This is a genomic window from Asticcacaulis sp. P2_C5 (assembly GCF_056404555.1).
Map to the genome: position 1 here is coordinate 345,480 of NZ_JBFUDU010000002.1, position 57,671 is coordinate 403,150.

Consider the following 57,671-nt stretch of genomic DNA (forward strand, 5'->3'; position numbering starts at 1 on the left):
TCGATTTAAAGTATTCGAGATGTTGTGATTGGTTTTTCAAATACAACAGGTAACGTATAAGATAAATTATCAGTGAGTTGATCGCTAGATGCAGCCACTTGTGGACCGTTGACATCTGCCTGTTTTGGTATAGTTCTACTATGAGTTCAGGGGCGTTTCACCAAAATATATATTCGCTTGTCCTGTTATAAATGACAGGGAAAGGGCGCGCACGTCACTATGGCGGTACAGGGCGACGAGCTGGTCATGATTGGCCGAGGGGTGTCGAACGGTGACGTGGTCAACCCGGTTGGCCGGCCCGCCTTGGCTAACGGCATACATCTGCGCTACGCCTTCAAACGCGACAAAGGTTTCCCCTGGTACGGCTATTACCTGTTTCGCCGCGCGCACGTTGTTTCCAAACCCATCTGTGTCTATCCCCCGTTACGGGGCGGTGGCGTAGGCCTCAGCACACAATGGTCCGGGCCGCACGGGACATTTTCCGCTTCCGGAGCCGGGCTGGTTCTGGGTGAAGCTTTCGCGCCGTCCGCCCAACCTGAATTCGACCTGCGCAACAGTCCCAGCCTGCGATTCACGCCACCGGCCGGAACGGTGGTGCGGGAGTTCCGCGTCACGCTCGGCATCTATGGAACCAAGGGCAACCCCGTTGACCCTTCGACCACAGAACCGGCGGGCTGCCTGGTCGCACCCTTTGTGGCTATCAGCCGTCTGATCCGCAACATCTTCCGGCCCTCTGTGAAGAAGGTGGGTCCAATTCGCGTCACCGCCTATCACGAGGGTGTCGCAATGGCCCAGCATGACATTTATGGGGTGGCGGGCGAAGTCGTGACGGCCACCCTGACCGGCGACGCCCTGGACGCTGTCGAGGTAAGCACAGGCGGGGCCGCCGTCGCCCTGATCGAGGTCTGCTACATTCCCGTGAGCGCGGATATGCGCCAGGGTTGGACGCCCTTGACGGATTTCACCTATCCCATGTGCCTTCCCAGCGCTCAGTCCGGTTATCCCTGCGCAAACCGTCCTGCGTCGCCGTCTCAAGCCTTTGCGCTGGCGCAAGGCCGGGTCCGCTACGGCCCGGTCAGCGATTGGGACGCGGCCCGCTTCGCCGACCTGACCGTGTATCTCGATGCCATGCTGAATAACGGCCCGGCAGGGGGTGCCATGGCCGGCCGTAACGGTACGGTTGCCGCCACGGGCGGCACGGCAGACGATCCTCAGATGCCAAGCCTGTATCCCCTGGATATGCTGCTTTTCGGTTCGCTTGAGCCGTCGGTGGCCCAGGTCCTGGGTCTCTATTGGGTCGACCAGACGGCCCAACCGGGCACAGCCTATGACTATATCGTTCTCGCCGACCACGATAACAGTTTCCAGGGTTCGGCACAGGCGGCTCTGACGAGTCTCGTGGCCGGTACTCTGTCGATCGACGTCGACGCATGGATCACCTATAACCAACGGCTTGGTCAGGCGCCCGTTCTGGCCGCCCCTGCCGATCTGCGCGGCTATGCCTTGCCCGGCGGCACGGTCGCCAGCACCGAAACGGTCGCTCCGTCAGGCACCAATACAGCGGGCCTGACCTGGGCCTTGCCGGAAACGAATGATGGTGGCCTGTTGCCCGACAGCGCCATCTATTATCACCTCTGGCGCAACGGCCCGTTGGCGACCGCGCCCTCGTCAGCGCCAGCGGCCGGTTCGCTGATCACCGCTGACACGCCCGTCCTGGTCGCTGATTCCGAGATACCCGCCGGCGCGCAAATACAGTTCGCCGCGGATTGGCCGCCGTTTCGCCTGCACGCCTATGATCGCCATCTGCCAGACGGCTGGTACAGTTATCGTGTCGCCGGCGTGGATATCTTTGGCCAGTATACGCCTCTCAGTTCCCCAGCCCGGTGGTATCAATGGCAGCCACTGCCGGAACCCCGGCCGTGGTACTACAACGGGGCCGCGCCCGGTTCCGATTCCGTGGTCAATTCCCTGGCCGTCTGTCTGCGCGATACCACACCGCCGCCATCGCCACCCGGTGTCGAGGCGTGGGCGCTCGACCCGGAAGACCCGCTGTTGATCCAGGACAGTGCCTTCAGCGCCTGGATGGCCGGCAACTGGTGGAATCAGGTCGCGCCCCAGGCGACACGCATCGGCGTGCGGGTGCGCTGGCGGTGGACGGCCGTACAGCAGTTGCAGGCTCCGGACACGGCCGAGTTCCGGCTCTATTTCCATCCGGGCAGCACCCTGCCTGCGCCGGACGGGCGCGACCCGCTGAATTGGGAAGCGCGCATTTTCACCGTCCCTTATGCAAACCATGCCAGCCATGACGCGCAGACAGGCGAGCGCATCTATGATGTTCTTCTGCCGCTGACCGGGAACGCCCCCTTCGGGGGACTTCCGCTCGCGCCGGGCAACGCGTCTCCCGTCGTGTACGGCCATATCGGCGTCAGCGCATCGGACGACAAGGCCACGACATCCGACCATATTCGCTGGCAGACATCCGCTCCCTGGCAGGTCAGCGCATTAGGCGGCCGGACCGGCAACGAAGGCAGGCTGGGCGTCCCGGCCAAGATCTATCGTGTCCTGCGCGCGCCGCCCCCGGCGCCGATCCTGGCCGACACGCGCGACAAGGCGTGGGCGTCGCGCGCCGACTATCACGGCCATTCCTCTTTCACCTTCCGCTGGCCCAAACCGCCGGTCGATGCCGGTCTCATCGACGTGCACATCCTGTCCGCCATGGATGAGACCCTGTTCGCGTTCGATTTCGCCCAGCGTCCGCGCCAGGCGTTTAACATGGCGCTGCTGGCCGCTTTTCCGGCCGGCTGGGACGCTGCGGCGATCAAGAGCGAACTTGACGGTCTCAACAGTCCCCTGCTGACCACGCTGGACGCAGCCCTGCCGCTTTACAAAGGTTTGAGCGACCGATCCTTGCGCGTGCTGGCCTCGCTGCCGACAGAAGCGGGCGGGAAGCCCGGTAATGACGGCGCCTTCCGGCAGCTGACCTATGCGCCCCTCAAGCACACGGAAGCCGCCCAGGCCGACCGCACCGGGCCGGATGACGAAGTCCCCTATACGCCTGTTTCCAGCCTATGCGCCTTCACGGCGCAGCTGGACGGCCGCGCCCGCAATCGCTATTTTTTCCGCGCGGCCTATGTCAACGGCGCGCACAATCCGGGACAGCTGGGCCCTTCGTCTCCGCCGGTTTATCTGCACAAGGTCGAGCCGCCGCGCACGCCGGTCGTCACCAAGGTGCTGGGCGGCGACCGCCAGATTATCCTGACCTTCGCCAGCAATCGTGAGGACGACCTCGCGGAATATCGTATCTACCGCGCCGACAGCGAACGCCAGGCCAGCGATCTGCGCCTGATGACCCTGGTGGCCACGGTGCCGGAAAGCGCGGCGCCGCCGGCGCGGCCCGGAGCTGTGGTGTTTACCGATCCCGTCCCCGCCGGTCCGACCTTCAGCTATTGCGTGGCGGCGGTTGATACCAGCGGCAATGTCTCGCCACCCAGCCCGGCGATCAGTGCCCGGGCGGTCGATACAGTTCCACCCGCCTCACCCTTGTGGGTCAGCGCCGCATGGGTCATGTACGACCCCGGCACGCAAACAAGCCTGCCATGGCCATCGCCCGCCATTGTTCCCGCCCCCTATATCGCGGCCGTGCGGCTGGAACTGACGTCATCGGCGGACCTGTGCCGTATCGTCCGGCGTCCGGACGGTCAGCGCCCCTGGATCTCCGTGACCGAGACGGCGCCTGTCAACGGCCAGGTTGTGGCCTATGTGACCGATGTGCTGACAAGCGAGCGGATGAGCTACCGGGCCCTGGCCGTCAATGCGCTGGGTGTCCGTTCGACCTGGTCGTCGTCAATCGCTGTCGAAGCAATATAGGGAGGGATCATGCCGCTGTATCACAATGCTTCGCCGGCTGGTCCACCCGGCTCTTTCGATGTCGTCATCTATCTCGATATCGTTGCCGACAGCGATTGCAACATCAACAATGTCGAGGAAAATATTCTGGCGGAACTGGCGACGCCATGGATGGGTATCGCCCAGGCCCATAACTGGAATTTGACCATCGCACTCAAATCCAACCTCACCCCAAACCCTGCTGTCATCTGGACTCCGGGTACAATACCGGCGGGGCTGAACTTCGTATCCGTCAATGCACCGCCGGGCGGCGTCACCTTTTTTCGCCTTGTCGTAGGTCGCGGTGCAAATGCAGCTGCCGTCACGCGCAGCGGACGCGTGTCCTACGCCGACTACAACACAGGCCAAGGCTATGTCTACGAATTGATCAACTTTCCTCCGACGTGCGTGCCAGACATCACACATGAGCTGGGTCATATTCTGGGGCTGTCGGAAAGGTATTATAACGCCGTCTATTATTTGAACAATGTCGGGATCAACCGATCGCCCGTGCAAATCAATCAGGGCGAGTTTGTCGTTCCTCCGGGCACGCCGAACGGCGTCGATTTCCGCAACGGAGTGCCCAACACGGGTCAATTAATGCCACGGCTGGCCGAGCGCGTCTCATTGCCGATGAGCATGGTCATGATCCCGGGCGAGACCGCTTTCAGCGGGATAAATCCGACAGGTTACGATCCCTACAACAATCTGATGAGCAATGGATCGCCCACGCTGTCGGCGTTTCAGGCGAACATGATCGTCACCCTTTGCCCGGAAAACAGCTACCGGCAGGAGAATTGGGTGGCTGTCTTGGGGGATTGGCGGCGTGGCGGCGCTCCGCCGTCGCAACCTCCCTACAGAGGCCCTCCTGGAAATGGCTGCCGGAATTTTCGAAACGACTATCCGGCGACAACGCCGACAACCACGTACAAGTGGATATATCCTGCCTGGGAAGCAAGCGCCCAGGATGGCGGACAAGGCCTGATGTTCGCGCCCATCACGTCTAACGGCACGCCCATGGCAAGCGAACGTTATGCCTGCCTGAGTGCCTCCCGGCGCGGCAGGTGGCCAAATGGTGATGTCGTGACGCCCGAATATATAAGGGAGGCCAAAGGAAAAACGCGTGATTTCAAGTTAGTCCCTGCCCTGGTCAACCTGATCAGCAACCAGTCGATCCATCCGAACTGGTTCTGCTATTCGAGGCGGTTGCTCAATGACGTGGTGAATCTGTGATGAGCAAGCTTTCGGTGACAGCGATATGATGGAAAGCACTGTCCAGCTATTTAGTAGGCTCAGCGCGGACTTTGCGCCGCAGATGACGGCCTTGTCCGGCGTAAATGATGCCCTGAGCGACATGTTGGGCCAGGCATTTGACGGCGCGCAGTGTGTCGATGTCTTCGTCGATACCGTAACCGACGCCGTGCTTGTCGAGATAACGCTGACTTGTGATCCCCTGCCATTTTCGCTTCCGGGGCTAGGTGGCATGAGTCTGTCGATCGGTCAGGCGGATGCGCTCGAACTGGAGATGGCCATTACGTTGGACGGAACGGGCGCCAAGTGCCTGCTGTTCGACGCCCCAATCTATGTCCGTTGCCTGGAGTCGGATCGTCTTGTCCCCGTCATCCAGGTCGACGGCAAATGGCAGCCGGACCTCGATGGCAACGGTCAGCCAAGGCCCTTCGGCGTGGTGTTTAACGGCGTCAGCCTGAGCTTTGATTCCAACGGTGGTTTTGAAGCCACGACCGATATCAAGATCGACGTGCCGCCGGTGCGAATCGGCGATACCGGCCTCGTCATCGCCATGAAGGGGCTCAATCCGTGCCTGTCCGACAATGCGGTCCTGCCGTCCGGCGTCCCTGCCGGCAGCCGGGGTTTCGCCATGGACAGCCTCGAGGTCTGGCTTCCCGACAGCCTGCAGGGCAGCTTCGCGCCGGGCGAGATCATCGCCAGCGACCTGTTTCTGGGAACGGGTGGCTTTACCGGCAAGCTGTCCGGCGTATGGACCTCGGGCAAGCCGATTGTTTTCGGCGGTATGGAATGCACGCTGAGATCCCTGCTGTTCGAATTCAAGCAGAATGCCCTGGTCGCCTCGCGGCTCGAATGCGAAATGGTGGTGCCGTTTTTCGACCAGCCGGCGGATGTCGAGATCGCCCTGTCGGACAATGGCGACTTCACTGTGGGCTTAAGTGCGACGAACGGCCTGGTGACCCTGGCCGTGGCCGGCGTGCTGGACATCGAACTGGACAGTCTTCAGTTCGATGTCACCGACGGCAAATTGACAACGACGCTCAGCGGCCTGTTGACGCCGACCTTCGGCGGCCTGACCTGGCCGGCCTTCGACGTCAAGGCGCTGGAAATCGACTCGGAGGGCCATGTCAGGCTTTCCGGCGGGTGGATCGACCTGCCCAAGCAATACAGTCTCGACTTCCACGGCTTCAAGATTGAGATTACCAAGTTCGGCTATGGCCGCAACGACGATGGCACCAAGTGGGTCGGGTTTTCCGGCGGGGTCGAGCTGGTCAAGGGCCTGCCGGCCGGGGCCTCGGTCGAAGGGCTGCGCATCACCGCGGACGAGGATTGGAGCAACCCACGCTTCAGCCTCAATGGCGTCGGTATCGAACTGGCCATTCCCGGCGTGCTGCAGTTCAAGGGTGATGTCGCGTTCAGCGAACTCGATGCGCTGGATGACTTCAACCAGCCCATCAAGGTCCGGCGCTTCGACGGCGACATAACCCTGAACCTGGAAGCCATCGACCTGACCATCGACGGAACCGTCGTTGCGGGATCGACGCCGACCTATAATTTCTTTGCCCTGTACGTCAATGCCGAGCTGCCGACAGGCTTTCCTGTAGGCCCTTCGGGTGTCGCCATCTACGGTTTGGCGGGGCTGCTGGCCCTGCACATGGGGCCTGACAAGCTGCCTGACGAAAAGTGGTACGGTTTCGGCACCGCGGACGGATGGTACGACAAGGCGCCTGTTGGTATTGAAAACCTGAAAGAGAAGTGGACCAACGTCAAGAACAGCCGTGCGTTCGGCGCAGGCGTAACGCTGGGCACCCTGTCCGACAACGGCTACACCTTCAACGGTCGCGTCCTGTTGGCGGTTATCCTTCCGGGCCCCGTTGTCATGCTGCAAGGCATGGCCAATGTGCTCAAGGACCGTTCCAAGCTCGGCGACGAGGCCATGTTCCGCAGCATCGCCGTTTTCGATAAGCCGGCGGGCTCAATCCTGTTCGGGGTCGATGCGGAATATCAGTACGACGAGGCGACAGGCAAGCTGATCAAGCTGCACGGCAGCATGGAGGCCTATTACAATTACCAGGCCCAGGCGGATTGGCATCTGTGGCTGGGCAAGGATACGCCGCGTCAGGATCGCATCCAGGCCCGCCTGTTCAATCTGTTCGATGCCAATGCCTATTTCATGCTCGATCCCCACAAACTGGCCATGGGATCGTGGATTGGCTATGACAAGAGCTGGAACTTCGGTCCCCTGAGCGTCAAGCTCGAAGCGTGGATGGAGAATAACGCCGTCGTCAGCTTCAAGCCGCTGCATTTGCATGGCGATCTTTGGGTACATGGCGCCGTCGAGCTGCGCGCTTTCAGGTTCGGCGCCGGCCTGAGCGTCGATGCGCGCATCGAAGCCGACATCTTCCGACCTTTCCACCTGCTGGGCGATTTCCGTGTTGGCATCAGGCTGCCCAAGCCCTTCAAAAGCATCAGTGCCGATGTGCGTCTGGAATGGGGTCCGCAACCCGCCGAACCGCCGACCCCGATCATTATTCGCGACGTCGGCATTGAACACCTTAAGTCGAGCGTCAAATGGCCCTTGCCGGAAGGCGACCTGCTGGTCCCGAAATATGAGGATAACGCGACCGGCAATCTGTTGACCGCTCCGACGGGTTCGCAAGCCCCCAATCCCAATGTCGCCATACCCCTGGTCCCGATGGACTGCCGTCCGTCGATCGGCTTCGCGCGCAATGTCTGGGACCGGGCGCTGACCGGCACGCTGCCGCAGCCCGCCGCGCCACCGTGGGAGCGTATCGGCGACCCCGAGCACAATCAGGGCCCGGCCCAGGTGCAGTACAGTCTCGATGCCATGCATCTGCAAAAGTACGACGGCGCCACATGGGTGACCGTAGCCTCGACGGCGGGAACAGTCGCACCGGACAGCAAGCTGTTCGGCACCTGGCAGATAACGGACGCCGGCGGGCACCCAGCGCAGAACAAGTTGATGCTGTGGTCGAAATCCGGCTACGACCTGTATCGCAACACCGGCATAGGCGCCGTCGCGCAACTGGCTGACGCCTTTGGCAGCTTTCCATGCGTCACGCCTCCGGGTCCGGTGGAGATGTGCCTGGATTTTGACGACCTCGGCGCCCTTGGCCAATACCCAGCGACCTTCCATCATCCCGAAAACAGCGGCGTCGCCATCGGACTTACCGGAGCTGCCCGCCTCAATGAAAAACAGCAGCCGGTCTTTCCCAACCTGTCCGGCCTGTTCTACATCCAACCTGCGCCCGCCTCTGTCAGCACTGTGTCGCAGATACTCTGTCCCGCGCCGGCATCAGGCGTGTGGATCGCCTTTGCCCAGGCCGCCAGCAATGTCCGCATTACCGCCGTCGTCCAGGGATCGGGGACGGTTGAGGCCTGGGTACGCGACAGCGGCAATGTCCTCTATGGCCCCTATGCCGCCATAAATGCCGTCATCAGTGTACCCGTGACCGGCGTTCGCCTGGTTACCCTCGTCAGCACCGTCGCCGGCGAGTCGGTTTGCCTGGCGAAACTATGTGCCGTCCTGGCGCCGGCCCAGTCGGTGCTCGATACCTATGCCGATATGGCGGCGCACAATAACCTGGCCAATGTGCATTGGAGCGGCAAGGGCAATGTCCTCGAACCGAATACCGTTTACCGCCTGAACATCGTGACCTCGGCCAACATGGTCGCCAGCGACGGGTCGTTCAACCATCTCCATCAACCGTCGCAGTACGCCCATTTCCAAACCAGCGGCCCGCCAGGTATCAGCAGCCTGTCCGTGCCGATCGGTGGCGACGCCGCCAATTTCGATAGCGGACTGGATGATCTTGCACGTTATGTCAGCCAGACCGTACCGCCGACTGTACCGGCGGAAGGTCAGCCACCATTGTCGCCGCGCCCGGTCTATTGCGGTTACGACGTCAATGTCGAATTCAACGAAGACTATGTCAGCCAGATGTACCGTATGGCCGGCCGCGACCTGGTCCTGTTGCTTTATGATCCGAGCAACCAGCCCGTTCGCGACCTGCGCGGTGCGCTGGCTGTTTCGGATCGTGGCTGGGGCACGACGGCACAGGCATCGTTGTCGGCTACGGATCAGGCCTGGCTGGGCGCCATGGGAACCAGCCCGTGCGTCACGCCCGTTGATACCGCCACCATCCCGCCCGATGAAACCCTCAGCGCGGCCTATGCGGAACTGGCGCCGGATACGCGTTATGAAGCCCGTCTTGTGCCCTCGCTGTTGCACGAGGCGTTCGGCACCTATAGCGCGGGCACTGCGGCCTATGGGCCCGCCGGCCATGTCGGCCGCTGGCAGGTCCATGACCTGAGCACAGGAAACGGGTCGTGGTGGCAGGTGGAAACCGTGCCGAATGGCAACGGCGGACAGCGGATAACCCAGAAAAATGCTATCGGACCAGCAAGCCTGACCGGTTCGTCTGCTGTCTCTGGTGGCACATTGCTGGTGTTGGGCCAGGACATGTCCCTGCCGGCGGCGGAGGTATCTCAACCGGTCAATTGGAGCGACGTTCGGGTCAGCCTCTGGCTGCGAACAGGCGCCGCCCCTGTGGCAGGTGTTGCTTTCCGCTACGACGGCAACCGCTATTACCTGTTCACCCTGGATGGCGCGACGCGCAACCTGATGCGCGTTGACGGCACCGTCATCACGCCGCTGGCGTCGGATATGGTGGCGCATACGCCCAATCAGGACTACCATGTGGTCATCGAAGCTCTTGGGACGTCAATCCGGGTCTATGTCGATGATGTGCGTATTTTCGACGTCAGCGATGGCACAGCCCCGGCCCTGGTATCCGGCAGTATCGCCCTGCTGACCAGCGGTGGTGCCGGCGCGGCCTTCAGCGATATCCAGGCCCACGATTTCAGCCCGTCGGCGCGACCGGTCTACAGCTTCAATTTCGTGACATCGCCCTATCTCAACTTCCACCATCATCTGCACAGTTTCAATGACGGCTGCTGGTTGGGCTCAAGCCTGTCCCCGCCGGGCCTTGGCCAGGCGGCGTTCGATGCTGCGGCGAATAAGAGCGTCAGCAATATAACCGCGCCGGTTAGTGACGCCGAAGCCCTGGCATTCGAGCAGGTGGTGCACGACGTGCTGGGTGCTCAGTCTGATCAGTGTGCCGCCCGGGTCGAAATCCATCGCATCGAGCGCGCGGGCGCGACCGTCGGTCTGCTGGTGCGCGGGCCGCAACCGTTTGGGTTTGGCAGGGCAAGCCTGGACGTCCTGATGTCGACCACGGCGACACCCCGATCGGTCTTTCCGTTAGCAGCCAAGATAGAAGCCGCGAGCGTTGGAGCGGCGACGCCGGTGGCGGAAACCGTTACCGTACTGTGCCGTGAGGCCACAGATCTGACCGGCTGGCGCATTGAGCAGCGACCGGTCACGGCCAATGATCTCGATGACGTGGTTTCGGTGTGGCAGGCCATTTTCACCTTCCCGCCAGGCGGCGTGACGCCGGCCGGGCACCAGGCGCTTGTGTATAGCTGCAGTCCGGATGATGCGCCGGTAACACCGCCGAAGACCGAGGCCTTTTTCCGCGCGATATCCGGACAGCCAGGCACGCTCGCGCTTGTGGGTACCGCGGCAGACCTGAGGCTTGTGAATGCAGTAGGGGAGGTCATCCATGCCCGACGCTTCCTGGTCGACAGCAGTTATGGTCCGCTCACTGGCTGCAAGGTCCTGCGCAAGGCCGACGAAACGGCCTTCATCATTCTGCGCGGCACATCGTTCACGTCCGGCAGTTATCGGCTGCAGATGACCTATGCGCGGGATGCCTCAGGCGTTTTGCCAGGCAGTCCTGTCCTGAGTGAAGCCGGAGATGTCTCGACGGAAACGGTGAGCCTGGATTTTGCCTGGACGCCATTTGGTTAATCGGGGCCCCGGGGTCTTGTCTACTTCGCCGCCAAAGCCGGGTGCATCGGCGTCTCGTCCTGCATCGGGCCGCGGCGACGATACACCAGGGCTTCGGCGACGTGGCGGCGCTGGATAAGGATGTTCCCAACCCGGAGTTTACTTCAATGGCCCAGGTTGGCGAGATGTTCCTGATTCGGATTCCTCCTGTTCCAACAACATCTTGTCAACCGGGAACATCTACCCACAACATATTGAGCCTTTGGTAAGATTCGCGTAAAGAGTGAGTTGCGGTGATTCCATCATCGCGAGTCCGTCCCTTCGGCGGGTTGTTGTTGGAGTTTACGATGAGCGTTGCTGTTTTTCCGGTCGATGTGCATATCCCCAAAGATTCCGTTCTCGACAAGATCGAGGAGAAATACAAAAATTTGGATACTAAAATCCAATGCGGCATGTGCGGCGCGTGGCATAAGACCGGCTGCCTTGTTCAGTTTCGTCGAACGGCCGATTCGCCTATCGAACATGCTGTCATGGGTCACGTGTGCGGACACCGCGAGTTTGGGCAGATCTGGACAGACATCGACACAAGCTACGACGTCGCTTTACGCATCGACGAGAACCGCTCAGAACTGGAAAAACGCTTGGCTGAGTTCCCTGGCGTTGAAGGAAAGTTGCAATCTCTCTTGCCCGGCCTAAAGGAGAGGCGAGCTATTCGCTCGACCTTAGTGGCATATGGCGGCGCGTTTGTGGAACGTTGTGCACATGCCTTCAAAACAGGACAGGATAAAGTTGTCGTGCGGGATAAGACGGGGAACAAAGTGCCTTACCAGCTTAAGGGCGAGCTTTTCTTCCAACAGGATTTTGCCGTGTTAAGGGCAGAAGCGATTCTAGCCCGGATAACAGATGTTAGGGCGGCAGCGGTGAATGCGGCGATTCGTCCGGGGGACATGCGCAGAAAAATGACCCAATTGACGGATGCGCTTGGACGCTTAAGAAACATCGATTGGGAAGCCGAAGACGGTATTGCTGCCCTGAATCCAAGAAATATGCGGGTGGCATTGGCCCATTTTCATCACGACATGTTTGGTCAAACGTTACGGGTCTTTGAAAACGTCTTGGAGTTGAGGCGTCATTCCGACGAAAAATGGTTGAAGTACAAGGACCTTTCGACCTACACCCCCGAATTGGCGGGTTTCGATGACAGGTTATTGCCGAATTAACAACGCACTTGCCGACTTCCGCTACCGATAATCTGTACGGTACCGCTATAACATAGTGCCTGCGTCGCCTCGAAATGCGCCGCGCTACTTCGCAGCCAGGGCCTGGTGCATTGGCGTCTCATCCTGCATCGGACCGCGGCGGCGATAGACCAAGGCTTCGGCGACATGGCGGCGCTGGATAGCGCCCGACTGTTCCAGGTCGGCATGGTGCGCGCCAGGCGTAGGGTCCGCGTCCAGCCGCGCGCCGACAGATTGGATTGCTGGGCGGCCTGGGTCAGCAAGGCCTTGGCCGATGGGTCAAGCGCACAAATCTCTTCCAGGCCGGCACCATGCGCCGTGGCGTTAAGCGCATTGCCGGGCGACAGATCGAGGCGTTCAGCACGTTCGTTTTGGAGATTACGGGCGGTTTCGACTCTGGCGCGGACCTCCTTGGAGCCCTCGGCGGGTGGCGGCAGCGCCATGTCCATGGCCGTGACCGGCGGCACGTCGATCTGCAGGTCGATTCGGTCGATCAATGGACCAGAGACGCGGCCCTGATAGTCCTTCATACAGCGCGGGGCCTTGCCGCAAGCGCCCCTGCCCGCACCACCGTAGCCGCATTTGCACGGATTCATCGCCGTGACCAATTGCACGCGTGCGGGATATTTTATGTGGTGGTTGGCGCGGGCGACGACGATCTCGTTGGTTTCGAGCGGCTGACGCAGCGAATCCAGCGCCTGGGGCGAAAATTCCGGAATTATGTAGCACAGTGCCCCAAATTCTCGATGCTATTCCGGCCCTGATTTTGTAGCCTTACCTCAATAGATCAAGAGGTAAACCATGGAACGCCCTAACACGGTCGCTGGTCTAATGGCCAAGCGGGACGAACTTCACCGGCTCCGTAAAGAGCATGAGAAGGAGGTCCACAAACTCACTTGCGACATCGACCACCTAGACGGCGCAATTGCTTTATTCGACCCTGAGAACACGCCAAGGGCCATCACGCGCTATGTGACGAAGCACAGGGCAAAGAAGGGCAGTGTTACGCCTTTCGTCCTGAGTGCGCTCAGAGAGGCCACAGGGCCGCTACGTCGCAAGAGATCACCAAGGCTTGGGTAGCGGCACGGAAGCTGCGAACAGACGACGCGACGTATGTCATCATACGGAAGCGCATAGGGGCTTGCCTGACCAAGCTAAAGAACCAAGGCGTTGTCACAGGCATGGCTGGGGATGGCGATTTCAAGGGATGGGTGATAGCCTCCTAATCGGATATGGGCTTGTATGGGGGTAGCTATGATTACCGAAGTGATTTGTGGGTTCTTATTTGTCATATCATCCGGTTTACTTTTTAACGAGAGATACCGAGCAAACAAGGTCTTGGTTGTTATAACAGCAATAATCGCTATCATTTCGACATATTTTCTTACCAAGCAAATTGCTATTGATGTTGTTAAACAGTCTATGGCTGAGGCTTCAGAAACGCCGAAAGAGAAACCGATGTCTGATGGTTCAATAACACCGAAAGAGAAACCGCTGACTGAGAACCAGAAAGCTGTTAATGAACTTATCAGAAGATCTCAACAGAATAGATAGGGATCACATACTCTATTATTCGAATACCTTTTATTCGAGAGGTGGCTAAAATTTTACTGAAACGCATATGGACTTGGATAGTCAATCTGTTCGGGGATGACGATGACGACGATGTTGGCGGCGATACCGCTACGCGGATGTTGTATCGTAAACGTAAGTGAGACTGACTCAGTTTCAGTAATGATAGCGTTAACATTGCTTGATATAAAGATTGGTTTATATGCAGATGTCTTTATATCTGCGTAATTTATGAATTATTAACCAACTATTTCTCGGAATATATTGAGATTATACTTATTCACGCTTGAAACATAACGCCGTTCGCATCATAGTCCCAAAGGCCAGAATCAAAAAGAGGCCGAAGGGGTACCAGCCCAACGACCTCAAAGTAGATGATGGCGGTTTAACCCGTCTATGGGGCTTGGGAGCGCGCATCAGCAATTGACGGCACAATGTGTCCGTTCGATTCGGTTGTCAACCTCGCAGACGGTTTGTTTTTGAACGCAACCGACTAACGAGGTTTTCATGCAGTACTCTCTAAAAGTTTTTGAAACAGAAGATCACTTCCAATTCCGAACCATCATCCGTGATGGCGAACCCTGGTTCGTCCTGGCAGATGTATGCCGTGCTTTGGAAATCGCCAACTCTCGCGATGCCGCCAGCAGGCTTGATGAGGATGAAAAGGATGTCGCTAATACCGACACCCTTGGCGGAACGCAACGAGTTGCGATTATAAACGAGTCCGGTCTCTATAGCTTGATCCTAACAAGTCGCAAGGAGAGCGCTAAGCGTTTTAAGCGATGGGTGACCTCGGAAGTGTTACCAACGATACGGAAGACGGGGGGTTATGGCGGCCGCGTGCCCGCCTTCATCAAGCGCTTTAACGCCAACTGGGATCGCGTGGACAACGGGTACTTCTCCGTCATCAACGAACTCGTCATCCGCCTTTGGGGTCGCCTTGAACAAGCTGGCCATGTCATGGCCGACAAAACAATCAACGGAACGGAACTTAGGCCAGATGTCAGTGTCGGGCGTGGGTTTTCGGACTGGTTAAAGAAGAACCACCCGACTGTCTGCAACACCTTCAGTTACTATATTCATTCCACGCCGCAGTGTGACGTGGACGCGAGGCAGTATCCCAGGACCATGTTGCCACTGTTCCTTGAGTATGTGGATGATGTTTGGATTCCTGAACAGGCCGAAAACTACTTTAACTCCCGCGATCCGGCAGCCCTGCCTTACCTCCAGAAGCTATTGCCATCGCCGGATAAACCTAAGCCGGGGATGATGAAACAGCGGACGATGAAGCGCCTCAGCGGTCGTTAAACGTCACCTACTGGCAGCGCTGCCTTTAAGCGGCGTTGCGCTGTCAGTACCCCTTCCATTGACGCGACACCGGATGTCGATACCGGGGATCGGGATTCGGTGACATGTTATCAATTACCGAATTAACTACGGCCTTGCCGACATCCGATACCAATAATCTGTACGCTGTTCGCTATAACGGATGCCGGGCCGTCTCGTGAGGCGCTGTGCTACTTCGCCGCCAGGGCCGGGTGCATCGGCGTCTCGTCCTGCATCGGCCCGCGGCGACGATACACCAGGGCTTCGGCGACGTGACGGCGCTGGATGGCGCCCGATTGCTCCAGATCGGCAATAGTGCGGGCGAGGCGCAAGGTGCGCGTCCAGCCGCGGGCCGACAAGTTGGATTGCTGCGCCGCCTGGGTCAACAGGGCCTTAGCCGATGGGTCAAGGGCACAGATCTCTTCCAGGCCGGCACCATGGGCCGTGGCATTAAGCGCATTGCCCGGCGACAGGTCGAGGCGCTCGGCGCGCTCAGTTTGGAGTTTACGGGCAGCTTCGACGCGGGCGCGGACCTCCCTGGAGCCCTCGGCCGGCGGCGGCAGGGCCATATCCATGGCGGTGACCGGCGGGACGTCGATCTGCAGGTCGATACGGTCGATAAGCGGGCCGGAGACGCGGCCCTGGTAGTCCTTCATACAGCGCGGCGCCTTGCCGCATGCGCCTTTTCCGACGCCGCCATACCCGCACTTGCAAGGATTCATAGCCGTTACCAATTGCACGCGGGACGGGTATTTTATGTGGTGGTTGGCGCGGGCGACGACGATCTCGTTGGTTTCGAGCGGCTGGCGCAGCGAATCCAAGGCCTGGGGCGAGAATTCCGGCAGTTCGTCCAAAAAAAGCACGCCGTTGTGGGCCAGCGACATCTCGCCTGGCTTGGCGCGCGTGCCGCCGCCGGTTAGGGCGGCCATGGAGGCAGAATGATGCGGCGCACGAAACGGCCGTTCATTGGTCAGTTCGCCCTTGGCGATCAGGCCGGCCATCGACCAAATCTGCGAGGTCTCCAACAGTTCGCGGTTGTTGAGCGGCGGCAGGATGCCCGGCAGGCGCTGGGCCAGCATCGACTTGCCCGAACCCGGCGGGCCGACAAACAGCAGGTTATGGCCACCGGCGGCGGCGATTTCCAGCGCGCGTTTGGCGACCTCCTGGCCCTTGACCTCATTGAGATCCATGATCTTGGCAGGCACTGCCCGGTCGCCGCGTTTGGGCGCATCGAGAACGAAATGGCCCTTGAAGTGGTTGATCAGGGCGACCATCGACTTGGGCGCCAGGATGGGGACGTCACCCGCCCAGGCGGCTTCGGGCCCGTTGTCGTACGGGCAAATCAGGCCCATGCCGTAGCTGGACGCCGCAATGGCCGCGGGCAGGGAGCCGGCAACCGGGCCGATGCTTCCGTCCAGCCTCAGTTCGCCGATACAGACATATTTCGCCAGGGCGTCTTCGGGGATGATGCCCATCAGCACCATCAAGGCCAGGGCAATGGGCAGGTCGAAATGTGTGCCTTCCTTGGGCAGGTCGGCCGGCGACAGGTTGACCACGATGCGCTTGCCCGGCAGGGACAGGCCCAGGCCGGCGAAACAGCCGCGCACCCGTTCGCGGCTTTCGGCGACGGCCTTGTCACCCAGGCCGACGACCGAAAAGGCCATCTGTCCGGATGTTGTTACAACCTCGGCCTCGACACGCCGGGCCTCAGCCCCTTCGAAAGCGACGGTGGTGACGTGGGCGGGCATATCTGTTCCGTAAGATCGAGGTTTGGAATATCTAGGTCTGGGGTAGTATGTGGAATTATCCACAAGCTATAGCAGAGATTTAGACAAATCAAGAACAAATGTGGAACAAAGACGCATTGTGTTAAGTTAACCTAGGTAAATTTCCATAACGCCCGATAATTTAACAGATTTATGACTTTACCGCCGGCCAGGGTCAGGCGCGGGACGCCAGTTTCTCATCGATTCGATCCCACAGAATGACCCCGGCGTCGATGCCGTCGAAGGCCTTGAGCTGGACCGCCCCGGTCGGCGAGGTGACATTGATCTCGGTCAGGTAGTCACCGATGACGTCAATGCCCACAAACATAAGCTCTTTTTCCTTGAGCACCGGCTTGAGCCGTTCGCAGATCTCGCGGTCGCGCTCGGTCAGGACCAGAGGTTCGGCGCGGCCGCCAACGCGCAGGTTGGAACGCACGGCGCCCTCTTCCGGCACACGGTTGAGGCCGCCGACGATCTCGCCGTCGATCAGGATAATGCGCTTGTCGCCGGCGCTGACCGCCGGGATAAATTTCTGCAGGATGACGGGTTCGCGGCTGATATTGCCGAACAGCTCGACCAGGGAATCGAGATTGCGGTCGCCGGCCTTCAGCTTGATGATACCATTGCCGGCGGCGCCGTGCAGGGGCTTCAGGATACAGTCGCCATGGCGGCGGAAGAAGTCGTCGAGCGCCTCGTAGTCGGAGCTGATCAGGGTCGGTGGTTGCAGACCTTCGAAACGGGTAGCCAGCAGCTTTTCCGGCGCGTCGCGGACGCTTGTCGGGTTGTTGACGACATAGGTCTTCGGATGCAGGGTTTCGAGGAAATAGGTCGCGGTAATATAGGCAATATCGAAGGGCGGGTCCTGACGCATCAGGATGACGTCGATATCGTCGGCCAGGTCGATCCTTTGGTAGTCGCCGGCCGTGACGTGGTCACCCTTGACGGGCCGGATCGTCACCTTGCGCCCGCGGGCAAAGACGCGCCCGTCCTCCATGCTGAGGTGGCGTGCTTCATAAACCCACAGTTCATGGCCGCGTGCCTGCGCCGCCATCATCAGCAGGAAGGTGGTGTCGGAGGCGATGTTGATCTTTTCGATCGGGTCCATCTGGACGGCGACGCGCAGGGCCATGGTGCGTTCCTTCGGTGTTGCGCTTCATATGGGCGATAGGACGGGGCTGGCAAGCTTTGCCGTCAAAAACGTTCGATTTTCTCAAACGCGTTGAGGCTGTGGCGGGGCCAGCGACCGGGCGCCAGAGTATAGAGATCGATCGACAGATCGAGCTTGCGCAAGGCCGGGCGGCTCTGTTGCAGGGCCAGGCCGGCCTGCCACAGGCGGTCCTGCTGGACGGTCGAGACCGATTCGACGGCATTTTCGTGCAGCTGGCGCTGCTTGACCTCGACCACGACGAGGCGGGTGCCTTTGCGGGCCAGGATATCGATCTCGCCCTGCGGCGTTTTCAGGCGAAACCCCAGGATGCGATAGCCTTTCAGCATCAGGTGGATCAGGGCGATATATTCGGCGAACCGGCCGCGGTTGCGCGCTTTTCGTCCGCGATCCTGGCGGTTCGTCGATCGCTTCACCTGTCTTTACCTTTGAGCTCCAGCGCCTTCTGATAGATCAGCTTACGCGGCAGGCCGAAGACGCCGGCCAGTTGCTGGGCGGCATCGGACGGCGAATAGTGTTCCAGGGCCAGGCGCAGGGCGTCCTCGAGATTGTCGGCGGACGGTGCGGCCTCGGTTGGTGGCGCGACGACGATGACGATCTCACCCTTAGGTTCGGCGAGGGCTGGATCGCTGGTGAGCGTACTCAAGGTGCCACGATGGCCGGTTTCATACAGCTTGGTCAGTTCACGGCAGACACAGGCTTCGCGGTTGCCCAGGACGGCCAGCATGTCGCCCAGGGCGTCGTGCAGGCGCGGTCCGGTTTCGAAGAAAATCAATGTCGTCCGTGTACTGACGAATTCGGCAAGGAAGGTGTGGCGCGCTGCCGATTTGTTGGGCATGAAGCCGGCAAACAGGAAGCGGTCGGTCGGCAGGCCTGACAGGCACAAGGCGGCCAGCACGCTGGAGGCGCCGGGCAGGGGGTGGACCTTGGCGCCTGCCTCGACGGCCGCGCCGACGAGACGGAAGCCCGGATCGGAAATCAGCGGTGTGCCAGCGTCCGAGATCTGGGCGATGATCTGGCCTTCAGACAGGCGTTGCAGAATCTCTGGCATGACCTGAGGGCCGGCATGGTCGTCGTAACGAATCAGCTTTTTCTTGATGTCATAGGCGGAAAGCAGCTTGCCGGCGACGCGGGTGTCTTCGGCGAGGATGACATCGGCGGCGCGCAGTACGTCGAGCGCGCGCAGGGTGATGTCGCGCAGATTGCCGATCGGCGTCGCCACGATATAGAGGCCGGGGCTGACGGGACGGGGTGGCGGGGCGAAAAGGCTTTCCATCACGGCTGAGTAGCAGATTTGCGCCGCTTGACGAATGTTAAAAAGACTTGGTGATTAAGGTGGAATTGCCCCCTCCGTCGCCGACAAGCGGCGCCACCTCCCCCGAACGCCCTGCGGGCTACAGGGGAGGACTACCAAAAAGGGAAGCTGATCCTCTAAAGACGGACGGCCGATTGGACCGTGGCGATGCCGGGCAGGGCCGACAGGCGGTTGATCAGGTCTGACAGGGCATGGGCGTTCTTCACCTGGACGACCACATAGGCGTCGATCGGGCCGGTTACCGAATAGTATTGCGTGATTTCCGGCCAGTGGCGGAACTTGGCGACGACCGGAAAACACGGACGCTGGCTGAAGGTGATCGACAGCACCGCCCCCAAGCCGTCTTCGTTGATCGGCTCGGCAAGGACGGCACGATAACCAATGATGATCCTTTCGCGCTCCAGCCGGGCTATACGCGCCTGCACCGCCGTCCGCGATAGATTGACCGCCTGGGATAGCGCCGTCAGGGTCAGGCGCGCATTGCCCAGCAGAAGCGCGATCAGCTTCTCGTCGATTGCGTCGCGGCCACCGCCGATTTGCCGGTCATTCATGGGATATTCAGTCGTTTCGCAAGGCGGACCGGCGTCTTGTTCATGGAAGCCGACCCTTTCAAAACCTATGATCTGCGGTCACGGACAGGCTGTCAAGGCGGGTGAAAAATGCAGGATAGACGAGAAGCCCTGATCGTTATCGATATGCAGGCCGGGTTCGACGATCCGCGCTGGGGACGACGCAACAATCCCGATGCGGAAACCCATGGACGGCATGTGCTGGACCTGTGGCGGTCAAGCGGGCGCCAGGTAATCATTGTACGCCACGATTCGCTGACTCCGGCGTCGCCCCTGTTTCCGGGCGCGGCGGGCAACGCCCTGAAACCCGGTTTCGCGCCGCGTGACGGAGACTGGTTGATCGCCAAGTCGGTCAACAGCGCCTTTATCGGCACGGATCTGGAGGCGCGATTGCACGCCGCCGGCATCACGGCCGTGACCATTTTCGGAATCACCACTGACCAGTGCGTATCGACCACGGTTCGCATGGCCAGCAATCTCGGCTTTGAGACGACGCTGATCGAAGATGCCTGCGCCTGTTTCGGACAGATATCACCCGAAGTTCATCCGGTGAGCGCCGAGATCATCCATCTGGCCCACGTCACCACCTTACATACCGAATTTGCCCAGGTCGTGAAGGCTTGCGACCTGGTGACCGCCTAGGAGGCTATCATGCGTCGAATTTTTGCCGCGACCGCCATTGCTGTTGTCCTGTGTACGCCGGCGTTCGCGCAGGACAAGGTCAGGCCCGGCGACGACTTCTATCGTTATGCCAATGGTGACTGGCTGAACGCTACGTCCCTGCCCGAAGGTGCGTCGAGCTACGGTACGACCGCCATGCTGATCGCCCAGAACAAGCTGCGCGTTCGCGACCTCATCGTGGGCAGCCAAGATTCCAGGATCAGCGACTACTATGCCAGCCAGATGGACGTCGAGGGCATCGAGGCCAAGGGCTTGACGCCCCTGGCCTCGGACCTCGCCTCAATCGATGCCATCGGCGATCGTCGTGCCTTGTCAGCATGGCTGGGTCGTGCCATGCGGCTGGACGACGGCACCAACAGCCAGACCGATGGTCTGTTCGGCCTGTGGGTCCATCAAAATTTCCACGATCCGGACCATTATGCAGCGCATCTGGTGCAGGGCGGACTTGGGCTGGACCGCGACGCCTATGGCGACGCTTCGGCGCGCGAGACCTATCGCGCGCATATAGCCGCCGTGCTGAAACTGGCGGGCTTGAGTGATTCGGACGCGCGGGCCGCCAGCGTCATCACCTTGGAAGCCGAGATAGCCAAGGCGCATGCCTCGGCTGAAGACGCCGCCGATGTCGTCAAGACCGACAACAGCTGGCATCGCGGCGATTTAGCCGTCAAGGCACCCGGCATGGACTGGGACGCGTGGCTTATGGGTGCCGGTCTCGACCAGCGGGACAATTTCGTTGTCTGGCAACCCTCGGCCGTTATCGGATCATCGGCCCTGGTCGCCAGCCAGCCGCTGGCGACGTGGAAGGATTATCTCACCTTTCACCTGATCGAACATTATGCCGCCGTGCTGCCGAAAGCCTTTGGTGCTCAATCGGCGGATCGCCAGGCCCAGGCCATCGCCGCCACTAACGGCGCCCTGGGCGAGGCGGTGGGGCAGCTCTATGTCGCGCGCTATTATCCGCCTGCGTTCAAGGCGGCCGCAGCTAGCATGGCGGAAAACCTGCGCCTGAGCTTCCGCGCCCATATCGATAATGCGGCCTGGATGTCGCCACAGGCCAGGGTCGCGGCGCTGGCCAAGCTTGAGACACTTACAACCGGGGTTGGCTATCCCGATCAGTGGACGGACTATTCTGCGTTCAAGGTGGTGCGCGGTGACGCCTATGGCAATCTGCGCCGCGCCGAAGCCTTCGCCTACGACCAAAGCCTGGTCAAGCTCGGGCGGCCGGTCGATATCGGCGAGTGGGCGCTGTTGCCGCAATCGGTCGGCGCCATCCTCAATTTCAGCCCCAATTCGTTGCAGTTTTCGGCGGGTGTGCTGCAGCCGCCCTATTTCGATCCCGAGGGTGATCTCGCGTCCAATTACGGCTCGGCCGGCGCCGGCATGGCGCATGAACTCAGCCATACCTTCGACGAACTGGGCAGGCTCTATGACGCCCAGGGAAGGCTTGGGGACTGGTGGACGGCGGACGACGAGGTGCGATTCCACGCCATGGCCGCGCCTCTGGTGGCGCAATACAACGCCTATTGTCCACAATCCGGACTGTGCCTCAACGGGAAGCAGGTCGAGGGCGAAAGCGTTGGTGATCTTGTCGGGCTACAGGTGGCACATGACGCCTATCTGCGGGCATTAGGCGGCAAGCCGGATGTGGTCATCAACGGCCTGACCGGCGAGCAGCGCTTCTTTCTGGCCTTTGCCCAGCGTTGGCGCAAGGTGCAGAGCGAAGCGGCGCTGCGTCAGCAGATCGCCACCGACACGCATGCCCCGGGCGAATACCGTGCCGATACAGTGCGCAATGTCGATGCCTGGTACGACGCTTTCGGCATCAAGCCGGGTGACAAGCTCTATCTGAAGCCTGAGGATCGTGTGCGCCTGTGGTAAGGATGCAAGCCTAGTGGCAGAGGTCTTGAGTTGACAGGCCCAGCGATTCGACAAGAGCGCGGAGCGCATTCCAGTCTTCCTCGACCCATGTCTTTTCTGACTGTTTGATCGGCAGGGCGCCCGCATTGTGACAGCACAGGCAGATGTTGATTTCCCCGATCTTTTTACCGGTGGCATCTCGATAGACGAAAAAGTGGTGGGGTTCGTAGCACTCGGCAAGTTCCCGCACCGGGTCTCCCTGTATGACCGTGACCTTCTGAAAAGCCGCTTCGAACTGCACGCGTTGTTCGGCTGTAAGGCGGACTGGTGGCACAGGCGGATTGGCCGGGATCTTGTATTTATAGTTCTTATCGAGGGTGGGTTCCGGGTCGGTGTAGACTTCGATATAGGCGGCGTTCGGATAAAATGCGACGGCGCTCTTTTCCACCTTGATCTCCGCAGGCTGCTTGGGACGAGTGTCGCAGGCCGCCAGGAAACACAAGCCCGCCATGGCCAGGCCTAAAATCACTTTCAGCATCGATAAATCCCCCTGTGTTCATGGGACGCTACGCCAGATTGCTTTGCCCTGCAACGGCGGGTGCGGAGATGGTGCACGAGCTCAGCTACCCCCTCGACTAAGTGGGCAGGCATTCTGGGGGGCGGTTGGCGGAGGAGACGCGATTCCACACTGTAGTGTGTGCCGAGAAGCAAAAACGCCGCCCTGTTGCCAGGACGGCGTCATTGTCCGAATTACAGCCGCAGTTTAGAACTTGCGGACGTAGGCGACTTGATAGGCGTTTACGTTGCCGTCATCACCGAAGTTGTAGCGGGTGAAATCGGCGCGGACGCCGTTCTTGCCACCCTTCGGGAAGTAGCGCACGCCGACGCCGTAGGCAGCGCCCGAGTAGTCCAGCGAAACCGAGTGACCAGCCGTCGAGCCGGAAACCTGCATCTGGGTGTAACCCAGGCGCGCGGTGAAATCGGTGTTGGCCGAAATCGGCCAGGTGCCGACCAGGTAAGCCGTGGCGTTGTGATCGAGCTTTACGTCGATGTCGTAGCCGCCGTAGGAGATGGTCTTCTTGGTGGCGCCGAAGGCGCCTTCGGCTTCCACAGCGAAGGTCTTGTTGATCTGAATGCCGCCGCTGAGGCTAATGGCCGAAAAGGTCATGTCGTCGCCGAAATCGACGTAGGCGCCGCCGACGCCGACGTACGGCTTGCCGCCTTCGGCATGGGCTGAAGCGGTGAAGGCCATAGCGGCCACGGCGATAGCGGAGATGATCGTGGTCTTGAACATAGTCGTTCCCCTCGAAAGTATAACCTCACGATTTGAGGCAAGGCGGGGTAAACCAGAGTCATTTGCTGAGGTCAATCAAAGCGGTACAAGATAACCGTGGTATATTTCGGGTGTGACATATTTGGACCAGCTAGTGTTGCGATATCGACATAAGTGCTTGAACCACAGGGTAAGGCTGATAGACTTGACGCAGAAACGACGGATAACCCATGGCCGATACTTTCGATATGGACGATGTCGCCCAGTGGCGACGGCAGATTCACGCGTTGCCGGAACTGGGTTTCGAGGAGGTCGCAACCTCAGCCCTGGTCGCAGAGAAACTGCGTGGCTTCGGAATTGAAACCCATACCGGCTGGGCCAAGACCGGCGTTGTCGGTGTGTTGCACGGGCGACGCGGCGCCGGACGGGTGATCGGGCTGCGCGCCGACATGGACGCTTTGCCGATGCAGGAGATGAACCGCTTCGGTCACGCCTCGACCGTGAAGGGTCGCATGCACGCCTGTGGGCACGACGGCCATACGGCTATGCTGCTTGGGGCGGCGCGGGCCCTGGCGGCCGATGCGGATTTTGCCGGGACGGTGGTCTTTATCTTCCAGCCGGCCGAAGAGGCGCTGGGCGGGGCCAATATGATGATCGCGGAGGGGCTGTTTGACCGCTTCGGCATCGAGGAGGTCTACGGCCTGCACAACTGGCCGCAGTTGCCGGCCGGGACGATCGGCGTGCATGACGGGCCGGTCATGGCGTCGTGCGATTTCTTCCGTATAGAGATTACCGGCCACGGCGGTCATGCCGCCATGCCGCATCTGTTTATCGATCCGGTCGTGGCAGCCGCCCAGATCGTGGTGGCCCTGCAGACCATCGTCAGTCGCAACGCACCGGCCCAGGAGGCGGTCGTAGTGTCGGTGACCCAGATTCATGGTGGCAGCGCCGACAATGTCATTCCACAGTCGGCCGAGTTGCGTGGCACCGTGCGGACCTTTTCGCCGCAGACGCGCGATATGGCCGAGCGGCGCATGGGTGAGATTGCGCGTGGGATCGGTACGGCCATGGGGGTCGATATCGAATACCGCTACCGGCGCGCCTTTCCATCGACCATCAATACGCGCCAGGAGGCGGGTTTCGCGGCGGCGGCGGCGGCGAAAGTCGTCGGTGCGGACAAGGTGCTGCGTCATGAGGCGCCATCGATGACCGCCGAGGACTTCGCCTTCATGCTGGAAGCCCGGCCCGGTTGCTATATCTGGCTGGGCCAGGGGCAGGGCGAAGGCACCTGCATGCTGCACAGTCCGAACTATGATTTCCGCGATGAGGTGATTCCGCTGGGTGTCGCCTATTGGACAGCGCTGGTGCGGGAACGGCTAGGCCAGTAGCTCCATCAACAGCCGGTCCAGCACAACTCGGCCTTTCGGTGTGGCGCGCAAGTGTGTAGGGGTCAGATCAAGGAAGCCGTCTTCGATCAGCGGGGCGGCCTTTGTGGTCAGGTCAAGCTGAGTGATTCGTTTAATCGCGACCCCTTCGGCCATACGCAGGCCCAGCATAACGGCCTCTTCCTCGGCTTCGACAAGGGTGAGGGATTCGCTGTCGTGGCCGCTACCCGTTTCGGCGACTCGGGCTGTGTAGGCTTTCAGGTCGGACAGGGCGGTGGTGGCGCTGCGAGTGCCATCCAGCGTCAGGCGACCATGGGCACCCGGACCTATGCCGATATAGTCGACGCCACGCCAAATATGGACATTGTGCATCGCGCGCGCTGTCTCGCCACGGGCATGGTTGGAGATTTCGTAAGCTTCGAAACCCAGGATCTCAAGCGTCGACTGGGTTTCGAAATAGAAGGCCTCGGCCAGGTCCTGATCTGGCGGTGACCAGCGGCCGCGTTTGACGGCGCGGCCAAACGGGGTGATCGATTCGATGGTCAGCTGATAGGGCGATATATGCTCTATACCCAGGGCAGCGGCCTGTGTCAGTTCGGTACGCCAGTCGCCGACGGTCTGGTTGGGGCGGGCATAGATCAGGTCGAGCGACACCCGTCCGAACACGGATTGTGCCGTTTCGATGCCAGTAATGGCTTCGCGGGCGGAATGATTGCGGCCGAGGAATTTCAGCGCGTCGTCGTCAAGCGACTGCACACCCAACGACAGGCGGTTGATGCCGGCATCGCGAAAACCCCGATAGCGCGCGATTTCTGCGTCGGTCGGATTGGCTTCGAGCGTAATTTCGACATCGTCGCAGGGAAACAGGGTTTTGGCGGTGGCAATCAGTTCGGCGACCCAATCCGGCGGCAGCAATGACGGCGTGCCGCCACCGAAAAAGATGCTGGCCAGGCGGCGTGGACCGGTAATCTCCGTATGACTTTTCAGGTCGGTCAGAATGGCGTCAAACAGGACGCGCTGGCTCGCCTGGCCGCGATCCCGGGTGACGTTGAAATCGCAATAGGGGCAGATGCGCGCGCAATAGGGCCAGTGGACATAGAGGCTGACCAGGTCCGGGGTCAAAACAGGGCGGCCCGGAGCTGTTCGAAGGCCAGGTGGCGGTGGCTGATGGCGTGTTTGGCGGTCGGGTCCATCTCGGCGAAGGTGATGTTGTAGCCATCGGGCTGAAAGATCGGGTCATAGCCGAAACCACGGTCGCCGCGGCGGGGGAACACGATCTGGCCGTGGACGACTCCTTCGAAGACTGTGGCGTGGCCGCCCGGCCAGGCGACAGCCAGGGCGCAGGTGAAGTGGGCATCCAGTGTGAAGGCGTTACCCAGGATTTCGCGCGCTTTACGCAGCTTGTGCTCGATGATCTCCATGGCCCGGTAGAAATCCTTGTCCGGTCCGGCCCAGCGGGCGCTGAAGATGCCCGGATCGCCATCGAGCGCCGCGATGCTGAGGCCCGAATCGTCGGCCAGGGCTGTCATACCGGCCGTCATGGCGGCGTGGCGGGCCTTGAGGATGGCGTTGCCGATAAAGCTGACCTCGGTTTCCGGCGGTTCCGGCAGGTCGAGGCTGGCGGCGGTCACGACATCGAAACGGCCGTCGAGCAGGTCGGAAATCTCGCGCGCCTTGCCGGGATTGTGGGTGGCGGCGATCAGCTTTTGACCGGGGATCAGGGAGAGGCTCATGGCGGGGTTTTAGACGGAACGGCGCAAATGAAAAGAGGGGCGTTGAGTTTTCATGCGAAAGTGCGAATAACAGCATCAGACGTGAGGATCAGGTTATGCGCTTTCTAGGGCCGAGTTCGATTTCCAGTTCGCTGAAGGCGGCGCTCGACGTCATCTATTACGGCCTGCATATCTTTATTATCGTCCTGGTCCTGGCAGCGGCATGTGTTTTGACCGTCCCCAATATTTCCCGGCAGGTGGTGCAGCTGATGAACATCACCACGGAAATGCGAGCCGGATCTCAGGCCCTGATGTTCGCCGCCCTGGCCGTTGAACTTGTCGGTTACCTGCTGATCGCGCGCTGGACCCGCCAGGTGTTTCGTACTCTGGTCGAGGCCAATGTCTTCCATCCCGATAATATCAGCCGGCTGCGCTGGATCGGGTCGGGCCTGGCTGGGGTGGAGGTTTTCGGCTATGTCCTGCGCACGGCGGCGGAGAGCCTGATGCATATCCATTTCGAAATCGACGGGCTGCGCGCGGCGACGACCTGGTTCGCGGTATTGGTGGTGTTTGTGATGGCCGAGGTGTTCAAGGAAGGCGCGCGCCTGCGCCATGAAGCGGACCTGACCATATGATTCGCCTGACACTCGCGGAACAGCTGGCGCGGCGGCGGCTGTCGATCGTCGAACTGTCCGATCGGACGGGAATATCGGTGCGTGATCTCGAGATCCTGCGCGACCAAAAGGCCATGGCGCTGCGGCTGAAGACGCTGGAGGCGCTGTGCAGGGTCTTGCAATGTACGCCAGGTGATTTGATCGAATACGACCTGGGCGAAGCTGATAGCAGTTGACCTCGCCCGAAGGGCAATAGTTAATGCTCGTCGAATATCGTTTCGCGACACAGGCGGCGATACCTTGAAAATATTCGTGTCAGCGGACTGGCGACGTGCATCGCTCTGGCACGTAAATCGAAATAAGGCCCTTCGGGCAAAAAAGCTTACCTCGGAGAGCGTTTAGCGGCCAAGCGCCTGGTTTTGCAGGGCGAACAATTCGGTCGTGCCCTTCAGCGCCAAGTCATACAGGGTGTCGAATTCCGTCCGTGAAAAGCCGCGCTTCTCGCCCGTGGCCTGGATCTCGACCGCCGTGCCCGTACCGGTAATGACGAAATTGGCGTCGGTCTCGGCGTTGGAATCTTCATCATAGTCGAGGTCGAGAACCGGCGTGCCTTCGAAGATGCCGCAGGATATGGCGGCGACCTGGTCGAGGATCGGTGATTTTTCGATCAGCTTGTCGGCGACCAGCTTGTTACAGGCCTGGCTGAGCGCCACCCAGGCGCCGGTGATCGACGCCGTACGCGTCCCACCGTCCGCCTGCAGCACGTCGCAGTCGAGCGTGATCTGGCGTTCGCCCAGGGTCTTCAGGTCGATAATGGCGCGCATGGAGCGGCCGATCAGCCGCTGGATTTCCTGGGTGCGGCCCGACTGCTTGCCGGCAGCGGCTTCGCGGCGCGAGCGGGTGTGGGTCGAACGCGGCAACATGCCATATTCCGCCGTCACCCAGCCCTGGCCCTTGCCCTTGAGAAAGGATGGCACGCCCTGTTCCAGGGACGCCGTCACCAGGACTCGCGTATGGCCGAAGGTGACCAGGCACGAGCCCTCGGCATAGCGAGTCACGCCGGTTTCCAGCGTCACGGCACGCAACTGATCGGCCTGGCGGTTGGAGGGACGGAAGGTCTTGAGCGCGGCAAGGGCGTCGAAGTGGGACATGAGGACCTCGTGAAGAATTCGAATTTGCCGTATAGCAAAGCAGGGCTTTGGCAACCGTTTTTCTATAACCACGAGTCCGAAAAGCTCATTGAGGCAATAAAGCATGCTTCGAGCGCGAAGCTCAGGCAAAAAGCTGACAGGACAATCGCGGTCAGGCGCCCGCCCTTGAGGCGAAAGACAAGATAGCCCAGCATCACACATTGCAGCACAAGAAATGACAGCAATACGGGGCTGGGGTCGTTCAATTTGCCGCGAAACAGACCTGCGGCACCAACGAAAATCTCACTCACGAAGACCGGGATCAAGAACCAGGCACTTCCCCAGGCTTTTTGTTTGATCATGAGGACAAGGCCGATGATCAGGCAAAGCGTGCCGGTTGCCGGAATCAGTGACAGCATGCCCGCGCCGGCAAGCTGGGAGGCCGCGCCGAAATACCAGGCCGGCAGGGCCAGCAACAACCATAGTGCGTTTCCCACCTAATGCCTACCCGCACCCGGTGTGTCTTCGGCGTGGGGCGGTGGCGTGCTGTAGCCCTTGATGGCGACCGTACAGTCGGGATTTCCGCAGACATAGTCCTGACCAGCATATGAGCCGGTAGTTTCGCCGTCCTTGAATACCTTATTTGCCGGCATGGCGTCAGGCGCATCGAACATGCCGCGCGACGACGAAGCCTCGGCGAAAACCGGAGTTGGCGCGGTAGCCGGGTCGTAGGCTTCCGGGCCCAGTTCAGCGCAGGCCGTAACCATCAGGCTCATCAGGCCGACGGCAAGGATGGTGAGTTTTTTAAATGACTCACCCGGCACCGAGGCGCCCCTGTTCCTGTTCGAGTGGACTCTCGGTGTTGTAAACCGGGGTCGTCACCTTGCAGTCGTCGTCGGCGCAGGCGAATCCGCGATGGTCATCGTCGTGCTTTTTCCAGTCGGTCACGCCATAGGCCGGCCGAATGACACCAGGCTTGCCGCCAACGCCGATCGGCTCGTCCGATGCCGCACGATGCACGGGCGCCGGTTGCGGTCCATAGGTTTGCGTTGCGGGCGTGTCGCGATTCAGGGCGATGGCGAGCAGGGAAACGGCGGCCAGGTCGAGCATGATAATCCTCTCAGAATGGCACGAGGACACCGCCAATTTGTGGCGATTTGAAGACAGGCTTGGCGTTGTCCGGCAAGCTTTGCTAGACTGGTGACGCGATGCCTGATTATCCGCCCCATTCCCTTAACGGCCTGATGAGTTCCGGCGCTTCCCTGAGCGAGCTGGATAGCCGTGCCCGCGATATTTTCCGCCATGTCGTAGAGACCTATCTGGAAACCGGCGAGCCCGTGGGCTCGCGGACCGTGTCGAAGAATGGCGTGCACCTTTCGCCGGCGTCGATCCGCAATACAATGCAGGACCTGGCGCATCTGGGCCTGCTGTCGGCGCCGCATACGTCGAGCGGACGGATGCCGACGCATCGCGGCCTGCGCCTGTTTGTCGACGGTTTGCTGGAAATCGGCGACGTCAGCGAGCAGGACAAGCGCGATATCGAAGCCAGGCTCACCGGCAGGGGCAAAAGTTTCGACCACGCCCTGCGCGAAGCCGGCAACCTGCTGTCGGGCCTGGCCGGCGGGGCGGGGCTGGTAACCACGCCGTCGCTGGAGGCCGGGGTCAAGCATGTCGAATTCGTCGCCCTGTCGACGGAACAGACCCTGGCCGTCCTGGTGTTCGACGATGGGCGGGTCGAAAACCGCCTGATGCCGCTGCAGGCCGGCATGACGCCGTCGGTGCTGAGCGAGGCGTCGAACTATCTCAATGCCCGGCTGAAGGGGCGGACCCTGGGCGAGGCCAGGGTCGAGCTGAAGACCGAACTGGATCAGGAACGGCAGAAGCTGGACGAGGCAGCGGCCGCTCTGATCGAGGCCGGCCTAGCGGCCTGGTCGGGCGGACGCGACGAGAAACGCGCCCTGATCGTACGCGGCCAGGCCAATCTCTTGCAGGCGTCGGAGCTCGACGATCTTGAGCGTGTGCGGTCGCTGTTCGAGGATCTGGAACAGAAGGAAGAGCTGATCGACCTGCTCGACGACGTCAGCGGCGCCCAAGGCGTGCGAATTTTCATCGGATCGGAGTCGAAACTGTTTTCTTTGTCGGGCTCGGCTGTTATTGCAGCGCCGTACATGGTGAGTCCCCGGACGGGCGGACCCAAGGTCATGGGTGCGATCGGCGTGATCGGCCCGGCCCGGTTGAATTACGCCCGGATCATCCCACTTGTGGACTACACCGCCAAACTTCTGGGCCGCATGCTCGACTAGAGACGCGCCCACCTAATTGACGAGACGAAATGATGAGTGACGAAAGCGAAATCCCCGAAGGTGCTGTCGAGGGTGATGTTAATGACAGCCTGAAGGCCGCGTTCGACAAGCTGTCGGACGAAAATGCCGCGTTGAAGGAACAGGCGCTGCGCTATGCCGCCGAAGCCGAAAACACCAAGCGGCGCGCCGAACGCGAAATGAACGACGCCCGCGCCTTTGCTATCCAGCGCTTTGCCAAGGACCTGTTCGGTGTCGCCGATACGCTGAACCGTGCCCTGTCATCGACGGGCGAGGTTGCCGATCCGGCGTTCAAGAACTTTGTCGCCGGCATCGACATGACTGAAAAGGAACTGGCCGGCGCCTTCGAACGCAATGGCATCAAGAAGATCACGCCGGTCAGGGGCGACAAGTTTGATCCGCATCTGCACCAGGCGGTGATGGAACAGCCGGCAACAGATGTCGACGGCGGTTGCGTGCTGATGGTCATGCAGGCCGGTTATGAACTGTTCGGCCGTGTCATGCGCCCGGCCATGGTCGCCGTGTCGGCCAAGACGGCGGCGGCTCCGGCCGCACCGGCGAAAAACGGCTATGACCACGGCGAAGGCGAGCCAGCCGGGGAAAATATCGATACCCAGGCGGAGTAATCTTCCTTACCAATTTGTAATGGCCCTCCGGACCCGGTTCGGAGGGCTTTTTGTTGACCTGATCCGTCTCATCCGTAACAGTCTCCGCCGTAGAACGAAATGAACTTAGGAAGAATCGTCATTTCGTTCTAACTTTTGTTTTGTCGCGCAATTTAACCGAAAAGTGGTATCCACTTTAACGGATTGCGCTTCGGTAGCTTACGGGGCGGTCATGTCGCTTTTCAAATCGTTTGCCGCCAGCATGGCGTTGCTGGCCGTCGCGTCGCCTGCCTTTGCCGGTTCCGACCCATGGGTGGTGAAACCCGAATGGGTGGCGGCGCATGAAGCTTTTCTGGCGTCGGATGCCCTGCGCGGACGCGGCAGTGCTACGCCTGACGAGGCCATTGCGGCTTCCTATGTCGCCGCCCAGTTCCAGGCCTATGGTGTCAAGCCGGCGCCGGGCATGACCGGCTACCTGCAAACAGCCACCGTTATCAAGCCGCGCCTGGGCGGAAACGCCCGGTTGTCGAGTGGGGCCATCGAATTGCAGGAAGGCACCGGCTTTACGATGTTTGTCGCCAACGCCAAGGCGCACAGTGGCCTCCTGGCCATTGCCACCGGCGACGACCCGGCCAATATGCCGCAGGGCGACGTTATCGTTGTCGCCAATCCCGGCAAGGCTTCGACGCGGGCGTGGACGCGGGCCGCGAAGGAAAAAGGCGCCAGGCTGGTGATCTTCGTCGAAAGCGAGGCGACCAAGGCCTTATGGGAAGCGATCGGCGGCGCTACCCGCGTACAGAACTATCTCGAGGAAAAGCCACCGGTCATGGCCGGGGCCGATGTCGCGGTCATTTCCGCAGGCGGGCTGGCGCCACTACAGGCGGCCGCCGGCGCGACCGTCACCTTCGATCCGGGCGAGGTCGCCTTTACGCGCAATGTCACGACCAATGCCATAGGCTGGCTGGAAGGCAGCGATCCGTCGGCCGGGGTTATCCTGATCACGTCCCATCTCGACCATCTGGGGGTGAAGCCGGACGGTACGATCATGCACGGGGCCAATGACGATGCCTCGGGCACGGTCGCGGTGTTGGAAATCGCCCACGCTCTGGCGGCCCGCGAAAAGCCTCGGCGCAGTGTGCTGTTCGTCGCCTACGGGTCGGAGGAGCTGGGCGGGCTGGGTTCGACCTATTTCGGTGAGCATCCGCCTGTGCCGCTGGAAGAGATCGTGGCCAATCTCGAATTCGAGATGATCGGGGCGCAGGATCCGAAGATGGCGGCGGGCCAACTTATGATGACCGGCTTCGATCGTTCGGACCTGGGCGAAACCCTGCGAGCGCGAGGGGCGGCCGTGGCGCCCGACCTGTATCCCGACCAGCACTTCTTCGAACGGTCGGACAACTATTCCCTGGCCCTGAAAGGGATCGTCGCCCACACTATCTCGGGCTGGGCGGTGACGCCGACCTATCACGATCCGTCAGACGATATCGCCCATATCGACGTGCCGTTCATGACGTCAGCGATTCAGTCGCTGATCGAGCCGGTGCGATGGCTGGCCGAGGGCGATTTCAAACCGCAGTGGAAAGAGGGTGGACGGCCGAAGTAACACCAACCACCGATGATAATGGCTCATCACGGCTTGAGCGTGTCACCTCCGGCGGAGCGACGCATGCGCAGCATGCGGATCATGCCCTCTTCCAGCGCCTGGATATTGGCTTTCAGGCCCTGGATAAGGTCCGCCTCCTGTTGCGCCGAGAGCATGCTGTGATCGGCCGCCAGCATGGACTCCGCCTCGGTCTGAAGGACGTCGAATTCCTTGTACAAGGCGTCGAGATCGTCGATCAGGTCGATCAGGTCCTCGCGCTTTTGCGGCGTCGTGCCCATGGCGTCGAAGCGGGCGACGAGGTTGTCGTTACGGCTCGAGGCGGCTGAGTAGCGGGCCCTGTAGGCAGTGAAGCGATCCTGGAAAGCCTTGCCCTTGGCCTGCCCGCGCTGTTTGGCGCCCTGGGCCTGGGCGTCAGCGACGAAGGCCGCCGTGGCGCGGGTTTTCAGGTACGGGTCGGCCAGTGCGCCGGCCTCGTCCTCGATAATAAAGTTGCGATGCAGGCTATCGGCCTCAGTCCGATTGCCCAACAGGTCCGACAGTTCGATCAGCTTGGAACGCGCAGCGCGGTTGCCGGGCTCGGCAGCATAGATGGCTTGAAGGTGGACTCGGGCGCCCGCGTAGTCCTTCTGCGCCAGCTTGACGCGGCAGGCGATATAACGGGCGCCGATATTTTTCGGCTGGTATTGCAGCACAAGTTCGGCGTCTTTCACGGCGAGGTCATAGCGCGTCTGGGCTTCGTAGACCTGGGCGCGCATGAGGTAGACGCGCATGTCGGCGGGCGTCAGGGCGATGGCCTGGTTAAGTTGCGCCAGGGCCTCGTCCCACATCTTGACCCTGAACAGCAGAATGCCGCGGACATGCAGGACGCTGGCGCGGTCGATGTCCAGAGGTCCTTCGGCTACGGAATCGACAAAGGCGGCATCGTCCCAGGCCATGGGCAGAAGCTGTGCGGCGTTGAGATTGGTCAGGGCGCGCGCCCGATAAAGCCGGGCCTGCCAATTGTTCGGTTCGAGCCTTAAGGTCCGGGTGGCCAGGTTGACGACTCGCACAATATTGCGTGTCGATTGCGTCATATCGGTTTGGGAGGCTTCGGTCATCATTTGCGCGACGCTCGCCGGTTGCAGGCTTGAGAGCTTTTGCGCGTCGGTCTGGCCGCCGTCGCGCAGATTGGCCAGGACATGCTTGTGGGCGGCGGCGTGGGCACTCAGGTTGTTGTCAGCATCCTCGATACGAATGCGCAATTCATGGGCCGGGATGTAATCAGGGTCGCATTGCAGGGCGATATGAACGTCACGATAGGCTTCATAGGCCTTGCCCCTGGCGAACTGGTCGGCAGCCGATTTGGTCTTGCCCTCGGCCGAGCCCTTGCAACCCTTGAAGACACCGTCCTCGAACATCCTGTTGGCGAAGGTGTAGCGAATATAGCCGTCACGATCGATGGCGGTATGGAAGTCGCCCCCTGCGTTCTGGCCGGCAAAAGCCTTGCACTCGGCGCGTTTGAGAAAATCCTCGCCGACCATGGCGTAGGGGTGACCGGTGGCCTGGGATTTGTTGTAGCCATCGATGCAGGCCTGCCAGTCGCCAGCAAAATAGGCGTTGAGGCCGGCCTTTGCATGGCGCGAATAGGAGTCGGGAGAGGTGGCCGACGCCCTGCGATAATAGGGCACGGCCAGCCTGTGGTAGCCTTGCTGGTCGAGGCTGGTCGCCATCACGTAATTGGCGCTGTCGTTATCGGGCGCGATGGCCAGAAGTTCGATCAGGCGGCGTTCGCTGGTCCGTTGGTCGCCGTACCCGGCCAGGGCATCGGCAATATCGATCCTATCCGGCATCAGCATTTCGACGGCGAGCAGAGCCAGTTCGGGATCCTTGACGGTCTTATCGTTATAGGCCTTGATCTGCGCCTCGGTATAGGCGCGGCTGTTGGGTGCGATCAGCTCGGCGCGATAGGGTTCCGGCGTGGGAATGGGCTCACCGGCAACCTGACCGGCCGCCAGCAGAAGGATGGTGGGCATAGCCCAGGTGAAAATGTTGCGCACAGGCCCGGCCCCAAAACTTGCCGGTTCAGCCTAAGGCGCGGATCGGCGCGCAGCAAGGGGCTGCTTCGTTACAAATCCTGTAGGATTTTACAGCCGCGGTCAGATAAACTTCTGGAACCAGTCGAGGCAGTTTTTCCAGCCCAGCTCCGCCTGTTGTGCATTGTAGCTGGAGCGGTAGTCGGCGTGGAAGCCGTGCTGGGTGCCCGGCATGACGACCAACTGCGAGCGCGACTTGTGCGAGGCGCTGAGCACGTCGTTCATGTGCTGGACCGTGGCCAGCGGGATATTGCCGTCGTTTTCGGCATAGAGGCCCAGGACCGGCTTGGTCAGGTGTTCGGCGATTTCGATCGGCCACGGCCGGTCTTCGCTACCCATGAACTGATCCGTTGCCGGGCGTTCCAGGCGGCCGTACCAGGCCACGCCGGCCTTGATCTCGGGCATGGTGGCCGCCGCCATCCATACCGTGGCGCCACCCCAGCAGAAGCCGGTGATGCCGATATGGTTCATATCGGCGAAGGCCTTGCCGCCGAAGGTCTTGCGCGGCTGGCCGATGTCGGGGTTGGATTTCAGCCAGTAGACCGAGGCCTGGAGGTCGTTCATGACCTGCGAGTAGCTGGCGGCCTCGACCAGGCCCTTGACCGTGTCGAAGTCCTGGGCCGCCGCGGCATCGCCCTTGCGTGCGAAATAATCGATGGTCAGGGCGCAATAGCCTTGCTGCGCAAAGCGGCGGCAGACGTCGCGGATATATTCGTGGACGCCGAAGACCTCCGTGACGACCAGGATGACGGGGTGCTTGCCGGGTTTGGCCGGCATGGCGACATAACCCGGGATCACGTAACCGCCTTCCGATTTGAGCGGTGGAATGGAGACCTGTTTCGTAAACAGTCCCTCTTCGGAGGTATGAATCTTCTCGGCATTGACCGGACCGGTCGACAGGGCATAGCCGGCGAAAAACAAACCGGCCAGACCGCGGCGGCTGACGTGGAAGTCGCGGGCTTGCGAGCCTTCGGGACGCGTCAGGGGAAGGTTGGTGTCGGCCATGCTCGTCTCCTCTACAGGGTTGCGCCTTTCCGGCGGCATTAACTTTTCCCTGACGCGCGGTTTTAGCGTATTCCCAAAGGAAGGCAAGGCGTCTTCAAGGTGAACGGCTTGTACACTTTGTGCCGAGCTCCCATTTGGATCAGGCAATCCCCTAAAAGGTACAGCCAGCGCTGTCGAGTAACGGGGCCGGGGTCGGCGACCCCGGAATATCCTTAAAAAATATGAGTCCATTCCCTTGAAGGGTGAGATGGGTTACCCATATCGGCTACAGCTTTCAGGCACTTCATATTCCTCTACGGAGTTTGAGGGGCTTGAAAAAGTAAACAGTTTCATCTTAACGGGGATGGACAAACGCGGTGCTTGATACCAAAAGGCCGCAACGACCATTCGCCTCAACGGAGCAGATTTAAAACCCATGGCTAAAATCATCGGTATCGATTTAGGGACGACCAATTCCTGCGTGGCCGTCATGGACGGCAAAACCCCCAAGGTCATCGAGAACGCCGAAGGCGTGCGCACGACCCCGTCCGTCGTCGCCATCGTCGATGACAGCGAACGTCTGGTGGGGCAGCCGGCCAAGCGCCAGGCTGTGACCAACCCCGGCAACACCTTCTTCGCCATCAAGCGCCTGATCGGCCGCACCTATACGGATCCGATGGTCCAGAAGGACAAGGGCATGGTGCCCTTCGACATCACCAAGGGCCCGAATGGCGATGCGTGGGTCAAGGCCCACGGCACCGACTATTCGCCGCAGCAGATCTCGGCCTTTATCCTGGTCAAGATGAAGGAAGCCGCTGAAGCCTATCTGGGTGAAACCGTTACCCAGGCGGTCATCACGGTTCCGGCCTATTTCAACGACGCCCAGCGTCAGGCCACCAAGGACGCCGGCAAGATCGCCGGCCTGGAAGTGCTGCGCATCATCAACGAGCCGACAGCCGCTGCCCTGGCCTACGGTCTCGACAAGGATAACAACAAGAAGATCGCGGTCTATGACCTCGGCGGCGGCACGTTCGACGTGTCGGTGCTGGAAATCGGCGACGGTGTCTTCGAAGTGAAGTCGACCAATGGCGACACCTTCCTCGGCGGTGAAGACTTCGACATGCGCGTCGTTGACTACCTGGCCGACGAGTTCAAGAAGGAAAACGGCGTCGATCTGCGTTCCGATAAGCTGGCCCTGCAACGCCTGAAGGAAGAAGCGGAAAAGGCCAAGAAGGAACTGTCGACGGTTGCCCAGTACGACCTGAACCTGCCTTTTATCTCGATGAATGCCTCGGGCCCGCTGCACCTGAACCTGAAGCTGACCCGCGCCAAGCTGGAAAGCCTGGTCGAGGACTTGATCCAGAAGACGATTGGGCCCTGCCAGCAGGCGCTGAAGGATGCCGGCCTGAAGGCGGCCGATATCGATGAAGTCGTCCTGGTCGGCGGCATGACCCGCATGCCCAAGGTTGCCGAAGCCGTGAAGGCCTTCTTCGGCCGCGAACCGCACAAGGGTGTGAACCCGGACGAAGTCGTGGCCCTTGGCGCCGCCATCCAGGCCGGCGTTCTGCAAGGCGACGTCAAGGACGTTCTGCTGCTGGACGTGACTCCGCTGACGCTCGGTATCGAAACCCTGGGCGGCGTGTTCACTCCGCTGATCGAACGTAACACCACGATCCCGACCAAGAAATCGCAGGTCTTCTCGACCGCCGACGACAACCAGTCGGCCGTGACGATCCGCTGCTTCCAGGGCGAACGCCCGATGGCCGGCGACAACAAGCTGCTGGGTCAGTTCGACCTGGTCGGCATCCCGCCGGCGCCGCGCGGCGTGCCGCAGATCGAAGTCACCTTCGACATCGACGCCAACGGTATCGTCAATGTCCATGCCAAGGACAAGGCGACCAACAAGGAGCACTCGATCCGCATCCAGGCCAATGGCGGTCTGTCGGATGCCGATATCGAGGACATGATCAAGAACGCCGAGGCCAACAAGGCGGAAGACGAGAAGCGCAAGGCGCTGATCGAAGCCCGCAACCAGGCCGACGCGCTGATCCATTCGAGCGAAAAGTCGCTGAAGGAATTCGGTGACAAGGTTTCGCCGGCTGACAAGACGGCGATCGAAACCGCCCTGGCTGATCTCAAGACGGCCAAGGACGGCGAAGATGCCGAAGACATCCGCGCCAAGTCGAACACGCTGATCCAGGCGTCGATGAAGCTGGGTGAAGCCATGTACGGCCAGCAAGGGGAAGGCGAAGACGCCAGCGCCCAGGCTCAGGCCGATGACGGTGTGGTCGACGCCGATTTCGAGGAAGTCGACGACGACAAGAAGAGCGCCTGAGGGCCTCATGAGCGCCCCTGATTCCCGTATTGAGGTAAGGTGGGCGCTCTCGAAGGATGCAAGAAGGGCGGCAGGGTTTGACTCCTTGCCGCCGCTGCATCACAAACTATATCATATATGTATGGATAGGGCCGCAAGGCCGGTAACCGGCGCGAAATCTATGTCGCGTAAGGTAACGGCTGATGTCGGGGCATAGGTCATGAGCAAGCGTTGCTACTACGAAGTGCTGGAAGTTGAGCGGACCGTCGATGACGCGGCCCTGAAAGCGGCTTTTCGCAAGAAGGCGATGGAGCACCATCCCGACCGTAATCACGGTGATGACGGCGCCGAAGCGCGTTTCAAGGAGGTCAATGAGGCCTATGGCGTGCTGAGCGATGCGCAAAAGCGCGCCGCCTATGATCGCTTCGGCCACGCCGGCATGAACGGCCAATCGGCTGGCGGCGGCTTCAACGGTTTTGCCGGCGGCTCGCAGGGCTTCTCCAATGTCGAAGATATCTTCTCGGAAATGTTCGGCGACATCTTCGGCCAGCAGCGCCGCCCCTCGGGGCCGCAGCGCGGGTCGGATGTCCGCTTCGACTACGAAATCAGCCTGGAACAGGCTTATCAGGGCGCCGAGGTCGAGATCGTCGTTCCGACCACCATGACCTGCGAAACCTGTCGCGGTTCGGGCGCCAAGGCGGGCACAAAGCCCTCGACCTGCATGACCTGCGGCGGCCAGGGGCGTGTGCGTACCTCCAACGGCTTCTTTGCCGTCGAACGCAGCTGCCCGGCCTGTAACGGCCAGGGCAGCGTCATCAAGGAAGCCTGTGCCGATTGTCGCGGACACGGCCAGGTGCGGCAGAACAAGACCCTGAAGGTCAATATCCCGGCCGGCGTCGATGACGGTGCGCGTATCCTGCATCGCGGCGAAGGCCAGGCGGGCGCCAAGGGCGGACCGAAGGGCGACCTGTATATTTTCCTCAGCGTGGCCGAACACGATATTTTCGAACGCGACGGGCTGGACCTGCATTGTTCGATCCCCGTGCCGATGACAACGGCGATCCTGGGCGGCGCCCTGGAAGTGCCTTGCCTGATGGGCGGGGCCAATTGCGACGGCCAGTGCAAGCTGGAGGTCACCATCCCCGAAGGCGCCCAGACCAACCACAAGGTCAAGCTGAAGGGCCGTGGCATGCCGGGGCTCAATTCGCGGCAGAAGGGCGACCTGATCGTCGAGCTGTTCGTCGAGACGCCGCGGCATTTGACGGCGCGCCAGAAGGAGCTGATGAAGGAATTCGCCAGCCTGTCCGAAGCGCAGTCCTACAGCCAGAGCCAGGGCTTCATGCACAAGGCCAAGCGCTTCTGGGAAGACATCACCGGCGCGGCGGCCCAATAGGTGACGCCGACGGCCCTCAAGCCCCAGATTGATATTTCGGTGCTCGACCAGGTCGATATCCGGGTCGGGACGATCCGAAGCGTTGGCGACGTGCCGGGCTCGGACAAGCTGCTGGCCCTGACCGTGTCGTTTGGCGACCACGACCGCACGATTTTATCCGGCATGAAGCAGGAACGGCCCGACCCGCAGCTATTGGTCGGGAAGCAGGCCTTGTTTGTCGTCAATCTCAAGCCGCGCAAGATGGCCGGGATGCTGTCGGAAGGTATGTTGTTCGACATCGGCTACAGCGATGGCATTTTGCCGGTGCTGGCGTCACCTGAAGCACCGGTGCCGGACGGCGCCAGGGCCGGCTGATTCATGTTGGACATCGACGGCTTTATACGCCGCAACCTGCGTCTGGGCACAGCACCGGGTATTCCTGAAATCCAGCTCTACCAGGGCCACGCCGGCAGCGGTCTGAGTCGCCTGTCGGAGGACGGTCCGCCACCCTACTGGGCCTATGGCTGGGCCGGCGGAACCGTGCTGGCGCGGTATATCCTGGAACATCGCGAAATCATTGCCGGGCGGCGGGTACTGGATCTGGGCTGTGGCTCGGGCATTGTCGCCATAGCCGCGGCGCTGGCGGGCGCGGACGAGGTTCTGGCGACCGACAACGATCCGCATGCCCTGGTGGCGACGCAGCTGAACGCGCAGGTCAATGCTGTGGCGGTGAGCCTTGTCGCGGCGGGTCGGGCAGATGTCGATCTGATTTTGGCCGGCGACGTATTTTATGACAAGGCCGTGGCGGATGTCATGACGCCCTATTTGCAGGGATGCGTAACCGACGGGATAGACGTGCTGGTCGGCGATCCGGGCCGTCAATGGCTGCCGCGCCATAATCTGAAACCATTGGCCGAATATGTCGTGCCGGATTTCGGACGCGCAAAGGCGGATCTCAGGCCCAGTGCCGTTTACGCCTTTCAGAAGGGCTAAGGCCAGGGGGCAAGCCCCCTGGACCCGATAACGCGACAGCGCCGCATGAAAACAGCATTTATGCTTTGACCGCACGCCTGCAAGGCCATATCGGAATAGTCGGCGGACACGAGGTCCGTGCATTCTTACGACAAGGTTTCCCATGGCTGCCGCACCAACCACCCGCTTCGCCATCAACGGTTACAAGGGCCGCATGGGCCAGGCCGTGGCTAAGGTGCTGGACGAAGGCAAACACACGGTCACTGCCCGCTACGAGCATGGCGACATGATCGACCTGACGCGCGCCGATGCAGTGATCGACTTTTCGACGCCGGAAGCTTCGCTGGCCCTCCTGGAAGCCTGCGCCGGCGAAGGGCTGAGCCGGCCGCGCCCCATGGTCCACATCATCGGTTCGACCGGCTTCACGTCCGAGCAGCGTGATCGCCTGATCATGTTCGCCGACGAGGTCGTCATCGTCCAGTCGGGCAATTTCTCGCTGGGCGTCAATCTGCTGATGGGACTGTTGAAGCAGGCCAGCGCCCGTCTGGCGGCCGAAGACTGGGATATCGAGATCGTCGAGGCGCATCACCGCCGCAAGGTCGACGCACCGTCGGGCACGGCCCTGATGCTGGGCGAAGCCGCGGCCTATGGCCGTAATGTCAAGCTCGACAAGGTCAAGGTGGCGGCACGCGACGGCATCACGGGCGCGCGTACGCCGGGCGAAATCGGTTTTTCGGTGATTCGCGGCGGCGGTATTGTGGGCGAGCATTCGGCCATTCTGGCGTCGGAAGACGAGATCCTGACCCTGTCGCATTCGGCGCGCGACCGGACCTTGTTCGCACGCGGCGCCGTGCAGGCTGCACTGTGGGGCCGCAAGCAAAAGGCGGGATTCTACGATATGCAGGACGTGCTGGGGATGTAAACCGGATTTAGGTTCTCGCGTGAGCTTGGCTACAATTTTGCGGAACGTCTTGATCCTACAGTAACTTTCAACGCAGAAAGCGCGGAAAAGTCGGATGGCCGCGGAAAAAGGGGAGCCGGCGGACAGACTGCGCCCGAAGGGCTGTCATCCGAACCGTTGGCAATTCACGCGGCAGGAAGGCGCTTCGCGCGGCAGAAGCAGCACCCGAAATTTCTGTGTCTTTCCGTCTTTTCTGCGCTTTCCGCGTTGAAAATTGCTGTAATTTCAAAATATTAAGCCGTCGGCAACGCCGTCATGAACGACTGGCAACTGCGGGTCGAAGGCATAAAAAATCCGGACTTCGAGAGAAGCCCGGATTTGTTAAACCGGATGGCTGTTCGTCAGGCTTTTTTGCTTTCGAACTTCATGGCGGATTTCAGTGTGCCAAGCAGTCCGACAGCGCCGTAGGCGATGATGAACAGGATAAAGACCTGGACGATGGAAGACAGGTGGCGAACGTCGGGCATGTCCATGGTGCGGCCGATCAGGGCCGGCCAGAAAATGCGAATACCGATCGCCAGAACGACGGCAACCGCCGCCTTAAGCAGGTAGCGATCGGGCTTGGGTTGGAAGAAGCCGATCAGAATGCCGACGATCAGCACCGGAACCGGGTTAACCGAGTTGTAGGCATCCTTTAGCCCGTCACCCAGTGCAAGTAGAAAATTCCATATATCATTCATAAGCTTATCCCTTGTCTGGTTGATTCGAAACTCATGGCAATGGGGTACGCGCCGTTAACCAATCTCGCGAGAGAAGACGGCAAAAAGGCGGCTGTCAAGCGTAAAGAAGCGATACGTTTTTGGTGGGGTAGTGGGATCAATGCCCGTTGGGCTTGGGCTGGGGCTGGCGCGACACCAGCGACATGGTGCTTTTGATCATGTGCAGCAGGCGGATGACCACCCAGGCAATCAAAACCAGGACGACCAGTTGAATCTCGGTTTCAGGCTGTGTCAGGTCCGGCCAGATCGGCTTGTAACCCGACGCCAAAGGCCAGGCAGCCGCGACAAAAACGGCCGGAATGACGGCGATCAGGGCCTTGAGACTGTAGAATCCGCGCTGCGACTGGATCATGCCGATGAACAGGCTGGTGACCAGAACCGGGACCGGATTCAGGCCGACCAGAGCCGCCTGGGTCGAATCCCACATGGCAAAAGCAAACTGTACCGCGTCGCCGCCTAGATTGTCACTCATAGTCCAAAGCCCTTCTGTCGCTGCCCGGTTCAGCATGCGTCCTGGCAGTCTCGCTGGCAGAGTTTGGCAGGCCCGTGCATCAAGATTCGATACGGATACGCGCCATATAAGGCTGCGGTGCTTCGCGGGCACAGCAAAGTGACATAATGTGGTTATGTGATCACAGTTGTGTGTTGCTACGCGAGTAGGATTCGCGCAGCAGGGGAATATTATCCGCGTCCGGTCGAGCCGAAACCGCCTTCGCCACGTGAGGTGGCGCCAAGGGCCTCCTGGACGTCCCAGACAATGCGGGCGTGCTGGGCAACGATCATCTGGGCGATACGATCGCCGCGATTGATGATGAAATCCTCGGCGCCGAGATTGACCAGGATGACCCCGACCTCGCCGCGATAGTCGCTGTCGATCGTGCCCGGCGAATTCAGGCAGGTGATGCCGAATTTCAGTGCCAGGCCGGAGCGCGGACGGACCTGGACTTCATAGCCCTGGGGTACGGCGATCTTCAGGCCGGTCGGCACAAGCGCGCGACCCAGTGGCTTGAGGGTCAGGGTTTCGCCCTCGGGGATGGCAGCGCGCAGGTCGAGGCCGGCCGAGCCTTCGGTTTCATAGGCCGGCAGGGCCAGACCGACGGCGTGCGGCAGCTGCTGGACGTGCGCGGTGACGTCATGGGAAGGTTCGGTGAGAACGTGAGCGTTCATGGGCGGGCCTCGGAAATCGTTAATACGATCTTAATCGCACGATTCCACGCGGCGCCCCAGAGCGTCAGGCCAGACGCCTGTGGATATAACCGGCCAGGAAGTCGGCGATATCGGCCTTGGTGTCGCCGGCGATCGGTGTAAAGCCGTCAAGATCGACGAGGGACGCCTGGTTGCGAGGAGAGCCGAAGACGCCGTTCGATACGTCATTGGCCAGGATGGCGTCGCAACCCTTGGAGGCCAGCTTGGCGCGGGCATAGGCTTCCAGGTCGCTGGTTTCCGCGGCAAACCCGATAACCAGACGCGGCCGCATGTAGAGATGCTTCGATACGGCTTCCAGAATGTCCGGATTTTTGACAAAGGTAACGCTGAGTTCGGGCTCAGCGGTCTTCTTCTGTTTTTCGGCAGCCGGGGTCTTCGGGCGCCAGTCGGCGACGGCGGCCACCGCAACAAAGACGTCGCACGGCAAGGCGGCGTGGGCCGCATCGAACATCTGCTGCGCGGTCTCGACATCGACGCGGGTGACGCCCGGCGGCGTCGCCAGGGCGACCGGACCCGAAATCAGGGTCACGTCGGCGCCTTCGCGCGCCAACCGTTCGGCGATGGCGTAGCCCTGCAGGCCGGAACTTCGGTTGGTCAGTCCGCGCACCGGATCGAGCGGTTCGAATGTGGGGCCGGCGGTCAGGACGATCTTTTTGCCTGACAGACGCGTGCTGGGGGTGAGATGGCCCAGGATGGCCGTCAGAATATCCGCAGGCTCGCTCATCCGGCCCAAGCCGTATTCGCCACACGCCATATCGCCCTCTTCGGGGCCGACGAAATGTACGCCGTCGGCCTTTAAGGTCGTGAGATTGCGCTGGGTCGCCGGGTGGTGCCACATGCGGACATTCATCGCCGGTGCCATCAGGACGGGCTTGTCTGTGGCCAGGAGCAGGGTCGAGGCGAGGTCGGAGGCCATACCTGTCGCCAGGCCGGCCATCAGGTTGGCGGTGGCCGGCGCGACGACGACCAGGTCGGCCTGGCGCGATAGCGAGATATGGCCCATCTCGGTCTCATCGGTCAGGTCGAACAGATCCTGATAAACCTTGTCACCGGACAGGGCGGCGGCGGTCAGGGGCGTGATGAACTGTCCAGCGGCCTTTGTCATGACCACGCGAACGGCGATGGCGGACTTTTTCAGCAGCCGGATAAGCTCCAGCGACTTGTAGGCCGCTATGCCGCCGCCGATGATCAGGAGAACGCGCTGTTCGGTCAATCTGTCTCTCCGTCGTACTGGCGCCTGATCAGGCGCCGGCCTTCTCAGGTGCCAGGCCTTGTGCCATAGGTGAGGATCGGGAAGCAAGGTTGCAAGACACCGGAGGGATCGAGAGCATGGCGGGGCTGAACAGGTTCCTTATAGGTTGCCGGGCACTGTGTCTGACCCTTGTATTGGTGGCCTGCGGGCAGCCTCCGTCGGCTGTCATGACGGACGGTGACGGTACCGGACCTGTGGCAACCGAGGCGGATACCTCGGCCGCCGTTATCGATCGTCCGGTTCAGGCTGAGGCCCGGACCCAGACAGGCCCCCAAACCCCTGCGCAATCTTCGGTCGCGGCCGCGCGTCCCGGCAAAGCGCAGGCGGTTATCACCGATACGCGCTATGGCGACTGGCCGCTATGGTCGAAGAACCGGCAATATTCGGCGCTTGAAAACGCCCAGTACCACTTCGGCAAGCACGGGCCGGAATTCGGCGCGCGGTCGTATGAGGACTGGGTCGCCAAGGTCCATGCCTTCATCCATGCGCCGCCGCCGGGCACCCAGACCCTGCGGCGCAAGAATGGTGACCTGCTGATGTATGACCCGAAAGGCAATGTCTTTGCGGTCATGACGAAGCAGGGCGCACCGCGGACCATGTTCCGGCCCGACAACGGCGCGGCCTATTGGCAAGCGCAGAAGCAGATCGAGGCGAAACGCAAGCTGGGACGTGATCCGAAAGGCGAAGATTAACGCTGATGCACGTGTGTTGCGCTTTTCGTATTGCCCATTGACTGTCCTTCAGCCATTTTCGCATAGCCGGGGAAGGCGAGTATCAAGGCAGATTATGTTACGCTTTTTCAAGACGTCACAAGATGGGTACCGGCAAGGTCGCAACACTGTCGTCCGCTATGAGGCCAGGATAGGCGCGCTTGAGCGTTGCGCGCTGTTCGCCGTGGGCGCGGGCCTGCTGTGCTTCGCCTTCGCATTTTTCCAACTGCGCGATTTTTTCGTTTATTTCTTCCTGTGGCCGGGTGTTTTGCTGGCGTTGTGGGCGATGGGCTATGCTGTCTTCGGGCACAGCGAGACCTGGCGGCTAGATGACGAGGTGGTGGTGCAGCGGCAGCGCAATTGCGTCGGTTCGGTGCGGCACGTTTGGCGGTACAGCGATATCGGCGAGGTGCGGATTCGCGCCAAGATCGTCGATGACGGGGGGCGCAGCCGGGTTGAGATGCGCGTCGGCGAGCGCTGGCTGGAGTTGCCGGAACAGGTTAACCGCCAGGTCGCCGAGCGTATGCTGGCGGAGATTGTAGAGAAAAGGGGCGGGGATTAATATACTTGCGCCTCGCGGCACGCAGCTTTCCGATCAAACTTCCAACGACGTTTTAGGTCGTCATTGGCAATCCGTGTAGATGCGCGTGCGTATCATCCGTGCTTATCCGTGGCCAAATTCTTAAAAATGATGTGTCCGTACGCACAGACGATTGTGGACTGTACCGGCAGCAAGAAAAGGTTTGGCCACGGATAAGGCACGGATGCCGCCGCGCGGCACACGGATAAACAGCGCATGCTCTTTGTCAGGTGGAGGAGCGCCAGCAGATTCGCGCGCCATTCGCTATGGTCTTGCAGGAACTGGCGCGGCGTATGCCGCTTGTGACCTGGCCGGCCATGAGCTGAGGCTCAGCGTACCGCTATCCAGATCAGCACGGCCAGGGAAATGGCCGAGACGACCAGGGCGATCAGGCCGAAGGTGCGACCCTGCTGCGCCACGATCTTCAGGGTTTCGAGCTCCAGATTGACCCGGCCGGGCGTTCCCGGTTCGTCGTCATCGAGCCGCAGCTTGTGAACCAGCCGCTCGAACAGACGGCGGGCCTCGACCACCGGCGACAATTCGCGCGAGATCCAGGCGCGAACGACCGGACGGGCGGCCTCCCACAGATTGTGCTCAGGGTAGATGCGGCGGGCGACGCCCTCGACACTGACCATGGTCTTTTGCAGCAGGACCAGTTCCGGGCGCAGATGCATGTCGAACTGGGCGGTGATCTCGAACAGCTGCGACAGCAGCCGGCCCATCGAGACCTCCGTTGCCTGGCGACCCAGGACGGGCTCACCGACGGCGCGCAGGGCCTGGGCGAAGCTGTCGACATTCTGGTGGGCGGGGACGTAGCCGGCTTCGAAATGGACCTCGGCGACGCGCTTGTAATCGCGGCGCAGGAAGCCCCACAGCATTTCGGCGAGGTAGCGTCGCTCTTTCGGGCGCAGGCGGCCGATGATACCGAAATCGATGGCGATCAGCCTGGCTGGCGCCTGGACGAACAGGTTGCCTTCATGCAGGTCGGCGTGGAAGACGCCGTGGTCCAGCGCCTGGGACAGAAAGGCACGGATCAGGTTGTCGGCCAGCTCCTTGTGGTCGAGGCCCGGCAGGTTCAGGGTCTCGGGATCGCTGAGCGGCACGCCGTCGGCCCATTCCATCACCATGACGCGGCGTGATACGTGATGCCAGACGATCTTCGGCGCCCGCATCCACGGTTCGTCATTGATGATCTTGCCGATTTCGTCGGCGGCCGAGGCCTCCAGGCGCAGGTCCAGCTCGAGCAACAGCGATGTAGCGACGGTGGCGACAAAGGCCTGAGGCTCCAGGCGTTTGGTCGACGGGAAGAAGAAGGCGACCATGTCGGCGCCCAGGGTCAGCATGGCGATGTCGGCGGCGACGATCTGTTCGATATGCGGGCGCAGGACCTTGACCGCCACCTTGCGGCCGTCCTTCAAGACGGCGGCGTGGGCCTGGGCAATACTGGCCGAACCGATGGCATCGCCGAATTCGGAGAAGATGGCGTCGAGGGGCGCCCCCAGGGATTCGCGTATGGTCGCTTCGGCCACGGCCTTGGGGAAGGGCGACAAACGGTCCTTCAGGTGCGCCAGGTCGAGGATAAAGGTTTCGCCGAAGATATCGCCGCGCGTCGACAGGATCTGACCCAGCTTGATGAAGGCGGGCCCCAGCTGCTGGAACGCCAGGGCGTAACGCTCACCGGCGCGCAGGGTGGATTTCCGGGAGAACAGGGTGCGCAAGGTGGCAGCCCCGAAACGCGGTATGGGCGGCAGAAGGTAGGCGGTCTCCTTTGGCAACAGGGCGTCGTGGCGCAGCAGGACCCAGCCTGTGCGAACCAACCGCCCCCATGAATCCCAATTGGCCACCGGCTTTTACTTCCAGCCTTCGTGCAGGGCGACCACGCCGCCCGAGAAGTTGCTGTGGCTGACACGGATAAAGCCCGACCTGCGCATCATCCCCTTCAGGGTTTCCTGGTCGGGGAAGCGCTTGATGCTCTCGACCAGGTATTGATACGAGTCGCGGTCATGGGCGACCAACTGGCCCATGGCCGGGATGACCTTGAAGCTGTAGGCCTCGTAGATCTTCGAAATCACCGACGAGGTCGGGTGTGAGAATTCGAGACAGAAGAAGCGGCCGCCGGGCTTCAGCACCCGGTGGGCTTCGTCGAGCGCGCCCTGGACGTTGGACACGTTGCGGATGCCGAAGCTGATGATATAGGCGTCGACTGAGGCGTCAGGCAGGGCCAGGTTCATGGCGTCGCCGACCGACCACGAGATTTCCGGTTCGTGCAGCTTGAGGCGTTCAGACTTTTCGCGTCCGGCCATGATCATGGCTTCGTTATAGTCGATGATGCGGATATCGGCGTCGCGGGCCGCATTGCCGCGGGCGAGGCGGCGGGTCTTGGCGGCGCGGGCCAGCTTGGCCAGGCGGCGGGCGATGTCGCCGGTGCCGCCGGCCACGTCGAGAATGATTTCGCCCGGCTGGGGGTTGAGGCGGGCACAGGCGGCGTCCTTCCACAGGTGGTGGATGCCGCCGGACATGACGTCGTTCATCAGGTCGTAGCTAGAGGCGACGTTCTTGAAGACACCGTGGACCAGCGAGACCTTTTCGCGGGCGTCGACGTCCTTGAAACCGAAGGGAGATGTGGCAGTTTCGCTCATGCGAACGGTTTTAGACCGAACGTCTTAATTTGGCGAAACAAAAAACAGTAAAGGGGTTGTTGCGTCCGGGGACATATCGTCGCGGGGGAGTTGGGTGACGGTGCCGATCAGAGTTTTACGTCATCGACAGTGGAATTTTTTCGGCACGAAAAACACGAAAAATAGAAAAGCACGAACTTTCAGATGTGACTATTCTACGGCGCGAAGCGCCTTTGCGCGTTGATACGGCTTCACGATCGATTGCCCTTCGGGCGCAAAAAGCTTAGCGCACTTTGCGTTCGTGCTTTTCCATTTTTCGTGTTTTTCGTGCCGAAAAAATTCCACACCCAACGACGTGCGGTCACTGCGTTGCGCGAACCTGCCTGAACTGCCGTCGGAATCCCGGGCAAAAAAAGGCCGCGCACTACGGCGCGGCCAAGTTTACAGGGAGGAAACGCCCAGGAAGGGCATCGATGAGTGAACATCGAACAAGACTAATTTATGCTGCAATGCGGCAAATTTCAAGATATCAAATGTTCACATGCGGTTACATTTTGTCGCGGAATTGTCAGACAATGTGATCTGTTGGATACAATCGCGTGATCAGCATGCGTAGACCGGCCTCTACACGCTGCCAATCCTCGTCAGTGCGTAACGGCAGGCCCGAAAAAGCACCCGACGCCGTCGAGGACAGGACGAATTGCTGGATCGCGGCAATCAGCACCGCATTGATCAGACCGGCGTCGGGCGGCATGACCAGGGCGCCGCGCGCCGCCGCCATCCACTGCATCATGGCTCGGCTGCGCGCTTGGGTAAGGGGCGCCAGGCTTTGCGGCGCGGCCGACAATTCCCACAGGATGATCTTTTGCAACAAGGGATTGGCGCGCAAGGCGGCGAGATAGGCCTGGGCCAGATTGGCGACCCAGTCGCCATAGGTGGCGCCCGGCACAATGGCGGGCGGCGCCCCCAGCCAGGTCGCGACATCCGCGCCCATGGCTTCGAGCAGGCCGTCGAGCCCGCCGAAATAACGATAGATCAACTGCTTGTCGCAGCCCGCCTGGCGCGCCACGGCATTGACCCCGAACGCCTGGAAGCCCTGTTCGGCCAGGGTCAGCCGGGCAGCTTCGAGCAGGGCGGCGCGGGTGGCTTCGCGGTTACGCGACTTTGGCGGTTTGGCGGTATCGGTCATCGAAAATCCTTACAGATCATGATTTAGCGCGTGTTCGGCGACGAGCAAAGCAAAATAAGTCACCGGCCGGTGAATTATTTTGTTGCGCGCCTGAAAACATCTTGCTAGAGGCATGTCACCACATGGTGACTTAATCATAACGGAGGATGACATGACGATTTCGAGCAAGGTGACGGGTATCGGGGCTATTGGTTTGGCCGTTGTTTTCAACCTGCCTTACGGCTACCTGGCCCAGCATTTCGACTATCCGCAAATCTTGCGCCGGCCGTCGGGCGAGATTCTCAGCCGCTTTGCCGAAGGCGGTGACGGGCTTATCTGGGCCTGGTACGTCTTTGGTTTGTCGGCCCTGGCCTTTGTGCCGCTGGCCATGGCGCTGTCGATCACGCCATCGCGGATGCAAAGGGCGCCGGCCCTGGCGATCGGGGCGGCTCTGGCTGGCGCTCTGGCCGGACTGGTCCAGAGCATGGGCCTGCTGCGCTGGGTGTTTGTGGTGCCGGGCCTGGCGCAACACGCTGACAGTGCCGTGGCGCAGGCCCAGTTCGACCTGATGAACGCCTATGCCGGTGTCGAAATCGGCGAGCATATGGGGCAGATCTTCACAGCGCTGTTCGCAGGCCTGGTCGCGGTGATGCAGTTCGGCGAACGCAAGATTGTCAGCGGAGCATTGGGTGGCCTGACGACCGCACTTATGCTGGCGGGCGCCGGCGGCGGGCTGGCCCTGGCGACCGGACATTCGGACGCGATGTTTTCGATGCTGTCGGTCGGCGCTTATCTGGGCCTGACCCTGTGGCTGATCGCGACCGGCGTCGGTCTGGTCAGGGCAAAGGCTGCGGCCCACCAAGGCTGAATCAACAGGCTTGTCAGTATCGGATAGATAAATTAACCATACTTATGCAAAAGCTGCTCCAGTTAGCGGCTACATCAAGTAATTATTAATGGTAATACTACGTAGTACCTAAAATGGAGTTATTTATTTCATAAAATCAATATATTAAATGAATTGGTATGGCCACACTCCTGGGCCTGGCCATACCATTCGCCACTAGGGTGGTTGAAATAATCTTTGCTGTGAATCACCTGTGTCTGTTGATCTATAAGGTTTTTGATCGGGACGCAACGAGCTTTCGGGATCAGAGCCAGGTTTGCTATGGAATGCCGTAGCCATCATCAGTGAGTCGAAAGTCATATTAAAAATTATAGTGCAATACATTCATTGCTGGTTAATCATATATATTTACTACACATCAATGTACAGTAGCGTGAGGTTTACTATGAGCATGTTTTCGCAGCGCACCGGGGCCTGGCTGGCCATCACCGGCGCGCTTTTTTTATTGGCCCCTGCCGCCCATGCCGATGGCGGCCGTGAGATACAGGTCGCGGGACGTACCCTGACCTTCCTGGACGGAGGTCCTACCGGCCGCGTCGTCTTCGCCATCGTCTTTGACGCCTCGAAACCTGCCTCGGTGGCGGAAAAAGACGAGGTCATGGCGGCACTCGGTTCCGGCATGTCGGTCGGGACGGCCACGGTGGTCGGCAAGCCTGTCGAGGACGGCGCCCTGGCCTCGGCCGGCGATGCCCAGGTGTTCTATATGACGCGCGGCGTCAACTACGCGGCAGTCGGCGCGGTGGCCAAGAGCAAGAAGATCCTCAGCATCAGCGCCGACATGGCCTGCGTCAAATCGGGCGCCTGCGTCATGGGCGTTGCCGCCGCCCCCAAGGTTGAAATCCTGGTCAATACGGCGTCCGCCGGTGCCATCGGCGCCAGGTTCAAGGCCGCCTTCAAAATGATGATCAAGGAAATATAGGCCGCGCGCCTTTCAGGAGATGAGTACCATGAGTAAGTTCAAGAGCGTGCGTTCCCTCGCCGCTGCCGTAGCGGTCCTGCCGTTGATCGCCGCCTTTTCCACGCCCTTTACCGCCAACGCGCAATCGATTGACTACGGTTCGCTGGAAAGCCTGTTCGGTGAACCGGTCACGACCTCGGCCACGGGTTCGCCTCAACGCAGCACCGAAGTGCCGGTCGACATGACCATTATCTCGGCCGAGGACATCAAGCGTTCCGGCGCCCACGACCTGCCGACCCTGCTGGGCCGCGTTTCGGGCGTCGATGTGCTCAACTGGGGCAGCCAGTCCTCGGATGTCGGCGTACGTGGCTATGATCAGGCGATGTCGCCACGCCTGCTGGTACTGGTCAATGGCCGACAGGTCTATCTCGACCACTATGGCTACACCGCCTGGTCGACCATTCCCGTCCAGCTGTCGGAAATCCGCCAGATCGAAGTGGTGAAAGGCCCCAATGCCGCCCTGTTCGGCTTCAATGCCGTTTCCGGTGTGGTCAATATCATCACCTACAACCCGAAATACGACACGGTCGGCGCCGATTCCGTCAGCGTCAGTTCCCGCGACGGCCGCGAAATCTCGGTCGTCCACACCCTGCGCCTGTCACCGAAATTCGCCGTCCGCCTGTCGGCCGGCGCGGCGAAGGCCGATGAATGGGACAATTCCGGCGGCCTGACATCAGCCGAATATCGGGAACATCCGTCGCGCAGCAGCGTCAATGCCGACGCCGTCTGGTCGCTGACCGACAAGACCAGCCTGCGCTTCGAGACTTCAATGTCCGAAGCCCAGGAAAGCGACATGGTGTCCAATTACGACCTGTCTGTCAGCAAATACGGCACAACCTCGGCCAAGGTCGACCTGACCTCCGAAACCGCCGCGGGCATCATTACCGCCACGGCCTACCGCAACACCCTGAAATCGCGCAGCACTGTCGGCACCGGTTTCGTCCTGGCCAATACCATCATGGTGGCCAATGTCCAGGACCTGTTCAAGGTTGGCGATCATACCTTCCGGGTTGGGCTTGAGGCGCGCCACAACGAAATGGACACAGCCCCGGTGGCCGGTGGCCAGGTGAGCTACAATGTCGTAGCGCCGTCGGCCATGTGGGCCTGGGCGGTGAATGACTCGGTCAGTACCGATGTGGCCGTCCGGTACGATCGCCTGTCGCTGAAGCGCACGGGCAGTTTCCCGGCGGGTTTCCCCCTGGCGGATAATGCCTACTGGGACAAGGAGATCGGCGAGTGGAGCTACAATATCGGCGCTGTCTGGCGTGTGACGCCGGACGATACGGTGCGCCTGATCGCATCGCGCGGCATTCAGCTGCCGACCCTGGTTGAATTCGGCGGCCTGCAGATGGCGGTTGCGATCATGCCGGGGTTCAATCTCGCCGTCATGGGTAATCCGGATGTCGAAGGCGCCGATGTCGACAATGTCGAAGTGTCTTATGACCATAGCTTCAAGGCGGTTAAACTGGGCGTACGGCTGTTCTCGCAGACGACGACCGACCTGATCGGCCAACCGAGCAGTGCGGACTTCTTCCAGAATCCGACCCTGACCACCTACCCAGCCATCAGCTGGAGCAATGTCGGCGCTTCCGACATGACCGGCTATGAGGTCTCGCTGCAGGGCAAGCTGAACAACGGCTTCCACTGGAGCGCCGACTATACTGGCACCGACGTCACGGACAAGCCGGCGGCGGGAAGCGATCCGGTTGGCCGCCTGACCGCCTACGGTCACACCACGCCCGCCTATCGCGCCAACCTGGCGCTGGGCTGGTCCGGCGGCAAGTGGACGATCGACGGTTTCGTCCATGCCACGGGTGCGTTCGAACTGTACGCTGCGCCGACCTACGCCCTGACCCGCATTCCTGCCTACACCACGCTTGCCGCCAATGTCAGCTATGACTGCGGCCACGGCATGGCGGTATCGGTCAGCGGGCAAAACCTGGCCTCAAGCCACCAGATGCAGACGACGGGCCTCAAGGTGCCCGGCACGGTCTTTGTGAAGCTCAGCAAGTCCTGGTAAACCCCCACGCGGCGCAGGCCAAACCTGCGCCGCGCTTCCGGCCGTTGGTGACATGGTAAACCCTGTCTTAAACACTCTGCGGCCATAGTTATCATCTGAATACGTAGTGAGTACACATCATGTCCGCAGTGCCCATGAAATCCGGCTGGATCCGCCCGTCGAACTGGCCGTTCATCTGGAAGTTCCTGGTCCCGTCCCTGGTCTCGATGGCGCTGATCGCCGCCCTGGCGATTGCGGCTACGCTGGCGCTCAACTCGCAGAGCAAGCGCATGGACACTGTGGTCCACGGCGTCATGGAAAACGCCATGTTCCTCGGCGATGTACGGGCAGAACTGCGCGGTCACGCCCGCGATCTGTACAACGCCCTGGCGGCGCGGGCAGGTGGTGATACCGTCATCGGTAGTGCCGCCAATACGGCCAAGATCGCCGAAGACCTGAAGGTCCTGCAGGACAAGGTCAAGGCGCGCGCCACGACGGCGAGCGATCCCGACGACAAGAAGGCCTATGAGGAACTGAGCAAGGAAATCGACAACCAGAAGGGCGCCATCGAGTTTGTATCGTCGATGCTGGAAATCGATCTCAATGCCGCGATCTCCTTCCTCGGCGCCTACGCTGAATCCGAACATAATACCGACGCCATTGTGGCCAAGGTGCTGGCGCGCACCGACGCCCGCGCCAAGACCCTGGCTGCAGAAAGCGTCAAGGAAGCGCAGCACGAAGTCATGCTGATCGCCGAAATCGCCGTTATTGCCGCGATAGCAGCTGGTGCGCTGGGCATTATTATCGGCCGTTCGACGTCGCGCTCCGTCCGTGCCATTGCCGACGCGACGCGCCGTCTGGCCGCCGCCGACATGACGGTCAAGCCGGAACAACTCGGCCGCCGCGACGAGCTGGGCCAGGTGGTCGAAGCGCTGCAGGTCTTCAAGGACGTCACTCAGGAGAGCCGGCGATTGAATGCCGAACAGGAAGACGCTGCCCAGGCCCGCCTGGAACGGGCGACCGAGATGGAAAAGCTGATCGCCGATTTCAACCGCAGCTTCAGCGGCCTGATCCGCGGCGTCGAAAAGGCATCGAGCCATATGGAACAGAGCGCCTCGATCCTGACCTCGACCTCGGCCGACAATGCTGACCGCGCCAATTCCGCCGTGGCCTCGATCTTCAGCGTGCGCGATTCGATGAGCGCGGTGGCGGCGGCCTCGGAAGAGCTGGGTGCCACGATCTCGGAAGTAGATCGCCAGGCGGCGGCCTCAGCCCAGGTGGCGCGCGACGCCTCTGACCGTGCCGAGCAGACCCAGAACGCAGTGACGCAGTTGTCGGGTGCGGTGGTGCGGATCAACGAAATTGTCGATCTGATCTCGTCGGTCGCCAAGCAGACCAATCTGCTGGCGCTGAACGCGACCATCGAAGCGGCCCGAGCCGGGGATGCGGGCAGGGGCTTTGCGGTTGTGGCCCACGAGGTCAAGAGCCTGGCCGATCAGACGTCCAAGGCGACCGAAGAAATCCGCAACCGTATCGGCGAGGTGCGCAACGCTGCCGACCGGACGACAACGGAAATCGGCCATATCGCCAAGGTCATCGTCCAGATGCACGGGATTTCGGAAAACACCTCGGAATCGGTGCGCCAGCAGGTCCAGGCAACGCGCGAAATCACTGTCAGCCTGAGCTCGGCGGTCGATGGCGCCGGCCAGGCTTCGTCGACGATCGAGCAGTTGAACAAGGCGGCGGAACAGGCAGGCGAGGTGTCGCACGCTGTCACCGAGGCCTCGCACAGCCTGTCGCAACAGGCCGATCAGATGAAGACGGTGGTGGAGACCTTCCTGAAAAAAGCCGCCACGTTGTAATGGGTTTGTGGTTTTTAACCGCAGATTTCGCCGATTAACGCAGATTTTTCAGAGTGTTAATCGGTGATGTTGGCGTCCGTTGGATATCGATCGCATAGCGATCCGTTGGTGCCCGAGTTTGCTTCTACAGAACAGAACTGCCCGCGAAAAATCTGCGTTAATCGGCGAAATCTGCGGTTATACCTTTTACTTTAGCCGGATCGCCGTGCCGTTGAAGCTGCAGGTCGCGCCGTGATAGGCGGCGCAGGTGGGGCTTTCCGATACGGTGAGCTTGTTGCCCGTCTTCTGGATGCGGATGGTGCACATGGCCAGGCCTTCGGGCTGAAGGCTAAATTCCAGTTCGTTGGCGGACAAGGCCTTGGTCGCCACGCCGCCGTCGGCCAGGCCGATATCGCCGGTGCAGCCGTCAGCCTGGGCCTCGATCAGCATGACCTTATGCGCCGCGTCGATCTTGACGATCAGGTCGCCTTCATACTTGCCACGCCAGGTGTCGACGACCGGCGGAGGTGCAGCAGCCACCGGTTCGGCAGGCTTTTCCGGCGCGCGCGAACAGGCGGAGACGGTTAGAAAAAGCAGGGCAAGGACATGGATTTTGGTCATGTTTTCAGCTTCTCCGCCAACAGTCGGGCTTCCGCGGCGCGGCTTGATCCCTGACGCCACACCACGACAATATCACGAAAGGCGTGGTCGGATTCCAGCGGCCGCACGCAGATCTCGCTGTCGCGGATCATACCCGATTCGACGGCCATGGCAGGTAAAAGTGATACACCCAGGCCCGATCCGACCATCTGGACCAGGGTGTTGAGCGAGGTGGCGGCAAAACCGCCGCCATTCTGGCTGTAGGTCGCCAGGGTTTCCGACGTGCCCGTCGGCCCTGTCCAGGTGCAGGCCGCCATGGCGTGGTCGCGCAAACAGTGGCCGTCCTCGAGCAGGATCAGTTCCTCGCCTTTCAAGGCTTCCGGCGCGATACGGTCGAAACGCGCCAGGGGATGATCGAACGGCGTCGCGGCGACGATCTCATCGCGCGCCACGAAGGCGTGGTCGAGGCCGGCCAGGTCGTAGGGCAGGGCGATGACGGCGGCGTCCAATGCGCCGGCTTTCAGAGAGGCGATCAGGCGTGCTGTCTGGTCCTCGCGCAGGAACAGCTTCAGCTCGGGAAACTCCCGGCGCAGTTTCAGCAGGGCCCTGGGCAGCAGGAAGGGGGCGATGGTCGGAATGACACCCAGGCGGAAGCGCCCGGTCAGGGGACGATCGGCGCCGCGGGCGGCTTCGACCAGGTCTTCGGTGCGGGCCAGTATGTCTTCCGAGCGCTTCAGCGTTTCCTCGCCGACGGCCGTCAGAATGACCTGGCCGCGCGACCGGTCGACCAGGCGGGCGCCGAGGATTTTTTCCAGTTCGGCGATACCCGACGACAGGGCCGGTTGTGAAACAAAGGCTGCTTCCGCAGCGGCGACGAAGCTTTTGTGTTCGTTGAGCAGTTTGAGATATTGCAACTGGCGCAGGGTAGGCAGCACGGTGCGACTCCATAAGTTCCGCCTCTATATAGCCCCACCTTCAATAACTTCAAGTTATACTAAATTCAAAAACATTTAATTGGATTTTTACACGTCCGGGGCGTAAACCGGCGGCATCGGCAAAGCAGCCGAACGACTTAAACCAAGGAGAATGACTATGATCGGTGTTGGCGAAACCCTCCCGGACTTCAAGATTGTCGGCGTGAAGCCAGGCTTTAACAGCCACGAAGAAGGCGGCGTCTCGGCATTTGAAGGCCTCGACCAGTCGAGCTTCCCCGGCAAGTGGAAGGTCATCTTCTTCTACCCGAAGGATTTCACCTTTGTCTGCCCGACCGAAATCTCGGCCTATGCCGCCCTGGCGCGCGA

General features: G+C 60.9%; 50 protein-coding genes and 1 pseudogene (1 of these 51 only partly in view). 26 read left to right on the plus strand and 25 right to left on the minus strand.

The window, feature by feature from the left end; translation table 11 throughout:
• Positions 1 to 219: 219 nt before the first annotated feature.
• From AC1DXO_RS05175 to AC1DXO_RS05190, 4 genes are all read left to right on the plus strand, one after another.
• Positions 220 to 3,867, plus strand: coding sequence for a hypothetical protein (locus tag AC1DXO_RS05175; protein WP_476977029.1), 3,648 nt, complete (start codon positions 220 to 222; stop codon positions 3,865 to 3,867).
• Positions 3,868 to 3,876: 9 nt separating this feature from the next.
• Positions 3,877 to 5,118: a hypothetical protein gene (locus AC1DXO_RS05180; RefSeq protein WP_476977030.1), complete on the plus strand. Its 1,242-nt coding sequence runs from the start codon at positions 3,877 to 3,879 to the stop codon at positions 5,116 to 5,118.
• 25 nt (positions 5,119 to 5,143) lie between these two features.
• On the plus strand, positions 5,144 to 11,026 hold the full coding sequence (locus AC1DXO_RS05185; RefSeq protein ID WP_476977031.1) for a DUF6603 domain-containing protein: 5,883 nt from the start codon (positions 5,144 to 5,146) through the stop codon (positions 11,024 to 11,026).
• 326 nt (positions 11,027 to 11,352) lie between these two features.
• Positions 11,353 to 12,225, plus strand: coding sequence for a hypothetical protein (locus tag AC1DXO_RS05190; RefSeq protein ID WP_476977032.1), 873 nt, complete (start codon positions 11,353 to 11,355; stop codon positions 12,223 to 12,225).
• A gap of 84 nt (positions 12,226 to 12,309) precedes the next feature.
• Here AC1DXO_RS05190 and AC1DXO_RS05195 read toward each other — a convergent pair.
• Positions 12,310 to 12,962, minus strand: a pseudogene (locus AC1DXO_RS05195) (ATP-binding protein); the annotation flags it as partial.
• Positions 12,963 to 13,497: 535 nt separating this feature from the next.
• Between AC1DXO_RS05195 and AC1DXO_RS05200 the strand changes: the two are divergent.
• Positions 13,498 to 13,797: a hypothetical protein gene (locus AC1DXO_RS05200; RefSeq protein WP_476977033.1), complete on the plus strand. Its 300-nt coding sequence runs from the start codon at positions 13,498 to 13,500 to the stop codon at positions 13,795 to 13,797.
• Positions 13,798 to 14,322: 525 nt separating this feature from the next.
• A complete protein-coding gene (locus AC1DXO_RS05205; RefSeq protein ID WP_476977034.1) occupies positions 14,323 to 15,123 on the plus strand; it encodes a BRO-N domain-containing protein in 801 nt (266 codons plus the stop codon).
• Positions 15,124 to 15,332: 209 nt separating this feature from the next.
• On the opposite strand, the gene AC1DXO_RS05210 is transcribed toward AC1DXO_RS05205, so the two are convergent.
• From AC1DXO_RS05210 to AC1DXO_RS05230, 5 genes are all read right to left on the minus strand, one after another.
• Positions 15,333 to 16,889: a YifB family Mg chelatase-like AAA ATPase gene (locus AC1DXO_RS05210; protein ID WP_476977035.1), complete on the minus strand. Its 1,557-nt coding sequence runs from the start codon at positions 16,887 to 16,889 to the stop codon at positions 15,333 to 15,335.
• A 193-nt stretch (positions 16,890 to 17,082) separates the two neighbouring features.
• Positions 17,083 to 18,036: a glutathione synthase gene (gene gshB, locus AC1DXO_RS05215; RefSeq protein ID WP_476977036.1), complete on the minus strand. Its 954-nt coding sequence runs from the start codon at positions 18,034 to 18,036 to the stop codon at positions 17,083 to 17,085.
• Positions 18,037 to 18,098: 62 nt separating this feature from the next.
• On the minus strand, positions 18,099 to 18,488 hold the full coding sequence (locus tag AC1DXO_RS05220) for a YraN family protein (protein WP_476977037.1): 390 nt from the start codon (positions 18,486 to 18,488) through the stop codon (positions 18,099 to 18,101).
• The gene (gene rsmI, locus AC1DXO_RS05225; RefSeq protein ID WP_476977228.1) at positions 18,485 to 19,348 is read right to left on the minus strand and encodes a 16S rRNA (cytidine(1402)-2'-O)-methyltransferase; all 864 of its coding nucleotides are present in this window, start codon (positions 19,346 to 19,348) and stop codon (positions 18,485 to 18,487) included. Before rsmI ends, AC1DXO_RS05220 begins: the two co-directional genes overlap by 4 nt.
• Positions 19,349 to 19,503: 155 nt before the next feature.
• Entirely contained in the window at positions 19,504 to 19,938 is a 435-nt protein-coding gene (locus AC1DXO_RS05230) for an Lrp/AsnC family transcriptional regulator (RefSeq protein ID WP_476977038.1), read from the minus strand.
• A gap of 108 nt (positions 19,939 to 20,046) precedes the next feature.
• Between AC1DXO_RS05230 and AC1DXO_RS05235 the strand changes: the two genes are divergently transcribed.
• A complete protein-coding gene (locus tag AC1DXO_RS05235; protein ID WP_476977039.1) occupies positions 20,047 to 20,598 on the plus strand; it encodes a cysteine hydrolase family protein in 552 nt (183 codons plus the stop codon).
• Between the two features lie 9 nt (positions 20,599 to 20,607).
• Positions 20,608 to 22,515 (plus strand): M13 family metallopeptidase, encoded by a 1,908-nt coding sequence (locus AC1DXO_RS05240; protein ID WP_476977040.1) that lies wholly within the window; start codon positions 20,608 to 20,610, stop codon positions 22,513 to 22,515.
• A 10-nt stretch (positions 22,516 to 22,525) separates the two neighbouring features.
• On the opposite strand, the gene AC1DXO_RS05245 is transcribed toward AC1DXO_RS05240, so the two are convergent.
• Complete coding sequence (locus AC1DXO_RS05245) at positions 22,526 to 23,032, minus strand: hypothetical protein (protein ID WP_476977041.1); 507 nt, start codon at positions 23,030 to 23,032, stop codon at positions 22,526 to 22,528.
• A gap of 225 nt (positions 23,033 to 23,257) precedes the next feature.
• Positions 23,258 to 23,788, minus strand: a complete 531-nt coding sequence (locus tag AC1DXO_RS05250; RefSeq protein WP_476977042.1) for a porin family protein — start codon at positions 23,786 to 23,788, stop codon at positions 23,258 to 23,260.
• Positions 23,789 to 23,997: 209 nt separating this feature from the next.
• Here AC1DXO_RS05250 and AC1DXO_RS05255 point away from each other — a divergent pair, with 209 nt between their 5' ends.
• Positions 23,998 to 25,155 carry a M20 aminoacylase family protein gene (locus tag AC1DXO_RS05255; RefSeq protein WP_476977043.1) on the plus strand — a complete coding sequence of 386 codons (1,158 nt, stop codon included), beginning with the start codon at positions 23,998 to 24,000 and terminating at the stop codon, positions 25,153 to 25,155.
• Here the strand turns inward: AC1DXO_RS05255 and hemW are convergent.
• A complete protein-coding gene (gene hemW / locus AC1DXO_RS05260; protein WP_476977044.1) occupies positions 25,144 to 26,274 on the minus strand; it encodes a radical SAM family heme chaperone HemW in 1,131 nt (376 codons plus the stop codon). The two genes, AC1DXO_RS05255 and hemW, sit on opposite strands and share 12 nt — an antisense overlap.
• Positions 26,271 to 26,885, minus strand: a complete 615-nt coding sequence (gene rdgB / locus AC1DXO_RS05265; RefSeq protein WP_476977045.1) for an RdgB/HAM1 family non-canonical purine NTP pyrophosphatase — start codon at positions 26,883 to 26,885, stop codon at positions 26,271 to 26,273. The genes hemW and rdgB overlap by 4 nt, the downstream gene beginning before the upstream one ends.
• 95 nt (positions 26,886 to 26,980) lie before the next feature.
• Between rdgB and AC1DXO_RS05270 the strand changes: the two genes are divergently transcribed.
• Positions 26,981 to 27,499: a DUF2975 domain-containing protein gene (locus tag AC1DXO_RS05270; RefSeq protein WP_476977046.1), complete on the plus strand. Its 519-nt coding sequence runs from the start codon at positions 26,981 to 26,983 to the stop codon at positions 27,497 to 27,499.
• A complete protein-coding gene (locus tag AC1DXO_RS05275) occupies positions 27,496 to 27,714 on the plus strand; it encodes a helix-turn-helix domain-containing protein (RefSeq protein WP_476977047.1) in 219 nt (72 codons plus the stop codon). The genes AC1DXO_RS05270 and AC1DXO_RS05275 overlap by 4 nt, the downstream gene beginning before the upstream one ends.
• A gap of 162 nt (positions 27,715 to 27,876) precedes the next feature.
• Here the strand turns inward: AC1DXO_RS05275 and rph are convergent, their stop codons facing one another.
• The 4 genes from rph to AC1DXO_RS05295 form a co-directional block, all read right to left on the minus strand.
• Positions 27,877 to 28,629, minus strand: coding sequence for a ribonuclease PH (gene rph / locus AC1DXO_RS05280; protein ID WP_476977048.1), 753 nt, complete (start codon positions 28,627 to 28,629; stop codon positions 27,877 to 27,879).
• Positions 28,630 to 28,691: 62 nt separating this feature from the next.
• Positions 28,692 to 29,087, minus strand: a complete 396-nt coding sequence (locus AC1DXO_RS05285) for a hypothetical protein (RefSeq protein ID WP_476977049.1) — start codon at positions 29,085 to 29,087, stop codon at positions 28,692 to 28,694.
• A gap of 18 nt (positions 29,088 to 29,105) precedes the next feature.
• Complete coding sequence (locus AC1DXO_RS05290) at positions 29,106 to 29,432, minus strand: hypothetical protein (RefSeq protein ID WP_476977050.1); 327 nt, start codon at positions 29,430 to 29,432, stop codon at positions 29,106 to 29,108.
• Positions 29,422 to 29,718 (minus strand): hypothetical protein, encoded by a 297-nt coding sequence (locus tag AC1DXO_RS05295; protein ID WP_476977051.1) that lies wholly within the window; start codon positions 29,716 to 29,718, stop codon positions 29,422 to 29,424. The genes AC1DXO_RS05290 and AC1DXO_RS05295 overlap by 11 nt, the downstream gene beginning before the upstream one ends.
• A 98-nt stretch (positions 29,719 to 29,816) precedes the next feature.
• Here AC1DXO_RS05295 and hrcA point away from each other — a divergent pair, with 98 nt between their 5' ends.
• The 3 genes from hrcA to AC1DXO_RS05310 all read left to right on the plus strand — a co-directional run bounded on the left by hrcA (position 29,817) and on the right by AC1DXO_RS05310 (position 33,137).
• Entirely contained in the window at positions 29,817 to 30,911 is a 1,095-nt protein-coding gene (gene hrcA / locus AC1DXO_RS05300; protein WP_476977052.1) for a heat-inducible transcriptional repressor HrcA, read from the plus strand.
• Between the two features lie 32 nt (positions 30,912 to 30,943).
• Positions 30,944 to 31,555 carry a nucleotide exchange factor GrpE gene (gene grpE / locus AC1DXO_RS05305; protein WP_476977053.1) on the plus strand — a complete coding sequence of 204 codons (612 nt, stop codon included), beginning with the start codon at positions 30,944 to 30,946 and terminating at the stop codon, positions 31,553 to 31,555.
• 211 nt (positions 31,556 to 31,766) lie between these two features.
• Positions 31,767 to 33,137 (plus strand): M28 family metallopeptidase, encoded by a 1,371-nt coding sequence (locus AC1DXO_RS05310; RefSeq protein ID WP_476977054.1) that lies wholly within the window; start codon positions 31,767 to 31,769, stop codon positions 33,135 to 33,137.
• 26 nt (positions 33,138 to 33,163) lie between these two features.
• On the opposite strand, the gene AC1DXO_RS05315 is transcribed toward AC1DXO_RS05310, so the two are convergent.
• Both AC1DXO_RS05315 and AC1DXO_RS05320 read right to left on the minus strand, forming a co-directional pair.
• Entirely contained in the window at positions 33,164 to 35,173 is a 2,010-nt protein-coding gene (locus AC1DXO_RS05315; protein ID WP_476977055.1) for a tetratricopeptide repeat protein, read from the minus strand.
• Between the two features lie 99 nt (positions 35,174 to 35,272).
• Positions 35,273 to 36,214, minus strand: coding sequence for a dienelactone hydrolase family protein (locus AC1DXO_RS05320; protein WP_476977056.1), 942 nt, complete (start codon positions 36,212 to 36,214; stop codon positions 35,273 to 35,275).
• Positions 36,215 to 36,629: 415 nt separating this feature from the next.
• Here AC1DXO_RS05320 and dnaK point away from each other — a divergent pair, with 415 nt between their 5' ends.
• The 5 genes from dnaK (at position 36,630) to dapB (ending at position 41,773) form a co-directional block, all read left to right on the plus strand.
• Entirely contained in the window at positions 36,630 to 38,528 is a 1,899-nt protein-coding gene (gene dnaK, locus AC1DXO_RS05325; RefSeq protein WP_476977057.1) for a molecular chaperone DnaK, read from the plus strand.
• 199 nt (positions 38,529 to 38,727) lie between these two features.
• Positions 38,728 to 39,900, plus strand: coding sequence for a molecular chaperone DnaJ (gene dnaJ, locus AC1DXO_RS05330; RefSeq protein WP_476977058.1), 1,173 nt, complete (start codon positions 38,728 to 38,730; stop codon positions 39,898 to 39,900).
• Positions 39,901 to 40,254: a hypothetical protein gene (locus AC1DXO_RS05335; protein WP_476977059.1), complete on the plus strand. Its 354-nt coding sequence runs from the start codon at positions 39,901 to 39,903 to the stop codon at positions 40,252 to 40,254.
• A 3-nt stretch (positions 40,255 to 40,257) separates the two neighbouring features.
• Entirely contained in the window at positions 40,258 to 40,872 is a 615-nt protein-coding gene (locus AC1DXO_RS05340; protein ID WP_476977060.1) for a class I SAM-dependent methyltransferase, read from the plus strand.
• Between the two features lie 142 nt (positions 40,873 to 41,014).
• Complete coding sequence (dapB, locus tag AC1DXO_RS05345; RefSeq protein ID WP_476977061.1) at positions 41,015 to 41,773, plus strand: 4-hydroxy-tetrahydrodipicolinate reductase; 759 nt, start codon at positions 41,015 to 41,017, stop codon at positions 41,771 to 41,773.
• 380 nt (positions 41,774 to 42,153) lie between these two features.
• Here dapB and AC1DXO_RS05350 read toward each other — a convergent pair whose 3' ends face one another.
• The 4 genes from AC1DXO_RS05350 to coaBC form a co-directional block, all read right to left on the minus strand.
• Positions 42,154 to 42,492, minus strand: a complete 339-nt coding sequence (locus AC1DXO_RS05350; protein WP_476977062.1) for a hypothetical protein — start codon at positions 42,490 to 42,492, stop codon at positions 42,154 to 42,156.
• A gap of 136 nt (positions 42,493 to 42,628) precedes the next feature.
• Complete coding sequence (locus AC1DXO_RS05355; protein ID WP_476977063.1) at positions 42,629 to 43,003, minus strand: hypothetical protein; 375 nt, start codon at positions 43,001 to 43,003, stop codon at positions 42,629 to 42,631.
• 209 nt (positions 43,004 to 43,212) lie between these two features.
• On the minus strand, positions 43,213 to 43,698 hold the full coding sequence (gene dut / locus AC1DXO_RS05360; protein WP_476977064.1) for a dUTP diphosphatase: 486 nt from the start codon (positions 43,696 to 43,698) through the stop codon (positions 43,213 to 43,215).
• Positions 43,699 to 43,762: 64 nt separating this feature from the next.
• Positions 43,763 to 44,950: a bifunctional phosphopantothenoylcysteine decarboxylase/phosphopantothenate--cysteine ligase CoaBC gene (coaBC, locus tag AC1DXO_RS05365; RefSeq protein WP_476977065.1), complete on the minus strand. Its 1,188-nt coding sequence runs from the start codon at positions 44,948 to 44,950 to the stop codon at positions 43,763 to 43,765.
• A 206-nt stretch (positions 44,951 to 45,156) separates the two neighbouring features.
• On the opposite strand from coaBC, the gene AC1DXO_RS05370 reads away from it, so the two are divergent.
• Both AC1DXO_RS05370 and AC1DXO_RS05375 read left to right on the plus strand, forming a co-directional pair.
• Complete coding sequence (locus AC1DXO_RS05370; RefSeq protein ID WP_476977066.1) at positions 45,157 to 45,681, plus strand: hypothetical protein; 525 nt, start codon at positions 45,157 to 45,159, stop codon at positions 45,679 to 45,681.
• Between the two features lie 94 nt (positions 45,682 to 45,775).
• Entirely contained in the window at positions 45,776 to 46,261 is a 486-nt protein-coding gene (locus AC1DXO_RS05375; RefSeq protein WP_476977067.1) for a hypothetical protein, read from the plus strand.
• 347 nt (positions 46,262 to 46,608) lie between these two features.
• On the opposite strand, the gene ubiB is transcribed toward AC1DXO_RS05375, so the two are convergent.
• From ubiB to AC1DXO_RS05390, 3 genes are all read right to left on the minus strand, one after another.
• A complete protein-coding gene (gene ubiB / locus AC1DXO_RS05380; protein ID WP_476977068.1) occupies positions 46,609 to 48,123 on the minus strand; it encodes a 2-polyprenylphenol 6-hydroxylase in 1,515 nt (504 codons plus the stop codon).
• 6 nt (positions 48,124 to 48,129) lie between these two features.
• On the minus strand, positions 48,130 to 48,918 hold the full coding sequence (locus AC1DXO_RS05385) for a class I SAM-dependent methyltransferase (protein WP_476977069.1): 789 nt from the start codon (positions 48,916 to 48,918) through the stop codon (positions 48,130 to 48,132).
• A gap of 547 nt (positions 48,919 to 49,465) precedes the next feature.
• Complete coding sequence (locus AC1DXO_RS05390; protein WP_476977070.1) at positions 49,466 to 50,086, minus strand: TetR/AcrR family transcriptional regulator; 621 nt, start codon at positions 50,084 to 50,086, stop codon at positions 49,466 to 49,468.
• A gap of 151 nt (positions 50,087 to 50,237) precedes the next feature.
• On the opposite strand from AC1DXO_RS05390, the gene AC1DXO_RS05395 reads away from it, so the two are divergent.
• From AC1DXO_RS05395 to AC1DXO_RS05410, 4 genes are all read left to right on the plus strand, one after another.
• Positions 50,238 to 50,933: a DUF4386 family protein gene (locus AC1DXO_RS05395; RefSeq protein ID WP_476977071.1), complete on the plus strand. Its 696-nt coding sequence runs from the start codon at positions 50,238 to 50,240 to the stop codon at positions 50,931 to 50,933.
• 424 nt (positions 50,934 to 51,357) lie between these two features.
• A complete protein-coding gene (locus AC1DXO_RS05400; protein WP_476977072.1) occupies positions 51,358 to 51,891 on the plus strand; it encodes a hypothetical protein in 534 nt (177 codons plus the stop codon).
• A gap of 28 nt (positions 51,892 to 51,919) precedes the next feature.
• Positions 51,920 to 53,950, plus strand: a complete 2,031-nt coding sequence (locus AC1DXO_RS05405) for a TonB-dependent receptor plug domain-containing protein (protein WP_476977073.1) — start codon at positions 51,920 to 51,922, stop codon at positions 53,948 to 53,950.
• A 119-nt stretch (positions 53,951 to 54,069) separates the two neighbouring features.
• Positions 54,070 to 55,791 carry a methyl-accepting chemotaxis protein gene (locus AC1DXO_RS05410; protein ID WP_476977074.1) on the plus strand — a complete coding sequence of 574 codons (1,722 nt, stop codon included), beginning with the start codon at positions 54,070 to 54,072 and terminating at the stop codon, positions 55,789 to 55,791.
• A gap of 186 nt (positions 55,792 to 55,977) precedes the next feature.
• Here the strand turns inward: AC1DXO_RS05410 and AC1DXO_RS05415 are convergent, their stop codons facing one another.
• Positions 55,978 to 56,391 carry a hypothetical protein gene (locus tag AC1DXO_RS05415; RefSeq protein WP_476977075.1) on the minus strand — a complete coding sequence of 138 codons (414 nt, stop codon included), beginning with the start codon at positions 56,389 to 56,391 and terminating at the stop codon, positions 55,978 to 55,980.
• Positions 56,388 to 57,305, minus strand: coding sequence for a hydrogen peroxide-inducible genes activator (locus AC1DXO_RS05420; RefSeq protein ID WP_476977076.1), 918 nt, complete (start codon positions 57,303 to 57,305; stop codon positions 56,388 to 56,390). Before AC1DXO_RS05420 ends, AC1DXO_RS05415 begins: the two co-directional genes overlap by 4 nt.
• A 157-nt stretch (positions 57,306 to 57,462) precedes the next feature.
• On the opposite strand from AC1DXO_RS05420, the gene AC1DXO_RS05425 reads away from it, so the two are divergent.
• A protein-coding gene (locus AC1DXO_RS05425) for a peroxiredoxin (protein WP_476977077.1) crosses the window boundary here: on the plus strand, positions 57,463 to 57,671 show its 5' end (the start). The gene runs 340 nt beyond the window's last position; the window shows 209 of its 549 coding nt (coding positions 1-209); the start codon lies at positions 57,463 to 57,465; the stop codon falls past the right edge of the window.

Bases quoted from the DNA above. Each gene is read 5' to 3' on its own strand.
- AC1DXO_RS05175 (WP_476977029.1), top strand. From the start codon at position 220: ATGGCGGTACAGGGCGACGAGCTGGTCATGATTGGCCGAGGGGTGTCG.
- AC1DXO_RS05180 (WP_476977030.1), top strand. From the start codon at position 3,877: ATGCCGCTGTATCACAATGCTTCGCCGGCTGGTCCACCCGGCTCTTTC.
- AC1DXO_RS05185 (WP_476977031.1), top strand. From the start codon at position 5,144: ATGATGGAAAGCACTGTCCAGCTATTTAGTAGGCTCAGCGCGGACTTT.
- AC1DXO_RS05190 (WP_476977032.1), top strand. From the start codon at position 11,353: ATGAGCGTTGCTGTTTTTCCGGTCGATGTGCATATCCCCAAAGATTCC.
- AC1DXO_RS05200 (WP_476977033.1), top strand. From the start codon at position 13,498: ATGATTACCGAAGTGATTTGTGGGTTCTTATTTGTCATATCATCCGGT.
- AC1DXO_RS05205 (WP_476977034.1), top strand. From the start codon at position 14,323: ATGCAGTACTCTCTAAAAGTTTTTGAAACAGAAGATCACTTCCAATTC.
- AC1DXO_RS05210 (WP_476977035.1), bottom strand. From the start codon at position 16,889: ATGCCCGCCCACGTCACCACCGTCGCTTTCGAAGGGGCTGAGGCCCGG.
- gshB (WP_476977036.1), bottom strand. From the start codon at position 18,036: ATGGCCCTGCGCGTCGCCGTCCAGATGGACCCGATCGAAAAGATCAAC.
- rsmI (WP_476977228.1), bottom strand. From the start codon at position 19,348: ATGGAAAGCCTTTTCGCCCCGCCACCCCGTCCCGTCAGCCCCGGCCTC.
- AC1DXO_RS05230 (WP_476977038.1), bottom strand. From the start codon at position 19,938: ATGAATGACCGGCAAATCGGCGGTGGCCGCGACGCAATCGACGAGAAG.
- AC1DXO_RS05235 (WP_476977039.1), top strand. From the start codon at position 20,047: ATGCAGGATAGACGAGAAGCCCTGATCGTTATCGATATGCAGGCCGGG.
- AC1DXO_RS05240 (WP_476977040.1), top strand. From the start codon at position 20,608: ATGCGTCGAATTTTTGCCGCGACCGCCATTGCTGTTGTCCTGTGTACG.
- AC1DXO_RS05245 (WP_476977041.1), bottom strand. From the start codon at position 23,032: ATGCTGAAAGTGATTTTAGGCCTGGCCATGGCGGGCTTGTGTTTCCTG.
- AC1DXO_RS05250 (WP_476977042.1), bottom strand. From the start codon at position 23,788: ATGTTCAAGACCACGATCATCTCCGCTATCGCCGTGGCCGCTATGGCC.
- AC1DXO_RS05255 (WP_476977043.1), top strand. From the start codon at position 23,998: ATGGCCGATACTTTCGATATGGACGATGTCGCCCAGTGGCGACGGCAG.
- rdgB (WP_476977045.1), bottom strand. From the start codon at position 26,885: ATGAGCCTCTCCCTGATCCCCGGTCAAAAGCTGATCGCCGCCACCCAC.
- AC1DXO_RS05270 (WP_476977046.1), top strand. From the start codon at position 26,981: ATGCGCTTTCTAGGGCCGAGTTCGATTTCCAGTTCGCTGAAGGCGGCG.
- AC1DXO_RS05275 (WP_476977047.1), top strand. From the start codon at position 27,496: ATGATTCGCCTGACACTCGCGGAACAGCTGGCGCGGCGGCGGCTGTCG.
- rph (WP_476977048.1), bottom strand. From the start codon at position 28,629: ATGTCCCACTTCGACGCCCTTGCCGCGCTCAAGACCTTCCGTCCCTCC.
- AC1DXO_RS05295 (WP_476977051.1), bottom strand. From the start codon at position 29,718: ATGCTCGACCTGGCCGCCGTTTCCCTGCTCGCCATCGCCCTGAATCGC.
- hrcA (WP_476977052.1), top strand. From the start codon at position 29,817: ATGCCTGATTATCCGCCCCATTCCCTTAACGGCCTGATGAGTTCCGGC.
- grpE (WP_476977053.1), top strand. From the start codon at position 30,944: ATGAGTGACGAAAGCGAAATCCCCGAAGGTGCTGTCGAGGGTGATGTT.
- AC1DXO_RS05310 (WP_476977054.1), top strand. From the start codon at position 31,767: ATGTCGCTTTTCAAATCGTTTGCCGCCAGCATGGCGTTGCTGGCCGTC.
- AC1DXO_RS05320 (WP_476977056.1), bottom strand. From the start codon at position 36,214: ATGGCCGACACCAACCTTCCCCTGACGCGTCCCGAAGGCTCGCAAGCC.
- dnaK (WP_476977057.1), top strand. From the start codon at position 36,630: ATGGCTAAAATCATCGGTATCGATTTAGGGACGACCAATTCCTGCGTG.
- dnaJ (WP_476977058.1), top strand. From the start codon at position 38,728: ATGAGCAAGCGTTGCTACTACGAAGTGCTGGAAGTTGAGCGGACCGTC.
- AC1DXO_RS05340 (WP_476977060.1), top strand. From the start codon at position 40,258: ATGTTGGACATCGACGGCTTTATACGCCGCAACCTGCGTCTGGGCACA.
- dapB (WP_476977061.1), top strand. From the start codon at position 41,015: ATGGCTGCCGCACCAACCACCCGCTTCGCCATCAACGGTTACAAGGGC.
- AC1DXO_RS05350 (WP_476977062.1), bottom strand. From the start codon at position 42,492: ATGAATGATATATGGAATTTTCTACTTGCACTGGGTGACGGGCTAAAG.
- AC1DXO_RS05355 (WP_476977063.1), bottom strand. From the start codon at position 43,003: ATGAGTGACAATCTAGGCGGCGACGCGGTACAGTTTGCTTTTGCCATG.
- dut (WP_476977064.1), bottom strand. From the start codon at position 43,698: ATGAACGCTCACGTTCTCACCGAACCTTCCCATGACGTCACCGCGCAC.
- AC1DXO_RS05370 (WP_476977066.1), top strand. From the start codon at position 45,157: ATGACGGACGGTGACGGTACCGGACCTGTGGCAACCGAGGCGGATACC.
- AC1DXO_RS05375 (WP_476977067.1), top strand. From the start codon at position 45,776: ATGTTACGCTTTTTCAAGACGTCACAAGATGGGTACCGGCAAGGTCGC.
- AC1DXO_RS05385 (WP_476977069.1), bottom strand. From the start codon at position 48,918: ATGAGCGAAACTGCCACATCTCCCTTCGGTTTCAAGGACGTCGACGCC.
- AC1DXO_RS05390 (WP_476977070.1), bottom strand. From the start codon at position 50,086: ATGACCGATACCGCCAAACCGCCAAAGTCGCGTAACCGCGAAGCCACC.
- AC1DXO_RS05395 (WP_476977071.1), top strand. From the start codon at position 50,238: ATGACGATTTCGAGCAAGGTGACGGGTATCGGGGCTATTGGTTTGGCC.
- AC1DXO_RS05400 (WP_476977072.1), top strand. From the start codon at position 51,358: ATGAGCATGTTTTCGCAGCGCACCGGGGCCTGGCTGGCCATCACCGGC.
- AC1DXO_RS05405 (WP_476977073.1), top strand. From the start codon at position 51,920: ATGAGTAAGTTCAAGAGCGTGCGTTCCCTCGCCGCTGCCGTAGCGGTC.
- AC1DXO_RS05410 (WP_476977074.1), top strand. From the start codon at position 54,070: ATGTCCGCAGTGCCCATGAAATCCGGCTGGATCCGCCCGTCGAACTGG.
- AC1DXO_RS05415 (WP_476977075.1), bottom strand. From the start codon at position 56,391: ATGACCAAAATCCATGTCCTTGCCCTGCTTTTTCTAACCGTCTCCGCC.